Origin of the sequence: Niastella sp. OAS944, assembly GCA_024809215.1 — a bacterium.
In the GTDB taxonomy this organism is placed as follows: domain Bacteria; phylum Bacteroidota; class Bacteroidia; order Chitinophagales; family Chitinophagaceae; genus Niastella.
The window spans coordinates 173015-230685 of record JANUBW010000010.1; the positions used below are offsets into that span (position 1 = coordinate 173015).

General features: G+C 40.4%; 46 protein-coding genes and 1 tRNA gene. 31 read left to right on the plus strand and 16 right to left on the minus strand.

Annotated elements, in window-relative coordinates; genetic code table 11:
• Window positions 1–32: 32 nt before the first annotated feature.
• Window positions 33–1928, plus strand: a complete 1896-nt coding sequence (locus GGD38_RS30735; RefSeq protein WP_375303416.1) for a carbohydrate-binding protein — start codon at window positions 33–35, stop codon at window positions 1926–1928.
• Window positions 1929–1965: 37 nt separating this feature from the next.
• On the opposite strand, the gene GGD38_RS30740 is transcribed toward GGD38_RS30735, so the two are convergent.
• A complete protein-coding gene (locus tag GGD38_RS30740; RefSeq protein WP_375303415.1) occupies window positions 1966–2577 on the minus strand; it encodes a hypothetical protein in 612 nt (203 codons plus the stop codon).
• 193 nt (window positions 2578–2770) lie between these two features.
• Here GGD38_RS30740 and GGD38_RS30745 point away from each other — a divergent pair, with 193 nt between their 5' ends.
• Entirely contained in the window at window positions 2771–3607 is an 837-nt protein-coding gene (locus tag GGD38_RS30745) for a hypothetical protein (RefSeq protein ID WP_375303414.1), read from the plus strand.
• Between the two features lie 454 nt (window positions 3608–4061).
• Here GGD38_RS30745 and GGD38_RS30750 read toward each other — a convergent pair whose 3' ends face one another.
• Genes GGD38_RS30750 through GGD38_RS30775 form a run of 6 tightly spaced genes read right to left on the minus strand, consistent with a single transcriptional unit; the run spans window position 4062 to window position 6805 of the window.
• On the minus strand, window positions 4062–4361 hold the full coding sequence (locus tag GGD38_RS30750) for a hypothetical protein (RefSeq protein WP_375303413.1): 300 nt from the start codon (window positions 4359–4361) through the stop codon (window positions 4062–4064).
• Window positions 4362–4371: 10 nt separating this feature from the next.
• On the minus strand, window positions 4372–5181 hold the full coding sequence (locus GGD38_RS30755; RefSeq protein ID WP_375303412.1) for an ATP-grasp domain-containing protein: 810 nt from the start codon (window positions 5179–5181) through the stop codon (window positions 4372–4374).
• A 21-nt stretch (window positions 5182–5202) separates the two neighbouring features.
• Window positions 5203–5658, minus strand: a complete 456-nt coding sequence (locus tag GGD38_RS30760; protein ID WP_375303411.1) for a hypothetical protein — start codon at window positions 5656–5658, stop codon at window positions 5203–5205.
• A complete protein-coding gene (locus GGD38_RS30765) occupies window positions 5630–5842 on the minus strand; it encodes a hypothetical protein (RefSeq protein WP_375303410.1) in 213 nt (70 codons plus the stop codon). Before GGD38_RS30765 ends, GGD38_RS30760 begins: the two co-directional genes overlap by 29 nt.
• Before the next feature lie 39 nt (window positions 5843–5881).
• The gene (locus GGD38_RS30770) at window positions 5882–6460 is read right to left on the minus strand and encodes a suppressor of fused domain protein (protein WP_375303409.1); all 579 of its coding nucleotides are present in this window, start codon (window positions 6458–6460) and stop codon (window positions 5882–5884) included.
• An 18-nt stretch (window positions 6461–6478) separates the two neighbouring features.
• Entirely contained in the window at window positions 6479–6805 is a 327-nt protein-coding gene (locus GGD38_RS30775) for a hypothetical protein (protein ID WP_375303408.1), read from the minus strand.
• Window positions 6806–6981: 176 nt separating this feature from the next.
• Here GGD38_RS30775 and GGD38_RS30780 point away from each other — a divergent pair, with 176 nt between their 5' ends.
• The 3 genes from GGD38_RS30780 to GGD38_RS30790 all read left to right on the plus strand — a co-directional run bounded on the left by GGD38_RS30780 (window position 6982) and on the right by GGD38_RS30790 (window position 17349).
• On the plus strand, window positions 6982–12444 hold the full coding sequence (locus tag GGD38_RS30780) for an Ig-like domain-containing protein (RefSeq protein ID WP_375303407.1): 5463 nt from the start codon (window positions 6982–6984) through the stop codon (window positions 12442–12444).
• Window positions 12445–12596: 152 nt separating this feature from the next.
• On the plus strand, window positions 12597–15737 hold the full coding sequence (locus GGD38_RS30785) for a SusC/RagA family TonB-linked outer membrane protein (protein ID WP_375303406.1): 3141 nt from the start codon (window positions 12597–12599) through the stop codon (window positions 15735–15737).
• 22 nt (window positions 15738–15759) lie between these two features.
• Window positions 15760–17349, plus strand: a complete 1590-nt coding sequence (locus GGD38_RS30790; protein WP_375303405.1) for a RagB/SusD family nutrient uptake outer membrane protein — start codon at window positions 15760–15762, stop codon at window positions 17347–17349.
• 94 nt (window positions 17350–17443) lie between these two features.
• Here the strand turns inward: GGD38_RS30790 and GGD38_RS30795 are convergent, their stop codons facing one another.
• Window positions 17444–17854: a cupin domain-containing protein gene (locus tag GGD38_RS30795; protein WP_375303404.1), complete on the minus strand. Its 411-nt coding sequence runs from the start codon at window positions 17852–17854 to the stop codon at window positions 17444–17446.
• A 130-nt stretch (window positions 17855–17984) separates the two neighbouring features.
• Between GGD38_RS30795 and GGD38_RS30800 the strand changes: the two genes are divergently transcribed.
• The 5 genes from GGD38_RS30800 (at window position 17985) to GGD38_RS30820 (ending at window position 23942) form a co-directional block, all read left to right on the plus strand.
• On the plus strand, window positions 17985–18995 hold the full coding sequence (locus GGD38_RS30800; protein WP_375303403.1) for a bestrophin family protein: 1011 nt from the start codon (window positions 17985–17987) through the stop codon (window positions 18993–18995).
• Window positions 18996–19073: 78 nt separating this feature from the next.
• Complete coding sequence (locus GGD38_RS30805) at window positions 19074–20417, plus strand: hypothetical protein (RefSeq protein WP_375303402.1); 1344 nt, start codon at window positions 19074–19076, stop codon at window positions 20415–20417.
• Window positions 20418–20477: 60 nt separating this feature from the next.
• Window positions 20478–21815 (plus strand): hypothetical protein, encoded by a 1338-nt coding sequence (locus tag GGD38_RS30810; protein WP_375303401.1) that lies wholly within the window; start codon window positions 20478–20480, stop codon window positions 21813–21815.
• Between the two features lie 211 nt (window positions 21816–22026).
• Window positions 22027–22100, plus strand: a tRNA-Asp gene (locus GGD38_RS30815).
• A gap of 354 nt (window positions 22101–22454) precedes the next feature.
• Window positions 22455–23942, plus strand: coding sequence for a phage integrase SAM-like domain-containing protein (locus tag GGD38_RS30820; protein WP_375303400.1), 1488 nt, complete (start codon window positions 22455–22457; stop codon window positions 23940–23942).
• 85 nt (window positions 23943–24027) lie between these two features.
• Here the strand turns inward: GGD38_RS30820 and GGD38_RS30825 are convergent, their stop codons facing one another.
• Both GGD38_RS30825 and GGD38_RS30830 read right to left on the minus strand, forming a co-directional pair.
• Entirely contained in the window at window positions 24028–24339 is a 312-nt protein-coding gene (locus GGD38_RS30825; protein ID WP_375303399.1) for a helix-turn-helix domain-containing protein, read from the minus strand.
• A 25-nt stretch (window positions 24340–24364) separates the two neighbouring features.
• Entirely contained in the window at window positions 24365–24910 is a 546-nt protein-coding gene (locus GGD38_RS30830) for a hypothetical protein (protein WP_375303398.1), read from the minus strand.
• Between the two features lie 118 nt (window positions 24911–25028).
• Here GGD38_RS30830 and GGD38_RS30835 point away from each other — a divergent pair, with 118 nt between their 5' ends.
• From GGD38_RS30835 to mobC, 10 genes are all read left to right on the plus strand, one after another.
• Entirely contained in the window at window positions 25029–25334 is a 306-nt protein-coding gene (locus tag GGD38_RS30835; RefSeq protein WP_375303397.1) for a hypothetical protein, read from the plus strand.
• A 199-nt stretch (window positions 25335–25533) separates the two neighbouring features.
• Entirely contained in the window at window positions 25534–25767 is a 234-nt protein-coding gene (locus GGD38_RS30840; protein WP_375303396.1) for a hypothetical protein, read from the plus strand.
• A 10-nt stretch (window positions 25768–25777) separates the two neighbouring features.
• Window positions 25778–26812, plus strand: a complete 1035-nt coding sequence (locus GGD38_RS30845) for a hypothetical protein (RefSeq protein WP_375303395.1) — start codon at window positions 25778–25780, stop codon at window positions 26810–26812.
• A gap of 70 nt (window positions 26813–26882) precedes the next feature.
• Entirely contained in the window at window positions 26883–28238 is a 1356-nt protein-coding gene (locus GGD38_RS30850; protein WP_375303394.1) for a polysaccharide lyase, read from the plus strand.
• 76 nt (window positions 28239–28314) lie between these two features.
• Complete coding sequence (locus GGD38_RS30855; RefSeq protein ID WP_375303393.1) at window positions 28315–28722, plus strand: hypothetical protein; 408 nt, start codon at window positions 28315–28317, stop codon at window positions 28720–28722.
• A gap of 6 nt (window positions 28723–28728) precedes the next feature.
• The gene (locus GGD38_RS30860; protein WP_375303392.1) at window positions 28729–29202 is read left to right on the plus strand and encodes a hypothetical protein; all 474 of its coding nucleotides are present in this window, start codon (window positions 28729–28731) and stop codon (window positions 29200–29202) included.
• 15 nt (window positions 29203–29217) lie between these two features.
• Window positions 29218–29520 carry a hypothetical protein gene (locus GGD38_RS30865; protein ID WP_375303391.1) on the plus strand — a complete coding sequence of 101 codons (303 nt, stop codon included), beginning with the start codon at window positions 29218–29220 and terminating at the stop codon, window positions 29518–29520.
• Between the two features lie 228 nt (window positions 29521–29748).
• Window positions 29749–30147, plus strand: a complete 399-nt coding sequence (locus GGD38_RS30870) for a mobilization protein (protein WP_375303390.1) — start codon at window positions 29749–29751, stop codon at window positions 30145–30147.
• Window positions 30135–31643, plus strand: a complete 1509-nt coding sequence (locus GGD38_RS30875) for a relaxase/mobilization nuclease domain-containing protein (protein ID WP_375303389.1) — start codon at window positions 30135–30137, stop codon at window positions 31641–31643. Before GGD38_RS30870 ends, GGD38_RS30875 begins: the two co-directional genes overlap by 13 nt.
• A gap of 37 nt (window positions 31644–31680) precedes the next feature.
• A complete protein-coding gene (gene mobC / locus GGD38_RS30880; protein WP_375303388.1) occupies window positions 31681–33684 on the plus strand; it encodes a conjugal transfer protein MobC in 2004 nt (667 codons plus the stop codon).
• A 58-nt stretch (window positions 33685–33742) separates the two neighbouring features.
• Here the strand turns inward: mobC and GGD38_RS30885 are convergent, their stop codons facing one another.
• Window positions 33743–34201, minus strand: a complete 459-nt coding sequence (locus GGD38_RS30885; RefSeq protein ID WP_375303387.1) for a hypothetical protein — start codon at window positions 34199–34201, stop codon at window positions 33743–33745.
• 318 nt (window positions 34202–34519) lie between these two features.
• Between GGD38_RS30885 and GGD38_RS30890 the strand changes: the two genes are divergently transcribed.
• The 5 genes from GGD38_RS30890 (at window position 34520) to GGD38_RS30910 (ending at window position 42790) form a co-directional block, all read left to right on the plus strand.
• Window positions 34520–35140, plus strand: a complete 621-nt coding sequence (locus tag GGD38_RS30890; protein WP_375303386.1) for an RNA polymerase sigma factor — start codon at window positions 34520–34522, stop codon at window positions 35138–35140.
• A 123-nt stretch (window positions 35141–35263) separates the two neighbouring features.
• Window positions 35264–36469 (plus strand): FecR family protein, encoded by a 1206-nt coding sequence (locus GGD38_RS30895; RefSeq protein ID WP_375303385.1) that lies wholly within the window; start codon window positions 35264–35266, stop codon window positions 36467–36469.
• 365 nt (window positions 36470–36834) lie between these two features.
• Window positions 36835–40119, plus strand: a complete 3285-nt coding sequence (locus tag GGD38_RS30900; protein ID WP_375303384.1) for a SusC/RagA family TonB-linked outer membrane protein — start codon at window positions 36835–36837, stop codon at window positions 40117–40119.
• Between the two features lie 10 nt (window positions 40120–40129).
• Entirely contained in the window at window positions 40130–41554 is a 1425-nt protein-coding gene (locus GGD38_RS30905; protein WP_375303383.1) for a RagB/SusD family nutrient uptake outer membrane protein, read from the plus strand.
• A 6-nt stretch (window positions 41555–41560) separates the two neighbouring features.
• Entirely contained in the window at window positions 41561–42790 is a 1230-nt protein-coding gene (locus tag GGD38_RS30910) for a TlpA family protein disulfide reductase (RefSeq protein ID WP_375303382.1), read from the plus strand.
• Window positions 42791–43445: 655 nt separating this feature from the next.
• On the opposite strand, the gene GGD38_RS30915 is transcribed toward GGD38_RS30910, so the two are convergent.
• The 5 genes from GGD38_RS30915 to GGD38_RS30935 form a co-directional block, all read right to left on the minus strand.
• Window positions 43446–43772 (minus strand): hypothetical protein, encoded by a 327-nt coding sequence (locus GGD38_RS30915; RefSeq protein WP_375303925.1) that lies wholly within the window; start codon window positions 43770–43772, stop codon window positions 43446–43448.
• A 144-nt stretch (window positions 43773–43916) separates the two neighbouring features.
• Entirely contained in the window at window positions 43917–44405 is a 489-nt protein-coding gene (locus GGD38_RS30920; protein WP_375303380.1) for a MauE/DoxX family redox-associated membrane protein, read from the minus strand.
• A gap of 398 nt (window positions 44406–44803) precedes the next feature.
• Complete coding sequence (locus tag GGD38_RS30925; RefSeq protein ID WP_375303379.1) at window positions 44804–45169, minus strand: helix-turn-helix domain-containing protein; 366 nt, start codon at window positions 45167–45169, stop codon at window positions 44804–44806.
• 49 nt (window positions 45170–45218) lie between these two features.
• Window positions 45219–45581 (minus strand): helix-turn-helix domain-containing protein, encoded by a 363-nt coding sequence (locus tag GGD38_RS30930; RefSeq protein WP_375303378.1) that lies wholly within the window; start codon window positions 45579–45581, stop codon window positions 45219–45221.
• Window positions 45582–45822: 241 nt separating this feature from the next.
• Window positions 45823–46323 (minus strand): RNA polymerase sigma factor, encoded by a 501-nt coding sequence (locus GGD38_RS30935; protein ID WP_375303377.1) that lies wholly within the window; start codon window positions 46321–46323, stop codon window positions 45823–45825.
• A gap of 489 nt (window positions 46324–46812) precedes the next feature.
• Here GGD38_RS30935 and GGD38_RS30940 point away from each other — a divergent pair, with 489 nt between their 5' ends.
• From GGD38_RS30940 to GGD38_RS30965, 6 genes are all read left to right on the plus strand, one after another.
• Window positions 46813–47400 carry an RNA polymerase sigma factor gene (locus GGD38_RS30940; RefSeq protein WP_375303376.1) on the plus strand — a complete coding sequence of 196 codons (588 nt, stop codon included), beginning with the start codon at window positions 46813–46815 and terminating at the stop codon, window positions 47398–47400.
• Window positions 47401–47564: 164 nt separating this feature from the next.
• Window positions 47565–48791, plus strand: a complete 1227-nt coding sequence (locus GGD38_RS30945; protein WP_375303375.1) for a FecR domain-containing protein — start codon at window positions 47565–47567, stop codon at window positions 48789–48791.
• A gap of 545 nt (window positions 48792–49336) precedes the next feature.
• A complete protein-coding gene (locus GGD38_RS30950; RefSeq protein ID WP_375303374.1) occupies window positions 49337–52771 on the plus strand; it encodes a SusC/RagA family TonB-linked outer membrane protein in 3435 nt (1144 codons plus the stop codon).
• A 19-nt stretch (window positions 52772–52790) separates the two neighbouring features.
• Window positions 52791–54254, plus strand: a complete 1464-nt coding sequence (locus tag GGD38_RS30955; RefSeq protein WP_375303373.1) for a RagB/SusD family nutrient uptake outer membrane protein — start codon at window positions 52791–52793, stop codon at window positions 54252–54254.
• A gap of 58 nt (window positions 54255–54312) precedes the next feature.
• Window positions 54313–55647, plus strand: coding sequence for a thioredoxin family protein (locus GGD38_RS30960; RefSeq protein ID WP_375303372.1), 1335 nt, complete (start codon window positions 54313–54315; stop codon window positions 55645–55647).
• A gap of 26 nt (window positions 55648–55673) precedes the next feature.
• Window positions 55674–56546, plus strand: a complete 873-nt coding sequence (locus tag GGD38_RS30965) for an alpha/beta hydrolase (RefSeq protein WP_375303371.1) — start codon at window positions 55674–55676, stop codon at window positions 56544–56546.
• The last annotated feature ends 1125 nt before the right edge of the window (window positions 56547–57671 follow it).

The following is a 57671-nucleotide window of genomic DNA, read 5'->3' on the forward strand; positions in this document are numbered from 1 at the left end:
CTTTTATCTGAAAACACCAAAAACATGCCCTCATGAAAACGAACATCGTTCGTCAACAGCTATTGCTATGCTGTTACTTTCTCATTTTACTCTTTTCAACAACTTTTAATGCAATGGCCCAAACGCCCAGGTTCAAGGTGATAGCCTTTTACAACGGTACCTGGGATGCTGCGCATATAAGTTTTGTAAAAGAAGCTAACCAATGGTTTCCTGGTATTGCGGCCCAGTATGGTTTTTCATACGAATCCACAACTAACTGGAACAACCTCAACGCAAGCTTCCTGTCTAATTACCAGGTAGTGCTTTTCCTCGACGATGCGCCTACAGGCGCTGCCCAGCGGGCCGCTTTTCAACAGTATGTTGAAAATGGGGGCGCCTGGATGGGTTTTCACGTTTCTGCATTCACAACAAACGCAAGTGGCTGGAGCTGGTACCACAACACCTTCCTGGGCTCAGGAAATTTCAGAACAAACACCTGGGGACCAACCACTGCTGTTTTAAAATGTGAAGACCGCACACATCCAAGCACCACACGCCTGCCCGAAACATTTACTTCTGCTGTAAGTGAATGGTACGGCTGGACAAACGACCTGCGCAATAACAGCAATATCCGTATCCTTTGCTCAGTTGATCCCGTTAGCTTTCCCTTAGGCACCGACCCTAATCAAAGCTGGTATAGCGGCTATTATCCCATTGTTTGGACGAACAGGAATTACAAAATGTTATATGCCAACTTCGGGCATAACGACATGAACTATTCGAATAACACGCCCAAGTCTTCGACCTTTGGCAGTGAAATTCAAAACCGGTTTATCATCGATGGTCTTTTATGGCTCGGTGGCCAGGGCACCGGTCCGGCTCCGGCTATACCAATTCCGGGAACTGTGCAGGCCGAAAGCTACACAGCTATGAATGGCATTCAAACACAAGCAACAACCGATGCGGGTGGTGGCTCGAATGTTGGCTATATAGATGCGGGTGACTGGCTCGATTATAAAGTGAACGTTCAAACAGCCGGTACTTATAATATACAATATCGTGTAGCAAGCCTGAATGGTGGTGGAAGCATTCAGTTAAAGTCTGATACAACTGTGTTGGCCACTACGGCAGTGCCATCAACCGGCGCATGGCAAACCTGGGTAACTGTAAATGCTACAGCTAATCTGACAGCAGGAGAACAAACATTGCGTATAGCTGTCCCGGTGGGTGGTTATAATCTCAACTGGATCGGGTTTAGCTCAGCTTCAAACCCCGCACCTATTGGCCAGGTAATTACGTTGAAAGGCAATAACGGATCTTTTGTAAGCTCAGAGAACGGCACCAAGGCAATGACCTGTACCAGAACGGCACCACAGGGTTGGGAGCAGTTCACTGTACTAGATGCAGGTGGCGGTAAGGTAGCCCTTCGCAGCATGGGTAAATATGTATCTTCTGAAAATGGTACCCAGGCTATTACCTGTAGCCGTACGGCTATACAGGGTTGGGAAGTGTTTGACTGGATCACAAATGCCGATGGCACTATTTCTTTGCGTGGCAATAATGGATTGTATGTAAGTTCTGAGAACGGTGAAGAGCCAATGACCTGTAACCGCGCTACATCAGGTGGTTGGGAGCGCTTTTACTATGCAACTGTAACCGGCGCCAGAATAAGTACACAACAATCAATAGCGCTCGCAACGCCGGCGACAAAAGCGACGGCTTATCCAAATCCGTTTGTTGCACAACTGTTTTATACATTGCCCGAAAAATACAGTTCACATACTGTAAAAGTGTATGATCTGTCGGGCCGCGTACTATTGCAACGTTCGGTAAAAGGCAATCAGGCAACCTATTCACTTGATGGCAGCAAGCTGCCTAAAGGAATATATGTGCTCGATATTTCAAGTGGCGATTATCACCAGCGGGTGAAAGTGCAAAAAGCAAAATAAGGATTCACTATAGGCAGAAACAATGGGCTGGCCGGCATTAGCTGGCCGGCCCACTTATTTCAGGTGTATATTTCGCCTGAATGTCTGCAATTATAAATTCGAATGTTTTTGAATAATATACATTTTTGAGGTAGTAGGGCAGATAAATAATAATTTTCTTTCCTTTTAGCGCCTGTATACGTCTGCGCTCCGATGGTATGCCATAGTCTCTATCGGGAAAAGTGTTCAATGTTGCTTTTTGTATTGAAGAGGTAGAGTCCCACATGCCGGCTTTGTCTGAGGTTCGAATGATGTCTTTTATTTTTGATCTTGGTGCTACCATAATGCTCGGTTCTTTACCGGGAAATCCTACAAAATATGCATTAGAGGGGATCACTCTCTGTGTTTCTCCATCAATAGAAACGCTAAGATCTTTCCAGTTCACCTTTATAGCCTCATCCAGTTTGTTATACAACTCAAAGTCGATATAATCGTAATTGAATGCAAACGAAATGGAGATCGTATCGTTCTCAAACTGTAAGTTTTGTGATGGAGTAGGCCGTTCAAGCCTTATATCATAAGTGTATAGTTGTGCAGTCGTACACGAAAAAAGTGTTACGACGCAAAGCAGTAGGAGGAATGAAAAATTTGTGTGTCGAAGTATTTTCATGACGATAAGATTTTGTATCAAATATAGATGGGGTAAAGTATTCTGATTATCACTGTGCAATAACTTAACTTTTTGTTCTGTTTAAGTTTTGTTAGTGAAGAAGATAGTAGGCTTTTTTGTAATCTGTTGCCGTGTCGGTTTTATACAATTTTAAAAATTGACCCCACAATAGTTTTGATAAAAATTTAAAACTATGGTCAACACAACAACAACAAACAAGCAAATTCTTGTAATAGGCGCCAGCGGTAAAACAGGCCGTCGCGTTTTACAAAGACTCAACGATCGTAAGGTGCCGGCACTTGGCGTATCTTTTTCCTCTATACCTTCATTCGACTGGAACAAAAAGGCTACCTGGGAAGCAGTACTGAATAATATTTCTTCAGTATACATTTCATACTATCCCGATCTGTGTATTCCCGGCGCCGTTGATGCTATAGCGCAATTTTCAAATCTGGCTGTAAAGAAAGGGGTGCAAAAACTGGTCTTGTTATCGGGCAGGGGAGAAGCAGAAGCTCAACATTGTGAAGAGGTAGTGATGGATGCCGGGGCTAACTGGACAATTGTTAGGGCAAGCTGGTTTTGTCAGAACTTCAGCGAAGGAAATTTTCTGGAACCAATATTGGCCGGGCATGTAGCATTACCGGCAGGTAATGTGGGCGAACCTTTTGTAGATGCCGATGATATTGCGGACGTGGCCGTAGCGGCATTAACGGAAGAAGGACATAATAAAAAAATATATGAGGTTACTGGTCCACGTTTGCTAACTTTTGAAAATGCCGTTTCCGAAATTGCCAAAGCCACTGGCCGGGATATTAAGTATGAGCAGATACCTATGAAGGCTTATGCCGATCTTCTTGTAGAATATCAACTACCCAAAGACCTTATATGGTTGGTGACTTATTTATTTACAGAAGTGCTGGATGGGCGAAATGAATCGATAGCCGATGGGGTTCAACAGGCATTGGGAAGAAAGGCAACTGATTTCAGTGAGTATGTAAAGAAAACAGCGGCTACGGGTGTGTGGGGATAAAAAAACAAAACCCCGCCATACAGCGGGGTTTTAATGACTTTTACAGGCGAACCCTTACACGGTTTTTAAGAGGAATAGGATCAAGGACGGACGTTTAAGAGTTTCGTGAAAAGTTGGTTGGACTTTTCTTTCATAGGTTTTGGATCTCGGTTGACCATAGGATTTCATTTTTCAAGGACAATTGGATCTGGTTTCTCAGGATGATCAGGATTTTAAAACGGACTTCATAAGGACTAAACGGTGCTCGTATCGTAACAATTACTTATTAGCTTTTTACTGCTCGTCAGTAATTTATGTGCTTAATTGATATTGCAAATATACGCACATTCTTTATATAGTTGCATACGATTATATGTGAATCGTACATTAATTTTTATTCACACGTGTGAATAAGCCCACGTAAGGATACGGTAAGGTGATGTTGTATATACTTGATGTTTATGCGGTAATTAAGTTAAATAGCAAGAAATGCTTTTATAACGGAGATGATTTCTTGCTCCGTAACATTTCTACCTTCTTTAATTACGTTTATATTATCGGGTTGTTCTTCGTGTAATATTTCAAGATCATAATCATAGCCGTCTATTCTGCCATCACTAAAGTTTGAACTATCAATATATACCATCCTGATCCCTTTTTTAATACCTATAGAGCATAAAAGGGCATCCCAGTGGTCAATGATCTCCGCCTTGTCAAAGTCGGTTTGATGTTTTAGCTTCTCAATAAGGTCAAGTATGGTTTTGTGTTTTGTCATTATACCTGACTTAAACAATTTTTGAAAAATACCCAGTAACACTATTTACAATCGCTCCAATATCAGCATGATAAAATCCTGCGCTGTTCAGGCAGCCACATTCTACTATATAATAATTCTCGCCTGTTTCGCAAATGTCCATCACAAACACATCATGGGGTGTGTATTCCAGGCATCGCTGTTCGGCAAATTGTATCACTTCCTGCGGGCAACCCCTTTCTTTTTTAAGTTTAAAATCTTCGCGGTATTTGGAGGCAGTTACCACTTTATTGTTAACAATCCAAAGCCGCCATTCATAGCGCAGGTGGTATGGTTCAGATACAACGATCTTACTATCCAGTGAAAGGCTTGTATTGTCGAACATCTTAAGTCGGTCGTACCAACTTTTGATTTCACTAAATTTCTTTACCTCTCCCGAAAAAGATTTGCTGTCATCATCGGGCCTTATAAAGAGCGGCTTGTCGGCATCATAACCCTTTGATATCAATTCGCGGAACGAGGTTACCAGTGCGCCATGGTTCAACATATGGCTGCCCCATTTGGCAAAATAGTTCTCAATGGAGAATGACTGCTGGTTGAAAAAGAAACCTTTGTTCAGGCTGCTATCTTTATACACCAGTTGTCCCATAGTGGTAGAACCATAGAATATGCTTTGCCGGCTTTTGTCAAAATCGGGCAACTGATCGGTGAAAGGAATGATATCAATTTCCATATAAGGAACACCGATCTTTTCGCAACCCCGTACCAATTCCTTTAAATCATCTGTATTGGTAAGGTTGCGTTGAATAACCCATTGTATGTTGTCGTAGTTTGTGCTCATGAAGGTGAGTTGTTGCTTATACTACCATTCGATTTCAGTGTTGTCATCATAAGGACTTTCGAGTCTTTTAAAATCTCTGATTCGTTGTATGACGCCGGTTTGGGCATTAAGATTATGAATGCCTGGGTTATCGCTCCAGGGATCGTCTAATATTTCTACCTCGAAATTTCCAATCTGTCTGGCTGTAAATGGAAAATTTAGTTGCCGCGCAGCGGATGATTGACCTTCATTCAAATTGAATATGTGCGAGGGTGTCCATAAATAAGCAGGATGCGCTAAGACCAATGCCCAATTTTCATTTTTGTCAATTAATCCAAAAGATGGATCTCCATAACAGTCACCAAGGTAAATACTATGTCCAGTCATTTTTTTATATAAATAACAATACTCAAACTCATGACCCAGGACATAGTTTTTACTTTCAGCCAGTAGACGGAAATCTTTAGACTTATACACCTTCCGAATTTTGTTTTTCATATCTCGACATATAAGCCAATGTTAAAAGCCCGCCACTCGCAATTACAGCGCCTCCTACAAAAGGAAAACCGGCACCAACAACGTCAACAAGATTTGCGGAGAATAAAAACGGAAGGCAGAAGCACATACCAAATGTGCCTAAAGTAATACCTAGATAAGCGCCGAGTTTTGCTGTTTTTTTCATTTGAAAGGTTTTATGTTTAATAGGGTAAATGCTCTATTACTAAACCGTTATCCGCTTTCGCGTAACACTGTAAATATCAAAATCAGGGTGATGCCAGAACTTTTCAAGACCCAATTGCTGAAAGGTTTCCAGCTCATCGGAATACATGGGGTACAGGCCGGCAATATTTATTTTATAGTCGAGCCCGATATCGATATTCAAATAATCCTCTTTTCTTAAAATAGCCGGCGCAAAAATAAAGAAGGCATCCATCTCACTGTCTTCACTTATTTGTCCGAACTCAAGTACCCGGCCATAGCTGAAATCAAATTCACCACGAAGGTTGTTGGCTAAGTAGCCCATGGCCGCCGGCCAGTCGAGTGATGACGATTCGGTAGTGATACACAATTCCGGCCTGCCAAATTTCCATTCAGGATGTTTTACCAGCGACAATCCATACGTTATGCCGGTAATGTAGCCAGGCTCGGGTATGTCTTTATATACTATTATAGTTACCCCCGGCAGTCCCTCTATCAGGCTTTCTTCTTTATAAAATTGAGGCTCGGCCTGAAAGATGGCATCCAGGTGGCTCAGGTATTTTTCAACGGGCATAGTGCCGTTGTTATTTAGTTCTGCCATATGGTTTATTTATAATGGTTATTGATCGTTTTCTGTATAAACAACCAATACTTCTATTTCTATTCCGGTATATGCTTTGAGTTTTACTTCAACTTCTTCTACTATCTTCCTGGCTTTTTCAAACCTCATCGTACGGTTAAAGCTCATTCTAATACCTCTTGGTTCGCGCGAATAACTGAACTCATCTTTGCCTACCTGGTACCAGATACGGTCTTTTTTTGACTCCTTTTTCCATGATGTGTAATCAGGTGTCATAAGGGTATCGAAATCCTCTGGTTTTATTTCAATATTACCCGGTGTTATTAAAAACTCAAAGTCTTTTCCCGTTAATTCTGTCCTGTACATTGATTTTGAGTTGGTTTTTAATGCAAACGATTGCGCAAATTTTTTAATGTATCCTATTAAGATATTTAAAAATATTTGAATAAAAACTCACAGTTCTTAGGCAAAATAATATTAAGATTCTGTTGAAGGTGAAAATAAATTTGATGACTAACATTTTCCCACCATAACCTTCAACGATGAAAAACGATTGCTACTGCTTATTGACGATTGCCTGCCTCCTCATGTGTGGCATGGTAAAAGGCCAGGCTTATACCTGGAATCAGGTGCGAATAGGAGGATCAGGTGCCATACCTACCTTCGTCGCTCACCCGAAAGTTCCCGATCTGTATTTTGTCACCACCGACGTGGGCACACCTTACCGGTGGAACAAAAATCTGCAGAAATGGGAACATATGATGCTTTTTGAAAAAATTCCTGTCAACTATTGGCGATGGGAATACAACCAACGCTGCGGTAGCATTGCCGTTGACCCCAACGATGCCACCGGTAATATTCTGTATGCTATTGTAGAAAACAGTGAAGGGCCTTTGCCCGGCCAGGGAAATAAAAATGTTGGTACCATTTTAAAAAGTACCAACAGGGGCGATACCTGGACCGATCTACATGTGCCCATAGCTTCTCATCCCAATGAAGTAAAAAGTTATGACAACCGCCTGGTTGTTGATCCCAGCAACAGCAATGTTGTTTATGCAGTGTCTGATGCAACCGGCGCCTGGAAAAGTGCTAATGCCGGCGCCAGCTGGACCAGCATTAGCACCATCAATAACCCTACCAGCAATATAGGTTTTATTATTCTTGACACCAGTGCAGGTACAATAACGGTGAATGGTAAAACGGTTACAAAACGTATTTACCTGGGCCGCCCGAACGGGGTTGAAGTATCGGATAATGGCGGGCAATCATGGGAGTTAATGGCCAACAGTCCAACCAGACCTGTACGTGCCACCATTCATGGCAATGGCACTATGTATGTTACTTCCAATCACTTTATGGTTAAGAAAGGTATTTTCAAATATGCCAATGGAAGCTGGCAGGATATTTCGCCTATTTATATAAATCCCAATGATACCATAGACAAAAGAAGCTTTGCAAAAGTAGCTGTTAATCCGGCCAACTCGGAAAACATCATCGTAGGTACATTTGCCGGTTGGCAAACAGATACTTACTGGATCTCGCAGGAGGGCGGTGCACCCGGTAAATACACCAAAGCGAAGATCAGCCGCGACAATACTGAAGCGCCGCATTCGTTCAATGATGGTTTATCGTATAATGCACCCGGTCATGCTCCTTTTGGATACACCTGGGACCCCTTTTACCCGCAGCGAATATGGCTCACCGACTTGCTTGATGTTGTATCAACCGATAATATTTTTGCTGAGACACAAGACTGGAAGGTGAGGGTTGTGGGATTGGAAGAAATTATGGTAACGGGTCCCATGGTTTGCCCGCCAAGTGGAAAAAATGTATTGCTTACTGTTACTGCCGATGTAGCCGGCGCTCATCACCGTTCACTTACAGAACCATTGGCGGAGGGTGCAGTTACTAAAACCGCCCTAAATGTAAATACATGGCAGGGATTGAATTCACAGGGAGTTGCTTTTCAATATACCAATCCCGAATTTGTGATACGTGTTGGCAGCAATGGCTGGGGATTGTATGATAGTATTACAGACTCCCGGTCCGGATATTCTACCGACGGCGGCGATCACTATACGCGGTTCCCTAAATCACCGGGCTTACGGGGGCGGGTGGCCGTATCGGCCAACTCGCAACGCATTGTGTGGTTAACACAATGGGATCCAACCAACCCCAATGGTGTAGGCAGCGTGTACTGGTCGAATGATTTGGGCAGCAGCTGGACAAGATCACTCAATGCGCCTACAGGTATTTTGCCAAAAGGTAGCCAATGGACGGCAACACATGGGCAGAACCACCTGGTTGCCGATAAAGTGAATGGAAATTATTTCTACATCTGGGACCGCGGTAGTTTTTATGTAAGCAGCGATGGCGGCGTGTCGTTTCAAAAAACAACTGCTACAGGGTTAAGTGCTAATAATGGTTCCAATCCTAACGGAACCGGTTATGCCACATTTACAAACGTAGAAGTAACGCCGGGCAAAACCGGTGATGTGTGGATCTGTCATCATACTGAATCGTCGGCTGCTGCAAGCGGGTTATTTCATACTACCGATACCGGAAAAACATTTACCCGCGTGGGCGGTACCACCTTCGCACCCAAATGGATAGCCGTTGCCATGAGCGATACCACGCCCAATGCACACCTGGTATTGTATACCACAAGCGCTGTATACCCCATCAATGATATTTACTTTGGCGCTTTCAGGTCCGACGATACCGGCCGTACCTGGAATACCATTCTCGACCGCATGCCGGGTACAGCACCAAATATTACAGCAGATAATCGTGGCCGTATGATCATCAGCTGTTCGGGTAATGGTATATTCTTTGGAGCACCGGTGAGGGGTCCGGTACAGGCTGTAGAAATAGTAAACCCTAAATCCGATACGTTGATAGTGGGATATTCCATCAGGCTCAATGCAAAACTAACACCTGCATATCCCAACAATCCAGCGGTTACCTGGAGCACCTCAGATACCACAAAAGCAAAAGTAGATCAATATGGAAATGTAACGGGTATTAATTCCGGCCCGGTTACCATTACTGTAACAACGGTCGATGGCGGCAAAACCGACAATCATAATTTGTTGATCATTCCGCCTACCATCTCAACAGGCATTGCTGTTGATAGTGTGGTATATGGTACGGTACAAACGCCAAAACAAATTGAAGCCTCGCTAATACCAGCCAATACTACCAATAAAATATTGAACTGGTCGGTGGCCGATACTGCCATTGCTAAAGTAAGCAGCAATGGTATTGTGAGCGGATTGAAACTGGGCACAACCACACTTACCATAACGGCTGCTGATGGCGGCTCAACCAAAACAGTTCAGTTAAAAGTAACCAACATCATTACGGCGTATAATGCCGGCACCGAAAACCATCCTTCGCTTCCCCCTACGCCTTATGCGAATGTTACGTTTGGGCAGTTTTTGCCGGAAGGTGTTGGCGGAACCGATAAACGCTGGCATGGTGGGTATGTATCAACCAATAATGTTACGGCAACTGTTGATGTAAGCGGAATAACCGAGCCGGCGCCGCCGCAGGTATATCAGTATGTACGTATTTCCAAAGTGAACGTAACGCCGCTGCGTTATTATTTCCGTAATCTTATTGTTGGCGCTACTTACAGTATACGGTTACATTTCTTTGAGCACGACAATGCGCAAAAAACAAACCGCGTCTTTTCGGTAAAAGCCACTAATGGCGATAGTTTGATCGAATTCAATCCTTACGCGGCCGCAGGTAATAAACTGAATACAGTTGTTACCCGTACATTAAGTGTAAAGGCCGATAACAATGGTGTGGCTACCGTAACTTTTTATCCAAAGATGGCAACAAACGATCCGCACAGTGCAACCGTTGCTGCTGTAGAACTGCGGGTTATTCCATTGCAGGGTATTGCCATTCAGTCAAACAGCGATACCATTTCGGTAAACCATACCGATACGTTACAACTGGTTACCAACCCTGTAAACGCTAGTAACAGAAGCGTGGTATACAAAACTTCCAATGAATCTGTTGCTACGGTAAACCTGAACGGCGTGGTAACTGGTAAGGCGGCCGGCACCGTAACCATAACGGCAACTTCAGTGGAAGGTAATTACGCTTCTACCAAAAACTACACAGTAGTATATACACCGGTAACTTCAGTTACATTGAATACAACAAACGCCAACATCTTTGTTGGCGACACTATTCCATTAACCGCTACCGTGCTTCCGGCAAAGGCCAGTAACAAAACCATTGTATGGACTTCCGCTGACACTACCATTGCCAAGGTAAGTGCCACGGGTTTTGTAAACGGGGTAAAAGAAGGTGACGTTGTCATCAAAGCTACTTCGGCCGATAATGCTACAAAATTTGCGCAGGCTTCTGTTCATGTGGCCAATGTACTTGCTACCTCAGTTACACTTACGCCATCGCCTGCCATAGTTGGCGAAAGGGATACGGTAACGCTAAAAGCGACATTTACGCCGGCCAACACTTCTATTAAAACACTTACCTGGAGCAGCTCCGATACTACGGTAGCCAAAATAAATAACACGGGTAAAATAACAGCTATTAAGCAGGGCACAACCACCATCACTGCTATTACCCAGGATACCTCGGGCGTTTCAACAACATTGCCTGTTACCATTGTCCCTTTTGATTCATGTGGTGGTATTAAGAACAATGGCTTTGAAAGCGGTATGGTGAATTGGGTATCTTATTGGAAAAATACACCCACACCCGGTGCCGTATATACCATGAATGGCAAGGGACATACCGGTGATAAAGCAGTGACTATGGGTTTTACGGAAGATAAAACCGGACTAAACATAGAAGGCTCAGTACCTGTACCCGGCGGTGGCGTTATCGTATTTACAAAATGGGTGAAAGTTGAACAGGGCGCTACGGGTTATCCATGGTGGGCCGGCTATGGCGTTAAGTTTGTAGATGCTTTGGGGGCCCCAACGGGTAATGCAGATTATCAAAAGAACCTTACCGGTGTGCCTGCCTATATGGGCCAATGGGCGCAGATTCGCGATACAGTGACCCTGCCCGATAGCGCACGTGGCCTTACTTTTTGGGCAGCCAAAGAAGGACCCGGCACTGTATGGTTCGATGATTTTTGCATAGAGGTTATAACAACCAATCGCTCGGTTATATATGCGGTAAATGCAGGCACCCAGCAAAACAATACCGGTTTACCGCAAACGCCTTACTATAATACAACCTTTGCTCAATACCTGCCCGAAGGCCCCGGCCAAACCTATGCACGCTGGCATGGAGGTTATACCTGGATCCAGAACATTACCTCGCCGGTTGATGTAACGGGTGTTGAAGACCCGGCGCCGCCCCAGGTGTACGAATACATGCGCATTTCAAAAGTGAACATGACACCTATGCGTTATTATGTGCGCGATCTTACACCCAATACGTATTATAACATCCGGTTGCATTTTGTAGAGCCCGATAATGTTCAAAAGAACAACCGCATCTTCTCGGTAAAAGCTACCAACGGTATCGATAGCCTTACCGATTTCAATCCTTACGCGGCTGCCGGCAACAAATTGAATACCGCCGTTATTCGTACGCTCACTGCCAGGGCCGATGCCAATGGGCTTATTGTTGTATGGTTTTATCCAAAGACGGGCATGTACGACCCATATAGCGCATCGCTGGCGGCACTGGAAGTACGCACCCTTGCACAACAACCTTCCATGGCCCGTATAGGCCAAACAGCGAACAACAATACTATTAGCCGCGTGCTGTCGTTGGCGGCCGATGTTTTCCCTAATCCTGCAGAAGGTGGCTTTAATATAAAAATAACATCGCCTTCGGCTGAAAAAGTGTTGCTTACGGTTGTTGATAATTATGGCCGGTTGATCTATTCAAAACAGGTGAATGCCAACCAAACTTATCTGCTTGGAGAAAAATTGAAAGCGGGTATTTATCATGTTAAGGTGAAACAGGGCGCTCAAAATAAAACTATCAAGATTGTGAAAAAGTAATGGGGTATAGTCAAAATAAAGTTTCCCCGCTCGTGGGGAAGCTTTATTCTTTTCAAAAAAAATAATACAACTAATTGCGCATAATCAAGCTATACTGTTAAATTCAACGACTGCTTTCAAAACTTCTATTCTCTAACATTTAAATGCTGCTTATGAAAAGATCCAATTTACTGCATTGGATATTGACTCTGCTAATATTATCATGTTCCCAGAGTTTACTTGCACAAACCAAAACTATTTCCGGCAAGGTAACCGGTCCCGAGGGTGATGCGCTGAAGAATGCCAGTGTGATGATCAAAGGGCAAAACAAAGGCACTACAACCGATGAAGGGGGGAAGTATTCCATTGAAGCAGGTAATGGACAGGTGCTGGTATTTTCTTACACCGGATATGCTATCCGCGAAATGACCGTAAGTACAAAGTCTGTGCTCGATGTACAGCTTTTACAAATGGCTACCGATTTAAACGATGTGGTGGTTATCGGTTATGGCACCGCGAAAAGAAAAGAGGTATCAGGTGCCGTGGTTTCTGTAAACCCAAAAACAGCCGGGGCCAATACGGCCATCAATGTGGCATCGCTTATTATTGGTAAAGCGCCCGGTGTACAGGTATTGCAGGGGAATGGTTCGCCGGGGTCTACACCCCAGATCATCATTCGGGGTACCGGTTCATTTACCAGGGTTGATCCACTGTATGTTATTGATGGGATACAGTCTACCAAAGACATGTTTGGCGCCATACCGCCACAGGATATTGAAGACATCACTATTTTAAAAGATGCCGGTAGTACGGCCATCTATGGCAGTAATGGCGCAAACGGCGTAGTTGTCGTTACCACAAAAAAAGGAAAGAGCGGAGTGCCAAGGGCAACGGTGAATGCGCAATACGGCACGGCTAATGTTTGGAAAACCATCGATATGATGAATGCCTCCCAGTATTACGACCTAATGGTTGACTGGACGAAAGTGGACAAGAGCGGCGTATTGCCAACAAGGTTCAGGAACAACGGCGCCGATACACTTAAAACAGATAATACAAATTGGAGTGATATGATCTTTCACTCTGCCAACACCTACGACATCAATGCCTCGGTGAGCGGTGGTTCCGAAAAATCGACCTGGTATTTTTATAGTGGTTATGTTGACCAGGAAGCCATCACAGGTACAACCCGTTTAAAACGCTGGACTAACCGCATTGCGCTTACCCAAACGTTAGGCCGTTTTTCTTTTGGCCAAAGCCTTTTGTTACGAAACGACTGGGGCTCGGGTGGCACTGTTGCTTTGAGAGATTATTTATACATGCCCAATTATCAGAAGGTTTATGATCCCAATACAATTGGCGGTTATTCTATATTGACAAACGCCGGCGATTATAGCGGTGTTGGCAATCCCATAGCTGCATTGGAAACCCGGCCGGCACGTTCAAAAGCCTTTATTATGCTGCCTCAGTTGTATGCCGAAGTAAAATTGATACCAGGGTTGAAATTCCGCTCACAATTCAATGCGCAGGTAGGTAATAATAAAAGTGAATATTATCAAAAAGGTTACCGGTCGGGAAATAATATCGATATCAACCGCGAAGGCGGCGCATCGGTGAGTGAAGGTTCAAAGTATACAATAGAAAATTATTTCAGTTATAATAAATCATTTAATAATATACATAACCTGGCAGTTACGGCAGGTAATACGTACATCAATGAGGGCCGCGGTACTTCTGAAGTGGTAAAGGGCTCAGGTTATTTGCACGATAGTATCCAGAATGTATATGTAGCGCCAAACAAAACAATCGATGCTTCAACCTACCCCGTTGGTTCTGCCCTGATCTCGTATTTTGGCCGGGTAAGTTATAACTTCAACGATCGTTATTTTTTTACTGCCAGTTTTCGACGCGATGGCGCTTCCAACCTCGACCCCACGCGTAACTGGGCCACTTTTCCTGCCGCGCAATTCTCCTGGCGTTTTTCACAGGAGCGTTTCCTTCAAAAATTCAACGCCCTTTCTGATGGCCGGGTAAGGGCAAGCTGGGGCCGCACCGGTAATAATTCTATCTCGCAAAATGCATCCATTATTGCCGTATGGAATGGCGCCAACCCAACCGGCAGCCTCAGTTATCCGTTTGGGTTAACCGAAGATCATGCAAACGGGCCGGCTGCTACCATTCGCAGTTCCGTGGCTCCGCTGGTTTGGGAAACAACCGATCAAACCAATATTGGTCTCGATCTCGGTTTTCTTAACAACAAACTCACTATGAGTTTTGACTGGTATAAAAAGAACAGTAAAAAATTATTGACCACCGTGTTGTTCCCCAATAGTGGCTGGACGGGCAATCGTGAACAGGCAAGCATGGTATACAACGCTGGTGACGTGCTTAATACCGGTATTGAAGGTATAGTAAGTTATCATGGCAATGCCGGAAAACTCGGTTACAATATCAGTGTAAATGGTAGCTATAATAAAAATAAGGTAGAGAAGATCAGGGTTGCAGATGACTTGGCCGACCAGGTGATTGCCGCCGGTTTATACTGGCCTACCGAATATGCGCCATTGAAGAATACTACTTTATCGAGGGTAGGAGAGCCTATCGCTTCTTTTTATGGCTTTGAGGTAGACGGCATCATTTCCTCAAAAGCAGAGCTGACCGCATTAAATGCAAAAGCACCCGGTGGTATTTATTACGATGCCAATACAAAACCTGGTGATTTTAAATTCAGAGATGTGAACGGCGATGGAAAGATCTCCGATTCAGACAGGGTGATGCTTGGTAATCCCATTCCCAAATTCATGTATGGCTTTAACCTGGCTTTGAATTACGGTGGCTTTGATTTGAATATGGTATGGAGTGGTGTTAGTGGTGTAAAACTTTTCCGCTCAGGCAAAATATTTCTTTCCGCATTGCAGTCTTCAATGCATAATGCTTCCACAGATCTGCTAAACAGATGGGTAAATGATGGTGATGTAACTAACAATCCCCGGCCGGGTCAAAATGCCGGTCTTAATCTGGTGCCTTCGGCATGGTTTGTTGAGAATGGTGATTATTTGCGCCTGAGGAATGTAACCGTCGGTTATACGCTGCCTGTAGAAAGAACGAAAAGCTTTTTCAGAAATACGCTCCAAAGCCTGCGTGTATTTGCAGCCGCGCAAAATTTGCTAACCATTACGAAATATAATGGATACGATCCTGAGGTAACCAATCCCGATGGTAATGCGGCCGATATTCTCAATAGAGGTATAGATGCGGGGGTAAGCATGCCGCAGCCACGCACCTTTATATTTGGTTTACAGGTAGGTCTTTAATTACAACCTTAAAAAATGAATAATGAAGAATACATATAAATTATTGCTCAGCATTACCGCTTTCACTTTTTTCTCATGCAGTAAGAAAAAACTGGAAGTAGAAAATGTTAGTCTGTATAATTATACCGAATACTTTACTACAGCCTCGTCAATACAGCAGGCCACCAATGCGGTATATGTTGTGTTGAACAATACAGGATTATGGCCGCGTGAATATTATTACGACTTCGACTTGTTGGGTTTTGATGTAAAGCCTGGCCCCAGTTTGTTGGGTACTTACCTGCAGTTAGCCAACTGGGGCCATAACTCAACGCATACGGAACTTAGTGATCTGTGGACTGGTTTATACAGAATGGTAGCCCGCGCCAGCCTGGTTGAAGACAGGGCGCCGGTTGTTATAGCTTCATTGACCGATGCAAATGCCATTGCTACACTTAAAAGAAATGTTGCGGAAGCAAAATTCCTGCGTGCGTATGCCCGCTATCATATTGCCATGCTTTGGGGAAATGCACCACTGCGGCCCAACCTCGAAAGTTATAATAATAAGTTCCCTGAGCGTGCGCCTGTTGCTGAATTATGGGCTGCAGCTGAAAAAGACCTCAATGATGCCATCGCCGTTTTGCCGGTAACGTATACTGATAAAGACCTGGGTCGTGCAACAAAGGGTGCGGCCATTGCATTGTTGGGACGGGTTTACCTGTATCAGAAAAAATGGACTGAAGCGCAAAATGCATTGGAGCAATTAACCAAAGCGCCTTATACCTATGATCTGCTGCCAATGGCTGAATGGGATTTTCTTTTTGACGATGTGGCGGCGCATTCAGGTAATAAAGAAACCGTGTTTCAGGTAATGAACAAAACATGGGTGCCTAATGATGCGGCACAAGGGAATGGATGGTCGCAGGTATTTGGCGGTGCTGAATCGGCCGGTAAAGTAAGTATGAGCATCAGGGCCGAAGAATACGATTTCCTTGGTTGGAACAACACTATTATGACCACAGCTGCAGCCAATGCATTCAAATATCCCTGGCCCGGTATGGATACTTTATATAAAGACCCCAGGGGGAAAGTTACTTTTTATGGCGATGCAGCAAGTGCCGGTGCAATTAGATACGCCGAGAAAACGGCTACGCCCAAAGATTTTCCATTTGCAACAAAGGGATATCAGTTAAGAAAGTACGGATTGAATTTCGCGTACCCCGGGGCGGTGCCATATATCACGGGTGTAAACGGACAGGTTATTCGATATGCTGATGTGTTGTTGATGCTGGCCGAAGCATATATACAACAAGGTAATACAGGTTCTGCACCACTCGATTTGATCAACAAAGTAAGAGGCCGGGCCAATGCAGTGTTGTATACCTCATTAGGTGATCAGCAGGCTGCCATGGCCATTATTGAACTGGAACGGCAGTTGGAATTTACGGGTGAGCAGTTGCGGTATTTTGATTTAATAAGATGGGGAAAATATGTACAGGCGATCAACGCTGAAAGAAAAGCAGAAGGCTTGTCGGAAGTGGTGCAGCCAAAACATGTATTACTACCCATTCCGTCTGCAGAAAAGGATTATAATCCAAATGTAAAGGCAAGCGTAAAAGATGACTGGAACTAATAAACAATTAATAATGTAACCTAAGAGTCTCTCATACAGCAAACAGGAAGGAGGAAAAGCAGACGTGCTTATTACTTCTTCCTATATTTTTTATTTACTTTTTAGGAACTACAAGCGGTTTTCCTTTTTCAACAATATAAGTGGCAAGTTCTGCCGCATTGGTATTGCCGATGTTCTTTGCCGAATGGACTTTACCTGCAGGAACAAACAACACATCACCCGCTTTCAGCGTTTTTGGCGCTTCTCCTTCTATTTCATATACAAATGTACCTTCAAGCACATAGATGATCTCTTCACCGGGGTGGGAGTGATTAGGCGCCAGTACACCCGGGGCAATGTCAACCCGTACCTGTATCATTTCTTTACCAGGCGTGCTCAGATCGTGGCGTTGAAGATCGGTGCGTTGTATGCCCGGCGCCTGTGCACATACTTCTTCTGGAGTAAAGAAAGTAGCCAGTCCAAAAACCAGCATAACGCTCATTATAAAGTTTGTTTTCGTTTTCATGATTTAAATATTTATGTTGTAAAAGTATTAGCATTAACCCCGGTGGCCATAAATGAAACAGGGGAGTAGGCAAACTGGCTGGTGAATTGGACATATGGCGCCGTGGGATCAAATTTTAAAGCGATAAAATATGCATGCAGGTAAATCGTACAAGCTTTCTGAATTCCTTAACTGGACACGCAGGAATATACTTTGGCTTATTGTGGTGGGCACCATTCCAACCCTATTGTACCAGGTATTGGGGTTGAAGTGGATCTCTATTCCCTGGCCCGTTGTTGCCTTATTAGGAACAGCTACCGCATTTATTGTTGGTTTTAAAAATGTACAAACCTATAACCGTACCTGGGAAGCCCGAACGGTATGGGGCGCTGCTATGAGCGCAAGCCGCGCATGGGCCATTATGTGTCGCGATTTTATTGAAGACGCCGATAAGGCAAAGGAAATGATCTATCGCCATTTTGCCTGGCTTACCGCCATGCGATATCAACTCAGGGCTGAAAAGGTTTGGGAAACTACCAGTAGTAAATTGCACAACAAAGAATATCAAAAGTATTACTCCATACCTGAAAAGGAGGTGCCATTGGAGGATGAATTATTAAAATACATTACAAGGGAAGAACTGGAAAACATTCTGCCAAAGAACAATAAGGCGGTGCAGTTATTGAACCTGCAAAGTATTGCGCTGAAAAAACTATATAAAGAGGGTGTGTTGGAAAACTTCAGGTATCTCGAAATGCATAGCGCGCTTGTTGAATTTACCAGTCACCAGGGCAAGAGTGAGCGCATTAAGAATTTTCCTTACCCCAGGCAATACGCTACCATAAATTTGCTTTTTGTAAAGTTGTTTTGCATTCTGTTGCCCTTTGCTATGTTAGGTGAATTTGATAAACTCAATGCGGGCGCCACAGGTATTTTACAAGGCAATATGGTATGGCTGGTAATTCCGTTCAGTGTTTTAATTTCCTGGATCTACACTTCACTGGAACAGGTGGGCGAAAGCACGGAGAACCCGTTTGAAGGCAGCCCGAACGATGTGCCCATTTCACAAATGAGCAGGGTAGCGGAGATAGACATAAGAGAAATGCTTGGCGAAACAGAATTGCCTGCCAACATACAACCCCGGCATAATATTGTTTTATAAGCTGGTAACGGCATGCAACAGGATGGTTGTGAAAGGTGCCCCTGTTATATTTGAATGGCTTCCTAATTGTATTGCTGTATGAAAATGAAAATTCTGTTGTCCGCATACTTTGTTGCGGTATTGCCTGCGCTTTCACTACAAGCGCAAATTGGCAAACGGTTCGCCTCTGAACGCAAGGTGATCAAAGACCCGGTGACCGGTGTTATGCTTACGTTTTTAACAAGCACGCCCGCCGGTGATGCTAAAATTTACCAAACGCATAATCAATGGACCTCCGATGGTCAGTGGCTGATCTTTCGCAGCGGCCGGGCAAAAGGCGAGGTGTTGGCCGTGAATGAAAAAACAGGTGACCAGGTGCAGGTGACCGAGGGCGGTTATACGGGTATGTTGTGTGTGGCAAGAAATTCCATGAAGTTGTATTACATGCGCGCTGTTGACAGCAGCAAGCAAAGAGGCTCTTTACAGGTGATAGAAACTGACCTGGCAAAAGTACTGGCCGATAGTAAGGTTGGTAAAATGCAGGCTGCACCCGTTTATCAACGTGTATGCGGCACTATTTCCGACTCGCTGAATGGTGGTGGCGATATGGCGCTCGATGCAGAAGAGAAGTGGGTATACTTTCGCGTTAGCCGTTCTGAAGCGGCCAAACATATGGCGCCCGGCGCTAAAATAGAAAGCAATTTCGGTCCGCGTAATATGGGCGCCGGTCCATCGGGACTGGCGGGTATGAACATTACAACCGGCGAAATCAAATACATTGTTTCAGTCCCTTTTCAAATAGGCCATATTCAAACCAATCCCTGGATGCCCGGTGAAATTGTTTTCTGCTGGGAAACCGGTGGCAAATCGCCTCAACGTACCTGGACGGTTATGGCCGATGGCACGGGGTTACGTCCATTGTATCCTGAGTCGGAATATGAATGGGTAACCCATGAAGCTGTTATAACCAAAGACGAAGTTGCGATGGCGATCATGGGCCATCGTAAAATTGCAAATGCCGACACAAGCGGAACTCATTGGAGTGGTGTAAATCCGGGGCAGGAAGCGGCCTGGGGTCCATCAGGTACCCGCGAAAAACCAACGGGTTTGGCTATTGTAAATTTGAGGACAAGAGAAATGCACATTGCCGGGCAAACAAAAAGCGGAAGCGGATTGTGGCATGTACATGGCTCAGCCGATGGCCGCTTTGCAGTAGGTGATGATTTTTCGCGCAGCGTATATTTGATCGATCGCCATATCGGCGAAATGATAATGCTCACTACGGGGCACAAGGCTACTGCAGCCGATCATCCGCACCCTACCATGAGCCCCGATGGAACAAAAATAGAAATTCAATCGGCCATGTTATCGGCCGATAACCGGTCGATGAACATTTGTATTATTCCGGTGCCGGCGGAGTGGTTGAAAAGGAAAGATAAATAGCGGGGATTTTGTAATATTCCTTTTTGTTTATAATTTGTTGGAAACCAAAAAACCTATCATATGACAAAGATTATACTTCGGCTATTTCTTGTATTTATACTCTTCGCCTCGCCAATTTCTGTTTTTTGTGCTGATGATAATTCTCGCTTTTTTTTGACTACTGCCGATAAAGCAATATTTGGAACATGTCCAACTGCAGTTTTATCTTATACATTAACGTTAGATCAGGCAAAAACCGTTTTGGTTGCCGCCAATGGCCGGTACTACCCTGTAATAACCAATGGAATAGCTGTGGTAAATATTCGCATTGATGGTAATGAATGGTATGGCAGTCATTCGACTATGGATTGGACCAATACCTCAAATGCCGTTCAGCACAGTTTTGATTGTATTGCGTTAGCTACTTTACAACCCGGCACACATCTTATTGAATTGGTCGGTTTCAATCATGTATACACGCCTTCGGCAAGTTTTGTCATTGGAGGTTACTCGGGACTTTCGGTTATGACGAATCCTGCGCCTAATTTTCTAACCTCAACCCTTAATTCTGACTCCCAGATCATAGATCATGAAACGCAGGCTTATGGTAATACAGGTGATATTCCTGCTACTACTTTATTGAGTAATTCCGTTTATACTGATAACCCGACAAATGTTGTTACCATGCTATCGGGTAGAGCTTATTGTGCAGGAGGCCAGGGAGACGCTTTATGGGGAATATATCTTAATGATCAATGCCCACAAAGCAGCACATCGAACCTTACAGTCAATGATTTATTCAATGAAGCAGAATTGGGGGCACCTATGTATTGTTTTGCCATGCATACTATTACAGGGAATAACACAATCTCCTTTAAAGCATCTGAACTAACATGGGTAGTTGATATGCCTAATCTGGTTCAATATAGAGTGGGGCAGGATGCAAGGCTTATAACGCTTTGGGGAATGGGCGTGTCGGGATCAGCGGTGCTTAGTAACGAATCGTGCAGGAGAGATAATTGGGTTTGCTCGCAAACTTCTACCAATTATAATCCACCTCACTGTCCGGCTACAGGAACTAATTACACTTTTGCCGAAACAACGATCAACATACCGAATGGGCATAATGGGGTGGTTTTTATCAAAACAGCTACAAGATTACAGGGTGCAGATGCTGATGCCGGTGGGGATGTAAAACTTTGGTTGAATATCGATGGGGAGGATGTAGGTACTGTTGGTGTTCAGCAGTTGAAGGCTCCAAATTGCCTAAGTTCCCGAACGATAGTAGCATCTTATTTAGCTACTGGTGATAAAAGATTAACCCCGGGTGCACATGTGGTGCGGGCATATATAAAAGCAACAGGCTCTTTTAATGCTTTGGCTGTGGCCAGGGATTTACCCTTGGTGTATTTTGATTAGCTGAAAACTTTTTTCAAAAAACATGAAAAAGTATTTTGGTCGTATTCGAAAAATCCTATCTTTGCAATCCCAAAAACGACGCACCCTCAAGGGAAAACGTTCAAAGGATAAGAATCGGTAGGTCAGTGAGTTAGAAAAAAATAAATCGGTTCAAAAAGTTCTTAAAAAAGTAATTTCAATATAACTTTGCAAACCGAAACGGTAAGCAAATGGATCGGTAGTTCAGTTGGTTAGAATGCCGCCCTGTCACGGCGGAGGTCGCGGGTTCGAGTCCCGTCCGGTCCGCTTTTTGTTTGGAAATGAAGCCCGCGCTAGTCGCGGGTTTTGTATTTTTAGGCCCACCTGCGGGTCTATCAAAACCGCACCCAGCAAGGGTTTTAGAAGAATGCACTAAATAAATAACAGTGTATTTTTAGTCAAAAAATGAGTTTGTGTAATAATATTATACAGGACTATGTAAAATTCCACGAAACTCCACAGATAACACCTTGACCTTTAGTATTCTATAACGTTTCTCGGATTTTTTCACTTATATCTTTACATCGCTTGACGATTTTTTAATCGCGGAAAAGTCGCGGAAAGAATTAACGGATAACCGCTGGTTTTTGAATGGCTTTTTCGCTCAAATGATTTGAGGCGATGGCATATCCAGTCAAGGCGGTTTGCGAGGCAAAAGACATTAGAGCAAACGGCACAAGCATTATCTACATTCAATTCTATGCAAAGGATGGTAAACGAAGAATGAATACCGGCCTTTCTATTCCTCCTAAATATTGGAACCAAAAACAACGCATCGTTACCGATAGGTTACCCATCGACTACGGCCTACATACTGAACTGAACAAAGAAATCACCAGGCAACTGAGGCTGACCGAAGACTTAATAGAATGGGGTGAGCAGGAACATAAAACGCCTCTCGGTGTATTTGTCAAGGACACGTTTAGACCTGATCTCGATTTAAACCAGCTTAAATTGGGTATATATTCAGGTGAGCGGTCATCCCCAACCAATCAAAGCAATGTATGCCATACCTGTAATATACTTCCGCAAATAGCGCCCTATAAAGCCATTATTGTACGAACTGAATCGCCTCTCAAAGAGGGAATGATCTTTCCCAACCTTCCAGCAGATTCACCCAAAAATGGTCGCCCCTGGCCCAATGTATTCGATGAAATTAAACACTACATAAGAGACAAAACGGGAGATGTAGATCCTAAAACTCTTCAGGTGTATAAAAACATGGGCGAACATCTGAAGCAATTTGAAAAGCACCGGCAGGAACCGGTCACCTTTCTTTCATTCGACTTCAATTTTTATGATCAATACAAAAAGTTTCTGACCTACGAATATGTACATACCCACCGAAAAGAAATGATCAAGGGAATGAAGCGCAACAGCATTAGTAAGACCATTAAACAATTGCGGCTTTTTGTGCAGGACCGGGCAAAGCGAAAGATCATCCCTCCCATTGATATGTCTGATTTTTCCGCACCGGAGGAAGAAACCGACGCTATCTATTTGAACTTCCAGGAAATTTCACAATTTTATTATTGTGACCTGAGTGAACATCCGCATCTTATTAATGATCAAAAGCTGTTTGTGCTTGCTTGTTTAACCGGTCTCCGGTTTTCAGATTTTTCCGAACTGGTTCCCGAGAGAGATTACCGCGATGGTAAACTGTACAAAAAAACGGAGAAAGGAAACAAATGGGCAGTCGTTCCGCTACGCGATGAAGCGAAGGAAATTTTGCAATACTTCATCAACTTTGGATTTCCTAAAACCTATAGCAGTACTTTTAATGAAAACATCAAGACTATTGGGAGACTCGCTAAACTTTCGCATCCTATTACTTTTTCTTATCAAAAGGGAGGTAAAACCATTGGGGAAACGCGTGAGAAGTGTGATTGGATTACTTCACATACGGGTCGCCGTTCATTTTGCACCAATGAATTTTTAGCTGGAACGCCGATCAAATTAATTATGAGTATTTCAGGTCATAAAAAGGAAAAAGATTTCTATAAATACATTCGAATAACCGCTGAAGAAGGTGCACAATTAATTAAAAAATTGTGGGAAGAGCGAGGAGGAATGCAGGCCTTCATTGCTGCGTTGCAAGTTGCATCCTGAAATGGAAATAAAAAAAGGCCTTGTATAAAAAACAAGGTCTTTTTCCACATCTTCCCGTTAAAATTTTACAGCAATTATTTATCCATCAAATGGGAAGTATCTTAATAATATCGTTATGCAAAAAATACACGCGTGATCGCATCCGGTACGGTTTAAGTTTGCCATGTTCAATCCAGTCATAAATGGTTTGCCTGGTCACACCAAACAACTGGCATACCTCCCTCATCTTATAAAGTGGCTTATACGTTAGACCCGGGACATCTATTGCGGTTGTTGTTTTTACCTGCCCCTTTTGCAGCTTTGCAAGTTCCTCACGTATGATAAGACGGATTTGACCCCAAAACTCTTCCTGCTCCATCGGTATCAAAACCGGTGTATTTGCATTATTTTCTTTCATCACTTCTTACTTTATCACTTCTGCTTTAAATCGACTTCTTTAACCTTTCACGTACACCAGAAGAAACGAGTTCCGAAATCTGATGAACTTCATGCTCCATTATATCATCTGGATCATTGAATGTGGGTTGAAGTAAGTTTTGAATTTCGGCTTTTAAGGATTTGTCAAATTGAAGCAAATCGCTTTGAAGCTGGGTCCACATTATTGCTTTCGCAATTTTATGCCTCTGTAGGTAGTCGCGCACCTGACAACTCGATTCAATCAAGGTCAGCTTTAGGCAATTGATAAACTCTTCCCTATTTGGATAGGCTTTGTAATGAAATGACAAAAAGTTGATGGCCTGTGATGGATCAAGCGCTACTAACCGTTGAATAAACGCTTTATTATACTGGCGGGGATAAGGCAACTTCCGAAAATACAAGTACCAGTCATTTTCTGGTGGGCCGATTTTATATTGAATATAAGGCTTGAAGTTTCCCCTTTCCTTAATAAAATAATAACGGCCAAATATATCTGAGCAAGCATTTCTTAAAAACATGTTATCCATTATCATTTGCTTCCACTTTTTCATACTCAATCTATTTAGTAATGCAATATAATAGCGTAATAAGAGAATTTTTCCCATATGGGAAAATGTGTGAATTAACAGCTACTCGGGAAATTACTTTTGGTTCTTAAAATGTGGTTGAATGGATTTGAGTGCTTCGACGATAGTGTTGATGATTCCTGCTGAGGACTTAAACTTAATAAAAACTCAACAACAGATTATTATCGACAGATTAAATGTACTGACTACTCAGCCAGTACAATATAAAACAGACATACCTGAAAATTATGTTACTGCTATCGAATTTATGGACGCAGTACGAATTCGAAGATCAAAGTTTGATGAGCTTGTTGGTGCGAGCAAGATAAAAACAATTAAAAAGAAAAGGAAAATTTATGTGCCTGTTAGCGAGATAGAGCGATACTTTAAAGATCCATCTATTCAATAATATGCGCGTTAATTCTAAAGGGATTCGTAATGAAAGATAAACTAATGATCAGTTTTTCCGGTGGATGAACAAGCGCCTTTATGACTTACTGGCTAGATCCGTGCCTGGACTGCGAAGGCGGTGGATGCGCTGAATCTTGCGAGGCGTTTTGACTATGTTGAATGGGTTACGTACATGGAATATGTTTAAAAGATGATGTATGACAAAGAACAATTTTTCAATTCGTTTAGGAAACAAGTTGTTAACGTTAGAAGATGATGGCCAGGCTGATGATGCGTTTAAAAAGGACTTTGTCGCTGTTAGCAAAACGAATCCCGCAAGTTTGCAAGAGTTCTTCGAGCGATTAGTTGAGTTGCAAAAGAGTACGAGGGATAAGAAAAGCAGAACTGTAAAGATCGGTAATGAAAAGCGAGGCAATAAAAAGATGCATTGATTGATGTTTTATGAGTTACGATGAATGGAAATATAAGTTGAATATGGAGGTGAGTTCAGACGGTTGGAAATTCAACCGGACAATGCATTTTATCGATCTTAAGTCTGCTTTATATGCATTGGTTGACTACGATCTGGATTGCTATTCTTCGAATGCTAAACATCTAAATATTCCACAAATAAAAAATGTATCTATTACTGATCGATATGGCATCAATAAACTACTTGTTCAAATCGGCAGCAAAACTTTAGAGCAAGATGGAATAAATGTGTTTGGGCAGTTTTATATATTTCCAGAGGGCGTATTAGCGTTCGAGCAGGAAGCATCGGCTTCGCTGGCATCCCTTAAAGGTTATAGCTCCGAACACAATTATGTCTTAGCAGCTTATACTGTACAGGAACCAACCGACCTATTGTTGCCGAGTACTGGCTTAAAACTTATGCGCGAGGGTATTCCGTCATTTAAAAAGGAAAATCTGCCTTTTCAGCTTTCGTTTAACAATAAATTGTTTGTGAGCGATGGCAAGATAAGAAGTAGGCAACTAGTAGACATCATTAACCAGGATGTTTTCCATTACAAGGATATTGTCGCGCCATTTCACGCTATGCTCAATATCACTTATGCTCGAATGGAAGAAAGTTTAGCGTGGGATAAAGGTTTCAATGGATATTTTTCCGGTATTCATTTAAGCGAAATAAAATCAGATGGCACAGGGTATAAAACATTTGCCGCAGTAAATTATCAACATACAACTTATCATCATCCTAAAGGCAAAACTGATGTTAATGGAGCGGTTCTTTCCATTCATTCGTCGTATCTCGACAGAATTGACTTGTCCCCTTTAAAACCGGTAGTGCCCGGTTTTGAATCGCGTAGGTTGCTAGCGCAAATGAATGCTAATATGACTGATATGGCGCCTGCAGCTGGTGTAAATACCATTTTAAAAAAAATTGAAAAGCAGGCTAATAAAAACAAAAGAGTTAATAAGGTTCGAGCATCAAGAAAGGGAATTTCTGTTTCAATCGGAAAAGGAAAAAGTATATGATTAATGTTAAGGCTTGAGCAGTTATACATGTTAAAGCCTCGACCTTGAGAATGATATATAATTAAAACAAATGGAGGGATTTGAAATGTTAGGAGGTAATAGATTAATGAAGAAAGTGAGAGGGAATTATCATGGCGAAGCCGTGGCCAAAGCGGTTGGATGTTATTTTCCTTTTTTTGAAAAAAATAGGTGGCCAACGAAAAGGCTACGGTTAATCGCCTTGTTTTTATTTGTGGTGTCTTTGTGTTCCTGTAGAAAAAAAGGCGCTGATTGTAGGCCCAAAAGCTTACCGCCTATCAACAAGATCGTCAATAACCAGGCTGTGGGCAGCCTTCTTTATTATGAAAATGCGGATTTGGGCTGGTTCAATAATTCTTACGCAAAACTTCAAGCAGCAGCTTACTATTCTATAACAGCTTCGACAATTCAACACTTCAGCGGTACAAAGTCTATACGTTTTGAATTGAGAAACACCGATGCCGAAGTACAAGGTGGAACAAGAGCAGAACTTACGTTTCCGATGGCAACCAGTCCCAAACGCTGGTATTCATTTGCTTTGTATTTCCCTAGCTCCGATTATAAATTTGATCCTGAAGATGAAGTTGTCTCGCAATGGCACCAGGGCGGCAGCGTTACTTCACCACTTTGTCTGCGGACAAAATCTGACCATCTTTTTCTTAGGATACTTGGTGAAACCTGGGTTGATCTTGGTGCTTTGAACAAAGACACATGGCATACCTATATCATGCACGTCAATCACAGCGCCAGCTCTGATGGGTTGATTGAAATATGGCGCGGCGCCCAAAAAATACTATATCGTAACGGTCCCAATGCTTATGCAATTAACAGTACATTTCATCTCCCTTTTTGGAAAATTGGTATATACAAATCCAGTTGGAACGGTAGTCAAACTTCAGCGACTAGTAGACGCGTTCTTTACTTCGATGAAATTAAATTGGGAAATGAATATGCAAGTTATGAGGATATGTTCCCAACCGCCAGTATACCACCAGATGATGTAACCGACACAATAAATCAAGCAACACCATCAACCAGATCTACCGGGAACATGATAACAGATTTTATTCTCGTTAACTCTGCTACAGAAAAAGATGTTTTGACAATTAGAGATGGTGACGTTATTAGTCTGAGTCGCCTTAATCTTACCAAAGCAAACATTCGAGCAAATACAACAACAACTGGGAGTATAAAATTTCAGTTAAGTGGTCAGCAAAGCAAGACTTCTATAGATAGCAACGCCCCCTATGCGCTACATGGGGATGATGGAAAAGGCAACTTCTATTATGGTAGTTGGAATCCTCCGGCTGTAGGAGTTTATTCTTTAACAGCAACGCCTTTCCAGTCAGATTACGCGAGAGGTTCCGCCGGAACTTCTAAAACAATCACTTTCACCATAAGCCGGTAATAAATAAATGTGAACGCTTATCCTTGTGTAAATGGCTTCTAAAACTCAAACATCTTAACTATAAAACTTTTGAAACATGGGAGAATACATAATGTTTACGAAAGAGCTTATTGATGAATTGGCAGTACAGGGCACCGATCTTAATTCAAAAATTTCCTTTGAAAATTATCTGATGAAATCAGGGTATACCCCATTAAGTACAAGACTGTTTTTGAAGGAAGAGCCATTAGAAATCATTAGACTGTCAAAACGAAACGGCCAAACTGTATTCAGAAATTTCGCGGATAAAAATGACAAAGGGACGCTTATGGACTTTATTAGAAACAGGTCGATGGAAGACGGGCGGGTGTGTCCAAACGCGAAGGTGCACACGTTCATGGCAGCAGTTGAAACAGCGACCAACTTTTTGCAAAAACATCCTGGACGCATCAAACCACGGGTTTTGCAAGAATTGGCAAGCAAAGTAGTCACTTACAAAATATAGGATACGATGGAACTGCCTGAATTCATTGAGAGGAATGTTACCGAATTTATGAAGCCAATACAGGACGCCGGCTATACAAATCTGCCACGTGAAAAGTCAACCGGATCGCTCGAAGCTCAATTAAAATCCTATCTCCTTTTTGCCTTCCACGAGCAGGCCAGAGATCGCGTGTCAATGGTTTGGTACGGTGAAGACCTCGAAAATTCGAATTTTAGTTTAACGATAACTACGACTTTCAACAGTGACCCTATACAGTTTACGTTTAAGGGAAAATTTGATCCGAAGTATGAATATCCGGCTGAACTTTCTGGACTACAAGTTAGCAAAGGCGATCACAACGCTTTTTATCCTTATAGCCGGAATGGAAAATTACCAGAACCCAAAGACGTGTATCAAGCTTCAATCCAGCCCTTGCAAATGAAATCAACTAAGTGCCCCAGACTGATAAAGAAATGGTTTGGCGGAAGCAGGAAACTTTAATGCAATATATTTTCTATGGCAGTATTTAAGAAAGACATTATCACATTCAGTAACGGGCGACAAATCAAAGTGCCGGGCGGAATATTTACTATAATATCATCTCTTGAATTGGCTGACTATTATTCCAGGTTAGTCTTTTTCTATGATCACGACTCAAAAAACAATAAAGAAATTACCTCAGTTAAAAACATTTATAACTTAACTAAGGAAGAGCTTATTGAGGTTGCCGATTGTATGATTGCGCTTTGGATTGACCTAAAAGATAATGTTCGCAGGTACGGAGTAGACAATCCGGAAATATTCAATGTAAGGTTATAAAATGGTATCGTTTTATGCACAGGTAAGCCTTGTAGGCACAGATTGAATATATAAGCTTTCTTAAAAAGCTCTATATCTACGGGGACATACCGGCGACTGTCGTTTGTCGCCAGCAAGATGTACCGTTGTATCACACAACGGGTTTTGGCTACTCACTCCGAAGTCGTGTAGCCATGAAAAAGACTGCTTCGGAACTCAGCAGTTAATACACTGAATCGGGAGGTGTCTATGGGTAAATTTAAAAAAAAGACGGGTGAACCAAGAAAGTTTTGGTGTCATATTCGTCTTACTGAAGCTGAACATAATTTGTTGAACGAACGATTGAAGACGACAACGTTTCGCATGGTTAGTGAGTATGCAAGAAGTGCAATTTTCGACAAACCCATTACCATTCTAACACGCGATAAATCGCTGGATGAGCTTATGCAGATACTCATACAGCTACGTGTTGATCTTCACGCTTTAAGTAAAAATTTCAATCAGGTTGTAAAAAAGGTAAATACTATTCCCAAAACTGATGCAAATGTTTGGGTGCCCTATAGCTTAGAGATGCAGCAAGAGTTATTGAGACGCATTCAACAAATTCAGAACAAAATAGACTTGTTTTCAGATAAATGGTTACAATAATTGGTAGTGGAGAAGTGATTAGAGGGGCAGTCTCATATAATGAAAATAAAGTTAAAGATGGTGATGCAAAGCTTTTGGCTGCAGTCAGGTATCCCAAAGATTTGGGACAACTTTCATTTAAAGAAAAGTTGAATGTTTTGCAACGCCTAGCTGATTTGCGACCGTCAGTAGATCATCGATGTGTTCATATTTCTGTCAATTTTGATTCCTCTGATAATCTTTCCAACGAGCAACTCTTGGAAATCGCAGAAAGGTATATGGAAGGAATTGGTTTTGGCTACCAGCCGTATCTTGTATATAGTCATTTAGATGCTGCCCATCCTCATTTGCACATCGTCAGCACTCCGATAAAGGCCGATGGCGATCTGATCCGGCTGCATAACCTGGGCAAAACTACCTCTTCTATTGTTAGAGAAAAAATAGAACGCGATTTTAATTTGGTACGGGCAAAAGGCCGCAACAGTATTGACCGGGCGGTAATACGGCCAGCTGACTTGACAAAAGCGCAATATGGTAGGCGCCACACTAAAGCAGAAATCAGCAATGTTGTTCGGAGTGTGTTTCATCATTTCAAATACACTTCATTTGGAGAATTTAATGCAGTATTGAACGCATTTAATGTTACGGCTGATCCCGGCCAACCGGGAATGCGAATGCATGAATACGGTGGATTGCTTTACTTTTTATTAGACCCGGCAGGAAATAAAATTGGAAAAGGTATAAAAGCCAGCGCAATATTCGATGAGCCTACGACTAAAAAATTGAAGGAAAGGTTTGTAAAAAATGCCTTGAAAAAGGATGATTACAAGGGACGCGTATGCAGGGTTATTGATGATGTCTTAGCGAAGGGTGGTAGCGAAACGCAACTTTTAAATGAACTTGATAAATATGAAATTTCAGTAGTTGTTCGCAAGAATAAGGATGGAAGAACGTATGGAATTACATATGTGGATCGAAAAACATTTCATGTTTTTAATGCGTCAGACTTAAAAAAATATCCTGGAGCAGTTCTGTTATCAAATCTGCTTCGGAAAAATGACGACTCAAATAATTCAAAAAATAACCAAGTCATCACAGAAGCTCTTTCTTCAACAAAATTTGACGCCGGAATAAACTCCGTTATGGTACAATGGTTGAGTAAGGGATTGTTATTGAGCGCTGAACCAGTTGAGGGCGAAATTCCAAGCTATATTATGCGGCATTTAGCATCACCCATTACCCATGATTTCCTGTTACCATACAAGTTTGCACGATACCTGCATGTGAATGGTGTCTCCCCTGAACGAACTAAGTATTTACAAGACCAATTAAAGAATTCGTCGCCGGATTTGATATTATCAATTCTTAATGACGTGCACGATATAACCAGAGAGAAGGCGATTAGCCATCTCATTAAAATTGTTGATGATTGTTTTGAAGTAGCCGAAAGTGGTCGTTCAGTTTCGTCCGCTCTGTTACGAGAGGCAAAGAAGAAAAGTAGACGAAGACGTTACTAAAGTAGAGTTGGCAATGTGAAAAAGAATGGAGGTGTATATGAGTACGGGAGAGAATGAACAGAGCCTGAGGGCTATAATTGACTTATTTAGAAAAGTAAGTGTGGTGATTTTGGGGTTGCATTTTTTAGTCAGCTGTTATGCCGCATTTAAGGAATGGCACTTGACGCATCCTATGATTGAGAGGCTAATATTAAACCTCGCCAATTCAGGGATTTTTGCAAACAACTACCTGTCAAAACTAATAGCCCTAGGTTTGTTGATTGTATCGTTGGTAGGCAGTCGTGGCAAAAAGGACATTAAGGCTAAAGCTGCAAAGGTCATTTTACATATTGTTTTTGGAATTGCTTTTTACTGGGGAGGTGTTATCTGGTTTTACTTCGACTTTTCGATTACCGCAACAGCAGTTTTATATATTGTTACTACAAGTTTGGGGTATTTATTCGTTCTTTCTGGTGGCGCTCGTATTAGTCGACTCATCAAAGTACGGATGAGAGATGACATTTTTAATAAAGAAAATGAAACCTTTCCCCAAGAGGAACGATTGCTTGAAAACCCTTACAGTGTTAATCTTCCAGCAAAGTATCGATACAAAGGAAAGGTCCGGCAAATGTGGATCAATTTAATCAATGGTGCACGCATGTGCCTCGTTTTAGGTTCTCCCGGTGCCGGTAAAACGTACTTTATTATTCGACATATAATAAAACAGAAGATTGAACGTCGGCAGTTTCCGGGCATGCTGCTGTATGATTTCAAGTACGATGATCTCGCAAAGATTGCCTACAACTCGTGGCTCAAGGCAAAACATTTATATAAAGTTGTTCCCCGATTTTTCATCATCAATTTCGATGAACCTATCAATAGATGCAACCCCCTTGAACCTTCAAGTATGCGAGATATTACCGATGCAACAGAAAGCAGCCGGACAATTCTTTTGGGTCTCAACATGCAATGGATTCAGAAAACCGGAGATTTTTTTGTTGAGTCTCCAATAAATTTTGTTACAGCAATCATTTGGTTTTTGAGGAAATATAAAGATGGAAAGTATTGCACGCTTCCTCATGTTATTGAACTGATGCAAATGGAATATGAAGATTTATTTCCGGTCCTAGGTACCGAACCGGAGATAGAAGTTTTGATAAACCCATTTATTACGGCGTACTGTAACCGCGCCATGGAGCAATTAGAAGGGCAGATTGCCTCAGCGAAAATTGCATTAGCACGTTTGGCAAGCCCGTTACTATATTACGTGTTATCTGGAAACGATTTCACACTTGATATTAATAATCCTACTGATCCAAAAATCGTTGTTCTTGCCAATAATCCGGAAAAAACGCAAACTTATGGTGCAGTTATCTCCCTGTATTTAAACCGTGTGTTTCGCATACTTCCCAAAAAGGGTATGGAAAAATCTTGCATCATTGCCGATGAATTCTCCAGCATATTCGCCAATGGCATCGAAAATTTCCTGGCAATTTCCCGCGGCTATCGAATTTTTGTCTATCTGGCAATCCAAAACATCGCTCAATTAAGAAAGAGCTACGGGCGTGAGCAGGCCGATGTCATTTTCAATTTGGCAGGTAATATTCTATGTGGCCAGGCGACCGGTGATACAGCAAAAGGGGTTTCAGAAATCATAGGCAAGATTATACAAGAGCGTGAGAGCGTATCGATTAATAGAACTGAAACTAACGTTAGCCGAAGTACACAACTAGATAGTGCTGTGCCCCCGGCCAAGATTGCAATGTTATCCGCAGGTGAGTTTGTGGGAGTATTGGCTGATAATCCTGATCAGCAAATGCAACTAAAAGCTTTTCATGCTGAAATTCAAAATGACCACGCTGCAATTAAAGCTGAAGAAGATGCTTATAGAGCATTGCCTAAGCGAAATATCCCCCCTATCGAAATTCAAAATAACTATATACAGATCAAAAATGATGTCATTGAGATTATTGAAACTGAAATTGAACGGATAAAAAACGATCCGGATTTAGCCCATTTGTTGTTTGTAAAGGCTGATTCAAATAAAGGGAGTTCGGAATGACTAATTCGCCTGTGAGTTTTGATTTCTTATTTTTTGGTCCACTTGCGGTGAACCAGTGCTATCCTTCATTTTCCCAAAAGAAGCCTTGCGCATACTCTATGAATTGCTTGGGTGTAGTTAATATAGTTTTAAGTTCTTTTTGTCTATTATAATCGTCCCTAACAATCATAGTTTGATTATTGGTTAACCGAAAATACACTGCATAGAAGATAACGCCAGCAACTATTGAGCAATAAACCTCTGCCTTTCCTTTATTATATAGTATCCAAAACTGTTCGGCAGTTATAGTCTTCAATTGCCGCACTGAAGTCACTTCAAATTCCCGCGCGAAATCGTCTAATGTGTTATGTGGATAGTACAAACCGAAATCTGCATATTCTTCTGGAGGTGGATTAATGCAATGCATGACGAATATGGTATTATCGATATTTAAATTGAATTCAATCAGGTTAGAATTTAGATACCGACCGCATTGGTCGTCGAGGAACAGGTATATGCGTTTTGCCAGCGTGGTCATGAGGATAAGAGTTTATAGGACGTGCATAAAACTATCAGCAATATAATACACCCGATGGTACAAACATGTTTCAGTTACGTATAGTTTATACCAAAAAGCTGTTGAAACTAGATTTGTATTTTTTTATCATATTTAGTAACTTGTACATAAGTAGTTGAAAGTCTGCATAGTGCGCCGAGTAACCGGCCTTTCTCATTGAGAATCTGACAATCCAGTATTTTTTGAATTATCATTGCAGATAAACCATCCAAAAATATTGATTTATAAATCCAATGGTATTTAAGCTAAATATTTTTAGCAATTTGCGATATGAACTTCATGAAGGACGAACAAGAAATTTTAATCCGTTTCCAAGCTGGTGATGCGACAGCCTTTAAATTGGTCTTTGATAAGTTCTATAAAGATATTTGTTATTTCACTGAGAGGCTAACCGGAGATACAGATGAAGGGCAAAAGATAGCAATTGATTCATTAGAAAAGTTGTTTCGAATGCATACTCAATTTGCTACGCTGGTCAATATCCGGGCGTTTTTGTATATATCGGCGCGCAACAGATGTTTAGATTACTTAAAAGCCAAGGAAAGAGATAGGAAAAGAAAACACGAGTTCAGTTACCTTCAAGATGACATTTTTAGGCTGGATGATAACACTTTCCTTGAAATCGAAGAAGCGGAAACCGGTGTTGTTAAAGCAGTTTATGAGGCCGTACAAGATTTACCACCCCAATGCCGCCAGGTTGTGGAAATGCTGTATTATGAGAAAAAAGGGTATACTGAAATTGCCGCCACCTTAGGAGTAACTGAATCAACAGTGCGCAATCAAAAGCACCGAGCTATGGTCTTATTGCGTAAAAAGCTAGGCGATCGAAACTTCCTTTTACTCGTTATGTTAGTTCATGGTGGAGTTTTACAATATGTCCTGCGTCCTTTTGTTTCTTGAAAAAAAGTTTCAAAATCATAGATTTTTCTTTAGACAAACCCATCTAAGTGTCGTTTCTATAGTATAAGTGTGTTATGGAATTGTTATGAAGATTTTACTAATTTGTATAACGATTGAAACGTTATGGATGATATACCAGCAATAGGCAGCCTTATCTTAAAGTATATTAATCAGACGATTACCGAAGAAGAGCAGCAGTTCTTAGAGGCATGGGCTGCAAAATCGGACGTTCATAAGCGCCGGATAAGACAGCTTATGGATATCGACGAGGTAAACGAAAAAGTAGTGTCTTGGGATAAGGCCGGTGGGGACCCTGAACTTGCTTGGGCAAAACTGCAAGAGCAATTATCGGCTCCTCAAAAGGCATCCGTTCGGAAGTTAGATGTAAAAATATTTCGGTACATCGCAGCCGCGGTCCTGCTGGGAGCTTTTGCTACAATTGTCTTTATAGAAGTGGGCGGAAAGCGCACTGCTACAAAAAAGGCCGCTACTGAAACTGTATTAAATGACGTAGCGCCAGGCAGTAGCAAAGCCGTTTTGACGCTGTCTAACGGCAAAAGAATCTATTTAGATAACGGCCAAAAAGGAGTAATAGCCTCAGATGGTAGTGTTGTTGTTTCTCAAGATGAACAAGGCCTTATTTACAGTGGAGGCGAGGGCGATGAAGTTATTTATAACACGTTAACTGTACCGAAGGGCGGACAATATTTACTCGTTCTTAAGGACGGTACGAAAGCTTGGCTTAACTCCGGTTCCAGTATAAGGTACCCTACGGCTTTCGATAGCGATGGCCGAAATGTTGAAATTTCCGGTGAGATTTATTTTGAAGTAGCTCAGATTGTAAAGAATTCGCAATCAAAAGCTAAAATACCTTTTAATGTGAAGGTGAGAGATCTTAAGGTGCAGGTGCTTGGTACTCATTTTAATATCAACGCTTATGACGATGAAACGGATATTAAAATTACACTTCTGGAAGGAAAAGTAAACGTCTCCACGTCAGTCAATAGTGACGGAAAAATACTAAAGCCAGGAGAACAGGCGATATCAAAAATGGGGCAAGTCGCTATTTATAAAGAAGCGGACTTGGAGGAAGTGATGGCCTGGAAAAATGGAAAATTCTATTTTAATAACACGCCATTATCTGCGGTACTTAGACAAGTTGCCCGGTGGTACAATATTGAGATAGTTTATGAAGGTGCGGTTCCCTCGTTCAAATTAAATGGTGAGGCAAGTAGATCAATGCCACTAGCTGAATTATTAAAGTCATTACAGATGAGTGACATAAAATGTCGAATTGAAGGAAACCGCCTGATTATTCCGGAACAGTAACGAACCCTTTATAATTCTATCTCAATCCTTTGAAAAACTAATCTCTAATACATCCACTCTGGTGTGCCTGTGCTTGAAACGGTAAATCACCAATCTGCGTCAATTAAACTATTACCTATCCGAATGTTTCAATGTTGGCTAGCCAACCGATCACCCTTATCATTGATTGTTTTGCCAAGCCATGGCCATTGACCACATCCGACTAACTTCTTGCCATCTCAGGCATTTAAAAGCCATGCGGGCGCAACCGCATGGCCGAATCAAGGTTAGGAAAAAACGTTTGGTATCGTATTATTTAACCTTAACACTCAAAGGTAATGGTAATTTATTATCTATGTCCGCCTATAACCAAAACACTGCGGATTATGAAATTGACTGCGACTATATTATTAATCTCGTGTTTGCACGTGTTTGCAAATGGCTTCAGCCAAGGGGCTGTGACTTTAAATGAAAAAGGCACTCCTCTTTCAACCATTTTCGAAAAGGTTAAGCGTCAGACTGGAATGGTTTTCTGGTTTAGAAGTGATCAGCTTGAAAATGCCAAGCCGGTTACTATTCACGTAGAAAATGTTCCATTAATAGAAGCGCTTGATAAAATATTTGAAGACCAGCCTTTGTCCTATATAATCAAAGACAAACGTGTTTTTGTTAAAACGCGAGAGACCGAAAAAAAAGTAAATGAGTCTCTTCCTCCTATTAATATAAAAGGACGTGTGGTCAATGAAAGAAGTGATCCGGTTGAAGGAGTGACGGTAAGAATCAAGGCGTCAGACAAGTCTACTGTTACCGATGCTAATGGGGAGTTTACGCTTTTTGCTGGAGACGATGATGCTACTTTGGTTTTTACACATGTGAGCATGGAAACCTTTGAATTAAAAGTTTCGGGTAAAAAGGATCTGGTTATTAACTTAAAGTCTAAGATCAGTATTCTTGACGAAATGCAAGTCATAGCTTACGGTTCAGTCACCAAGCGCATGAATACTGGCAACGTATCGACGGTAAAGGCAGAGGAGATTCAGCGACAACCCGTTTCCAATCCTCTCGCCGCACTATCCGGGCGTGTCGCAGGGATGACCGTTACTCAAAACTCGGGGCTACCGGGATCTCCTGTTAATATCGAGATAAGGGGACGAACTTCCTTGCCCGCCTCCGTCAGCGGGCTCGGTGTCTCTAACGATCCGTTATTTATTATTGATGGAATACCTTTTGCTCCCAATAATCTGCCGGTCAGCAAACTTACATCTGCTCTTGGTACAGATGCTGGCCTCAGCCCATTTAGTTTACTTAACCCTAGTGAAATCGAAAGCATCGATGTCCTCAAAGATGCTGATGCCACCGCCATTTATGGAAGCCGTGGTGCTAATGGAGTAGTCTTAATCACCACAAAAAAAGGTAAAACCGGTAAAACACAGGTGCAGGTGAATTATTATTCGGGTATTAGCAAGGTTACCAGGACGATGGATTTTTTAAACACAGAACACTTCCGTTCTTTTAGAAAGGAAGCATTTGCCAACGATAATGTAGTTCCCAATCCTATAAATGCACCTGATCTTCTGGTTTTTGATTCCAGCCGCTATACCAATTTTACAAAGAGTTTAATTGGTGGTACTGCAAAAATGACAAATATTGAAACCAGTTTATCTGGTGGAAATGCTAATACGCAGTTTTTGTTAGGCGTAAGTTACAGGAGAGAAACTACTGTTTATCCAGGTGACATGTTTGACCGTAAAGGGTCTCTGCATTTAAATATAAACCACAGTTCCGTCGACAGAAAATTAAGTGTTTCCTATAACGGCATCATTTTATCAGACTATAATAAGCTTACAGAAACGGACCTCACGACAAGTATAAACCTTGCGCCTAACTATCCTGAGTTAATTGATGGTAATGGAAATCTGGTGTGGTCCTATAATGGAAGAATTCTCGCAAATCCCTATAGCTATTTAAAACAAAGTTATCTTGCGAAATCTGAAAATTTTCTAAATAATGTCCGGCTTTCTTATTTAATCTTTCCATGGTTGACAGTGTCTGCAAACAGTGGGCTTAACATGGTTTTTGTCAACGAAACTAAAACAATACCCAAATCGTCCGAAAACCCAGTCAACAATCCACAAGGTCGTTTAGAACTGGGTAAGAGCAATTTTAAAACCTGGATTTTCGAGCCACAAATAGAATTTAAAAAGGATTTCAACAGACATGTAATGAGTGTCGTGGCAGGATATGAATGGCAAAAATTACTGTCAGATGCAACGACCATATCAGCAGCGGGGTTTGTAAATGATGCTTTAATAAATAATGTGAATGCCGCTTCAGCTATTTCACCGCCCAACAATTTAAACGATGAATATAAATATGCTGCCGCTTTTGGCAGAATAAATTATAACTATGATGGTAAATATTTAATCAATTTTAGCGGACGACGTGACGGTAGCAGCAGGTTTGGGCCTGGAAAGCAATTTGCCAATTTTGGAGCGGTAGGAGCGGCATGGATTTTCTCCAATGAAAAATTTCTTGATGGTTTCCCGCTGTTAAGCTTTGGTAAACTCAGAGCAAGTTATGGCATAACAGGTAATGATAAACTGCCCAATTATCTTTTCCTGCCTGCATGGAGTTCAACTGATGCCCCTTATCAGGGCACCCCGGGTTTAACGCCAAAGAACTTATTTAATCCTGATTACAGTTGGGAGGTGAACCGCAAATTGGAAGCTGGCCTGGAGCTTGGTCTTTTGAAAGACCGAATAATATTTTCCACCAGTTATTATCGTAACCGGAGCAGTAATCAATTGATTTATTATCCCATGCCATCACAGTCCGGGTTTCCCATTCTTATACAAAATCTGAATGCACTTATTGAAAATGCCGGATTTGAATTTGATTTTAATTCAAAGATTATTAATAAACCTAAGTTTAAATGGTCAACCTCCGTCCTACTGACGCTTCCCAAAAATAAACTTATTGCCTTTCCTGAACTAAGTACATCAAGTTATGCATCTTATTTAGAAATAGGCAAATCACTTAACCAGGCAAGGGGATATAAATATAATGGCGTTGACCCTGAGACTGGCGTTTACACATTTTTAGATATTGATGGCAAACCTACTACCACTCCTGACCCATTAAAAGACCAGGTGCCTCTTGGCAGTCTTGATCCAAAGTTTTATGGCTCGTTTAGAAACACTATTACTATATCAAGATTTGAAATAGATATATTCTTTGAGTTCAGAAAGCAGCCGGGATCGAATTATTTAAACAGTTTACCATCTCAGGGAATAGGCCGATCTTTTTTGAATTATCCGACAACGGTGCTTGACAGATGGCAAAAGCCAGGAGATCAGACTGAATTTGAAAGGTATTCCTGGGCAGTTGGTTCACCGGCCTACGATGCAGCCACTACCTTTTTTAGCCGTGTGTACACCAATTCCGCCAGGTATAGTGACGCATCTTTTATACGGTTAAAGAACGCCGCCATTTATTATAGTTTTAACCCTGCTCTTCTACAACGTATTCATGTTAAAAATTTAAAATGTTACGTTACGGGAAACAATTTATTAACTATAACAAGTTACAGAGGGACAGATCCTGAAACTCAAAATTTATATAAAATGCCACCTCTCAGAACTATTGTGGCAGGCATTCAGGTAACCCTTTAAATTATAAACCATGAAGAAGATAACTCAATATAAATTTTTATTACGGATACTTACTATATCTGCTCATGTAATAGTCCTCGCTATTATACTGCCGGGTTGCAAAAAGAGTATAGAAATCGATCCTCCCATAGATAGGATTATTACAGACCAGGTGTTTGAAAGCAATGCAACGGCAAACTCTGCAGTAGCCGGACTATATAGCCAGATGATGTCAACCCCGTATTCTTTTTATAGTGGTTATATTGAAATATATTCAGGTCTTTCCGCCGATGAATGGGACAATACCACTTCCTATAACTTAGAGGATGATTTTAGAAACAATGCTATAAAATCCGATAATACTATTATTCAAACAAACTTTTGGGCACAACCCTATTTTTATATTTACACATGCAATGCATTAATCGAAGGGTTAGAAAAATCTACGAGCTTAACGGACAGTGCGAGGAATCAGTTGCTTGGTGAGGCTAAATTCAACAGGGCACTGAATTACTTTTATCTGACTAATTTTTTCGGTGATGTTCCCCTCGTCCTAACCACCGATAGTAAGGTAAGCTCGAAGATAGCCCGCACCGCCAGTTCTACTGTCATTGATCAAATCATCACTGATTTAAAGGATGCTCAAAGTTTACTAACACCAGTTTACTATGGCACGGATAAAGCGAGACCCAATAAATGGGCAGCAACGGCGCTACTTGCGAGGGTGTATCTATATAAACAAAATTGGTCTGGAGCTGAAGCGGAAGCCGGAGCTGTTATCAACGCCGGTATGTACGAGCTTGTTGATGTAGATAATACATTTTTGACCGATGGCAATACAGAGTCGCTTTGGACGCTGTTTTCCTCTAACACATACTTTAATACCAGTTTTTACCCAATGTATTTTGTTCCGGCCTATAATGGTATGATCCCAACTTATACAATCTCGCCATCACTTCTATCTAGTTTTGAAACTGGAGATAAAAGAAAAGCTTCCTGGATTGGCACGACAACCATTGATGTTAACGGTGTACCTACTGATTTTAATTATCTTAATAAATATAAGGATATTGGCGGGTCAACCTCGGTTACCGAAGCTCCAATGCCTTTGCGTCTTGCAGAACAATATCTCATCCGGGCTGAGGCCAGGGCGCATTTAAACAAATTGCTTGAAGCGAAAGATGACCTTAGTGCTGTGCGACAAAGAGCCGGACTAACTACCATTACATTCTCTGATCAATCTTCTATACTGTCTGCAATTGAACATGAGCGTCAGGTTGAGCTATTTGGGGAATGGGGGCATCGATGGTTTGACTTAAAAAGAAACGGTGATGCAACTACGGTACTAGCACCAATAAAAGGACCTAGCTGGCAGGGAACCGACATTTACTATCCCATTCCCGTTGCAGAAATATTAAAGTTTAAGGGGCTTTCTCAAAATGATGGTTATAAATAAATTTGTATGAAAAAGTTTTTTATCTCTGTTGTTTTTTTTGTCTTATGTACCGGAGGAGCACATGCCCAGCAGTATTTAGGAATAGGTGACAAGTTGCCCGACAGCCTTTTACAGCAATATAAAGGGAAATCCATTTTAATAGACTTTTGGGGCATCTACTGCAAAAGTTGCATAGAGGCTTTTCCCCATCTTGAATCGCTTCAACAAAAGTATAAGGATAAACTGCAAGTGTTATTAGTAACCAAGGATAGTCCGGAAATGGTCAACAAGCTTAAAGCAAGGTCTGCCATTGTTAGGAATGTGAGTCTTCCTATGATTGTTAATGATAAAGTATTTTCAAATCTATTTTTTTTCCGATCACAGCCTACTGATATCTGGATTGATACCTCTGGGATTGTACGCCATATCACTGAAGGATGGCACGTTAATGAGGTGAATATAGGGAAGTTTGTTATGGGTAAAGAGTTAACACTTCCTCTTAAAGATGAAAGAATACAGGACGAAATTGTGGGTGCCAATGTCGCTCCAACAGATTCAACCAACGGCTTACTTTTTTTGTCTTATCTGACCTCTTATCAACAAGGGCAGCCAGCTATGATTGGTAAGATTTGGGATAAGTCAGAGCGTCATCAGATTGGCATTAAGGCAACTAATATTACTTTAAATACGCTGTTTATGACGGCTTTCCCTAACATTGAACAATTTAATAACAGAATCATCCTGGAAGTTAAAGATCCCACTGCCTTCCAGTTTCCTAAAGACAGCACATTATGGGACTGGTTCATAAAGAACTATCATTATTGCTATGAACTCAGATTACCTCCAGACAAAGCGAAAGGACTGTATAGTTACATGAAAGAAGACCTGCAGAGAAATTTCGGATATTCTGCCAAAGTAGAAAAGAGGAAAGTAAAATGTATCGTCATCAGCCAAACAAAAGAGGCGTCGTCACGATTACAGACGAAAGGTGGTGCCCCTGTTTTAGAAGAACTAGATGATGAAACTAAATTTACCCTTCGAAATCAAAACCTCAACGCCTTTTTAGAGCGTGTCAAATATTACAATGAGACAAAGCCGTTACCTCTTGTTATCGATGTGTCTTATAAAGGGAATGTCGACATGGATATAAATTGTGCGCTTACAGATTTGCCCCGCTTAAAAGAGGAGTTATCGGCATATGGTCTCTCGATTCATGAGGAAATGCGAGAACTAAATATGCTGGTTATAAGAAATTAAAACATTTGAAATCGGACATCCAATTGATACCCGATTCTCATTAAATCTGTCATCAATTAGCACGCACGATACTATCATTTAAAAAAAATCGCATTGATCCAGCCAAGATTATGGTTTTTCTAAAATTAAATCTGGAAAATGTCTATTGCAACGCCGGTAATAATGTCCCCTGAAGATATCAAGTATTCAGTGAAGCGAAGTGAAACCAATAAGCCATATCGGTTTTCATAAACTATGCTTTATACAATGGGCTGACGGATTAAGGTTTATATAAGAATTTATCTGGTGGATATGGCATGCCAGAACCAGCATCAATCTGCAGGCCTATGGGATGACCTACGTCATTTAGGAGTACATGTGAAATAAGCCATAGGGACCTGCAGTATATCGTATTTGCACCTGGGCAGAGGGTACTTTTCAAATAACTTTCCGATAGAGGAGTTGACGAATCAAAATCACCTTGCTGATTCGGCACCATAGAAGTAGAAGAAAAGTAAGAAACAAAAATACTTGAACTATCCTCTCTTGAATGTGCGCATGTAGTAACAGCCAGCAAAACTGAAACAATAGCAACTAAATATTTAAATGTTCGCATACAGTATGCTTTGTAAAAGAGGCTGCCCAAATTAAGGCAGCCTCTTATCATTATAATCAATTAAGGTTTTCTTATGATTAAATCTGGAGTATAAGGCGAACCAGTACCAGGGTCAATTGCAACGCCGGTTGGTGTGGTACCGCTGAATGTTAAATGTGAAGGCAGCCAAGCATTACGGCAAAATTGATTGTTGGCTCCTGGGCATAGATTGTTTTTAATAACTGTTCCATCCTGTGAGATTGATTGATCAAATTGACCTGTTACTGGATTTGCCTGCACAGAAGAAAAGTAGTTCACAAATTTTGATGATTTAGAACCTGTGAATGCGGTAGTTGTAATTGCAAACATAACTGCAATAGAAGCTACAATTAATTGAACCTTTTTCATAAAAGATAATATTTAAATGATTAATGCCTACTCTTTTTGACGGGTTTTCGGCTTGCCCCGTTTATTGCAATAAAGACTTATTAGTTACCCGTGACGGGATAAATGAATAAATTGCTTTAAGGGAAAAACTATGCCTGAAGCTTATTAAGAATACTTTAGATTCGCCGATCCTTTTTTATGAATTACGAGGGCTATTACCGATAGTAGCAAGAAAACGATATTAAATATGAGATGCTGTGCCCACGACATGGTTTTAATAACTCCTCCGCAAATACATGGTAGATGGTTGCCAGCCAAAAGCATCCCGGCGATATAAATGGTGAAGCCTGTCATCATAATTGTCGATGCATATAGCGCGATAACCTTAGTTTTTTTAATAAAAAAAAGTACGGCTACAACAATTTCAATGATAGGTACCACCAAACCAATGGTCTCAGCGTATGGCCGTAATATAGGGGCAAAGCCCGCTTGAACAGTAAATACATCGTACTCTAAGAGCTTGGACAATCCTGTATAAAGGAATAACAAAATAAAAAGTAATGAAGTAATTTCAATATACAGTTTCCCTTTGTCTATTGAATGATTAGATTTCTGATCACGATAATCAAGTATACCTTCGGCTGTATTTTTCATCTCAAAATGTTTTTACAACTTGCCTATGGAGTTGGTGTTGCCCAATTTCTACAATAAATTGAAAGGAGCGTACTATTACTAAGCGTAGGAAACTCGCTACAGGCTAATTTGAGTTCAGTATATTTATGAATTGTAAACAAGCATCACTTTTATTTTTCTGTTACAAGCATTGAGTAATCGTTATAAACCGATGTTTTTTTAAACTGTAGGCTTCCGGGTACTGCAAGCATATTTCTTCGTTTGTTATGTATGCAAGTTATGATATCAAAATTTTCCAATTGGCAGCAATTGTTTACCATTTGGCAGTATTATTTATCGCATTTGCACGGTTTCGTATTTAATGTCAATTGCAATAGAGGTCAGTTAATTGATTTGGCAAAAGAGGGCAACTAGCAAAGTTATTTTGACTCTGCCATCAATTGACGTTTTCTCCATTTAAGGGGTGATACGCCATGACTTTTTTTGAATGCCGTGATAAAGCTACTTAGCGTATGATAGCCAGTAAGAAACGAAATCTCCTTGATGTCTTTGTCAGTCTCTAATAGAAGATATTCGGCTTTTTCCATTCGCAGCTTCACCTGGAATTCATATATACCAAGCCCGAAGAGTTGCTTGAAGCCAGATTTAAGTTTTGTTCGATTCACGCCGGCATCGGCGGCAAGACTTTCAATAGTAAAATGGGTTTTGGGGTCTTTTAAAATTGTTTGGTGGATTTTCGACAAGTAATCGCGGTCCTCTCGTTTGAGGTTTAACTGCCTAGCCATCTGGATAAGGTTTTATATTGACAATAAATGCACAAACTCAGCATGGCTTTCATATAGCCATCAGTGAATTCTTTTGCCTCCATTTATATGGCGCAATGCCATTTTTCTTTTTAAATGCTAATGTAAAACTGGCTTTTGTTTTATACCCTGATAGCCGGGCAATGGTTTGCACATCCTTTTCTGTAAAAAACAATAGAGATTCTGAATATTTCATCCTAAGATTTACCATATACTCATACACTGTGATTCCAAAAAGTTGCTTGAAACCATAAGTTAATTTTTTAGTGTTGATTCCTGCTTCATACGCGAGATCTGCTAGTGTGTGATTGGCAGTCGGATCGCAAGCGATTTTGTCATGGATAGATTGCAAGGCATTGCGATCGTCTTCTTTTAATCTTAAAGACTTTAACATTGGAGTAAGGTTTCGTTTGACAATACAATTCATTCATTTAAAAGCAGAAAATGTTCGCATGTAACGGTTCAAGGGGTAGGTGGCCTTTCTTGAGTAAGAAGAATTACTAGATGAGACGAATTTCAGAAATAATCGTAAAACCTAAAAAAAAAACATTTTGCCAAAAAGGCGAAATAACTAACTGTAGGTATTTATTAATCGAAGCACTTATATGAACAACTGCATCCTAACATAAGCTCTATTAAGCTTTTAAGAAGTGCTTCGCAATCCTTGACTCCGCACGTGATTTGTGCGATTTTACTGTATTTAATGGAATGTTAAGTTCTTCTGCAATCTTCTCCAATGTCAATTTCTTGAAGTAGTATAATTCAATGATCGTCTTGTGTCGGGGAGGGAGTTTTTCAACTTCTTTTAGAATATTCGTCTGATTTTCATGGTCAACTTGATTTTCATGAATTGGTTTCTGAATATACTCAAAATACTGTCTGGATTTCCGATTTGTTCGAGTTCGCTTTTTCAAATGAAGCATACATTCGTTGTATGCCGCTCTAAATAAATACCCCTTTGGATCAGCAAAACAACAAAACTCAGTGTTATACTTAAACCAGATTTTTACAAAAATGTCCACCACCAAATCTTCAGCTTCTTGAAGATCTTCAATAAAGTATCTACAAAACTTAACTAATCCTGAATAGTATGTTTGGAATAGTTGTTCAAATACTTTTGTATCCGAAGTAATCATTCAATAGGGTTTAACAATACACAATTCAAATACCGCTATGGTATAAATCTTAGTCGGCGGGAATCTGACAAATTTGAAAGTTTAACCCGTTTATGGAGACAGGTAATTGATTGGAAGTGTAAATTAATAAAAATGATACATTTTTTTAATCTATCACCAATAGATTGTAAAAATATACGGATTATTGATTGAAGAATTCATAAAGAAATTACGGTTCAAATGAATATAATACTAGCTTAAGTGCCTTTTCTTTGAATTACCTCAAATTGTCTATAGGTAACAAAAAAAATAAAAAAAGATATTGACCGCCGCCAACTAATTAATAAAAAGCGCTAATCTATATTATGAGCTATGGCGTTTTTTGAGTAAAATTGTAGTATCATCCTATTCTCCAATTGTACTAATTCCTTATTCAATACTTTCGTTGTCTATGACCGTGATTTGGCGTAGTTTAGTACATCAAATCCAAACTAACTATAGATTCATGCCATGATTGCGATATTAAAAGACGATATGATCCAGGATTTTCAGCAGGGTAGTGAAAAAGCTTTTCAAATGGTATTTGATCATTACTATCGTCGTTTGGTGGGGTTTGTTTCTAAACTTACAGATAACGAACAGGAGGCTCAAGATATCTCTTTACGTACTTTTCAAACTTTGTTTAAGCGTTGTCAATTATTCAACTCGGAAAACAATATAAGGGCCTTTCTGTATGTAAGCGCCCGAAACAACAGCTTGAACTATCTCAAGGCTAAAAAACGGCTAGATCGTAAAAAAAAGACACTGTTTGAAAAACTGTCAAATGACACCAGGGTCTGTTATGCGTACTCAATCACAGAAGATGTGGTAGAAATTATTCAGGCTGCAATAGAGGCCCTCCCTCCTGAGTCTAAGCGGGTTTTCAAGATGTTGTATTATGAAGATTTAAAGCCATCAGAAATTGCGGAGATCCTACAGATATCTGTAAATACAGTGTATAATCACAAGAGTCTTGCTATTAAAAAACTTCGCCTCCTGCTTGCGGAAAATTCGGTTGCCCTAGCTTGGTTAGTGCAGGTTGCCATCTTTTGTCGTTAGATTCCACCAATTTGTGTTGCACAGTATAGCTCTAAAAAAAAGTACACTTTTTTTGCAGCCAATTAGAGACTTGATGAAAAAAAGTTGTTATATATATTAAGAGAACATTTTGAAATTGTTAATTTATTATAGTCTAGAAGACTACCATTAACCTATTACACCTTGTGCAAAATATAGAAGAGATAACAGGATTGATAGTAAAACATCTTCGGCAAGAATTAAGCCCAGATGAAGCCACCCAGCTGCAAAATTGGGTCGATTCTTCAAAAGTTAATCAGCAGTACTTTAATGACATCAACAATATTCCGGACCTAATGAGTATTGTACATGCGTATGAAAGCGCAGGGAAGATAGATCTTATACAGGCATGGAATAATATGAAAGCCGTGGGATGGGAAGCGCAATCCTCTGAAGAAATAGCCAAGTTGAAATACTTGAATTTTGGCTGGAAGTCATGGGTCGCAATTGCAGCTTCACTATTGCTTCTGGGATTCGGTGCTTACCTTCGATTTATACCGAAAAAGAAACCTGTTCAAATCACAGAGACAAAAGTTGAGATTCCTTCTGATGTAAAGCCCAATATTAAAAATGCTATTCTTACCCTTGATGATGGACGGACTATTGTACTTGATAGCGTGAAAAATGGTTTACTTGTAAGTCAGGGAGCAGCACAAATTGTTAAGAGTGGTACGACAATAAGTTACAATGCAAGTAAGACGCTAAGCTCAGGAGCATCGATTTATAATACGGTTTCAGTACCAAGAGGCGGAAATGTTATAGATCTTGAGCTAAGTGATGGTAGCAGAGTTTGGTTGAATGCAGCCTCTTCGATTAGATACCCTGTAACTTTCAATAGTGACCAACGCCGCGTAGAAATTACCGGTGAAGCGTATTTCGAAGTTGTACATAAAGAAGACAGCAAGCCTTTCATAGTGAGTAAAGAGAATTTGGATGTTACCGTTTTAGGAACTCATTTCAATGTTAATGCTTATGAAGACGACGGAAGCATAAGGGTGACATTATTAGAAGGAAGCGTTAAAGTAACAATCCCTCAATTAGCTCATGTTCAGAAGATGTTAAAACCGGGACAGCAAGCAATTTCATTAAATGGTAAATTAGACGTTGACAAGGACGTTGATACCGACCAGGTGCTAGCCTGGAAGAATGGCAAGTTTGCATTCAATAAAACCAATATCCAACTTATTATGAAACAAATAGAACGTTGGTATGATGTTGAAACTGTGTATGAAAGCGATATTGTAAAGAAATTACCGTTCAGTGGTGAGATTTCAAGATATAATACCGCTTCAAAAGTATTGGACTTATTGGGAAAAACAGGTTTTATACGCTTTCGAATAGTTGGCAAGAAGGTGTTCGTGTCACAGCCGTGAACCATTATATATACCCATACCGATGATAAATTTGATGAAACAAGAAAGGATTCTTGGTTTGATCTTAAAACGGCAATTCGATAGCCTAAGCATAAAGCAAGAGAATCTTTTAGGTGGATTGATTGAAAAGGAAATAGTGAATAAGAAGATTTATACGCAGCTTCTCAATGATAGGAATAAATTAATTGACTACATTATAAATCAATCGGAAAAGTGCAACGGGCCATTCGATATCAGTATACAAAATGCGTTCAAGAAATTTCAGAATAAGTTAAAAACCAAAAACAAGATTTAATAGTCCATAAATATCCTTGATTAGTTTAACAACCTTTTCATCCTCTGATTTATTGGCCAAACCTCCAAGGCCTGGCTGCATCTAACTTGCGCCATTAAGCATTAACCTTATGCAACACTCCTATGGGATGGCATCTATAACCTTATAAGCGGGGATAAAGAAATCCGGCAATGTGGCTGCATTGCCGGAGGTGAATAGTTAAACCTGTGAAATCCAAGGTATCACTATTCTTAAACTTCAAATCAAATGTATGCAAATTTTCGTTTGCACACACTCACTTTTATTGCCTTGTAAGAGCAATAAAGCGGGTGAACCAAAACAACGCTTAAATATCGGAAATGCCGATACAAAATGGCTGCACAATGCAGTGAGAATTATGAAGATAACTGTCGTTATATTACTGGCGGCGTGTTTACAAGTAAGTGCTGCAGGTTATAGTCAGAAAATAACTCTTTATGAGAAGGATGCTGATTTAGAAACGATATTCAAGAAAATTGAAAAAAGTACAAAGTATAAGTTTCTATACATGTCGGAATTACTTCGTAGCACAAAGAAAATTTCTATTAGTGTTAGAAATGCTAACATAGAAGAGGTTCTAAGTTATTGTTTCAAGGAGCAAAGGAAATTAGATTATGAAATAAATGGCAATACAGTTATTGTGAAACTGAGGGCAGTTTCTGATTTCGAAGAGAAGCCTTATGTAATTTTACCAGAGTTTCCAGATTTACGGGGAATTATCTTGGATGAAAATGGAGCACCAGCAATGGGTGTGAATGTTAGCGTGAAAGGAACTAATAAAGGAACTACCACAAACAGGAAAGGAGAATTTGCACTGCCAGAAGTGGATAAAGATGCTGTATTGATTATAACTTCAATAGGCTATGATCGACAGGAAGTGCAAGTAAAGAATAGATTATTTATCTCTTTACAATTAAAAATAGCAATCGGAAATCTGGATGAGATGCAGGTAGTTGCTTATGGCACAACATCGAAACGTTTTAATACTGGAAACGTAGCGACTATAAAATCTGTAGACATAGAGAAGCAACCAGTAAACAACGTGTTACTTGCATTACAGGGACGAGTACCAGGACTATTAATTACTCAAGCGAACGGCATAGCTGGGGGATCTATTAAAGTTCGAATTCAAGGGCAAAACAGTATTGCAGGAGGAAACGAACCTCTTTATGTTATTGATGGAGTTCCTTTTTTTTCAGAGGTACTTCCTGTAACTACTGTTGGGAACAGTATATTAGGTACAACTAATACCAACCCACTCGCTTATATCAATACTGCCGATATTGAAAGCATTGATGTATTGAAAGACGCTGATGCAACTTCAATCTATGGCTCTCGAGCTGCTAACGGGGCTATTCTAATCACTACTAGAAAAGGAAAGGCTGGCGATACCCGTGTCAATGTAAATTTTCAAACGGGTTGGGGTAAGGTTGCCAATAAATTAGACCTTATGGATACCGATCAATATCTTGCCATGCGTCGCGAAGCATTTAAGAATGATAATGTCCCCATACCCTCAATTATTACAAGGCCCAATGATGGAAACTATGATGTGAACGGACTTTGGGATACCACCCGTAATACGGATTGGCAAAAAGAATTGATAGGCGGCGCAGCAACAGTTACCAAAATAACTGCAGGCGTTTCTGGCGGTGCTTCAAATATGCAATATCTGGTCAGTGGAACTTATCAGCGGGAGACAAGTGTTTTTCCTGGTGATTTCGCAAATAAAACCGGAAGTCTGCATTTTAATCTTAATAGCGCAAGCGCCAATCAAAAATTCAAGATAAATTTTTCAGGCAATTATTTTGTGGGAAAAAATTTACTTCCCAATACAGATCTTACAAGTGTTGCCACTAGTTTAGCCCCCAATGCACCCGCTTTATATGATTCAATAGGCAATCTTAATTGGGCTCCACGACCTTCCGGCGCGTCGTCTTGGAGAGACCACCCCCTTGCTTATTTATATCGCTTGTATGAAAATAAAACCAGCAATCTGGTCAGCAATGCAATTGTCAGTTATTGGATATTACCAGGTTTAGAAATTAAAAGCAGTTTTGGATATACTAATTTGGAAACTCATGAGTTTAGGGGAAATTTGATTGACGGCGAAAAGCCGGAAAATCGATCCAATTTTCAGCGTATCGCAATTTATTCAAATAGTGTAGGTAAGTCGTGGGTTATAGAACCCCAATTAAATTATAGAAAGCATGCGGTTTTTGGAGATCTAGATGTATTGATTGGAACCACTTTTCAAAGAAGAACCAGCAGCGGAGAAGGCTTCCAAGGAGCTGATTATCCCACAGATGAATCTATGAGGGATAAACGTGCTGCTACTACTTTGTTAATTACTGGTACTGTCGCTTCTGAATATAAGTATAGCGCAGGTTTTGCTAAGGTAAATTATAGCTATAGAAACAAATACCTAATTAATTTAACTGGTAGAAGGGACGGCAGCAGTCGATTCGGCAAAAGTAATCAGTTTCATAACTTTGCTGCAGTTGGCCTAGGCTGGATTTTTTCTGAAGAAAAATTTATTCAACGAAATAATTCATTCTTAAGTTTTGGAAAAATTAGAGGTAGTTACGGTTCTACTGGTAGTGATCAAATAGGGGATTATGCTTTTTTGAGCACCTATAGTTCAATATCTAGTTTTTTAAGCCCTTATCAGGGAGTTGCGAGTATTTCAGCCAATGCAATTTCTAATCCATACTTAGCTTGGGAGGAAACTAAAAAGATACAATTCGGATTAGAACTTGGCTTTTTTAGGGATCGAATACGAGCGACAGCTACCTATGCGCGAAACAGGTGTTCCAATCAGCTTTTGCTCTACAATTTACCCATTATTGCTGGAGGATCTATTCCCACTAATTTCCCAGCAACTGTCGAGAATACATCTTGGGAGTTTACACTAAATACTGTCAACCTAGCTGGAAAAGACTTTAAATGGACCAGTAGTATTAACCTGACGATTCCTAAGAATAAGTTGGTTTCCTTTCCGGACTTGCAAACATCTTCTTATAACACAACACTAATAGTAGGACAGCCACTCAATATTTTCAAACAGTATCAATTTTTAGGCGTTAATGCAGCTACAGGCGCGTTTTCATTTGCTGATGCCCACGGGAACCCAACTTCAGACGATCCGGGCATGGATGCTTTAAATGTCATTACTAATTACGATCCCAAATTTTATGGAGGATTAAGTAATACGATAGAATTTAAGAATTTTCAATTTGACTTGTTTATACAGTTTCATAAACAATCAATAGCCTATAGCCCTTCCGTTGGTTTACCAGGAAGATTTGATGGAGGGAAAAACAATCAACCAGTGAGTGTCCTTAATCATTGGCAAAAAACTGATGATCAATCTGCGAACCAAAAGTATTCACAAAACTTCAGTGTATATTTCCCGTTTCTTTATTCTAAGGGGTCTACATTGGTAAATGTGGATGGCTCGTTTATACGATTAAAAAATCTTTCCGTTTCTTATAATATACCAGTGAATTTGACAAAAAAAGCTTTTATGCAAACCTGTCGCATTTATGCTCATTGTCAGAATTTATTCACTATTACCAACTTTGAAGGGCTGGATCCCGAGAGTGGAAGTAATATGGTTTTACCTCCATTAAGAGTTATCACTTTGGGTGTGCAGCTTACTTTTTAATAAGTTCAAAAAAATGATTATGAAACTAATTTATCACTTGATCATTGCCATACTTCTCATAACTATACCAAGTTGCAAAAAATTTGTGGAAATAGATGCACCTGTTACAAGTATCAATGAGAGAATTGTTTACAACAACGATATTACAGCCACAGCAGTATTGACCGGATTATATTCTATCTTAAGTAGTACTCCATATTTTGGAAGTGGTTTTATGTCTATTACACGTTATGCTGGTCTTTCTGCAGATGAATTAGATGTATGGGGTAGTTATAGTTCAGAAAGTGGATTGGCTTATTATAGAAACAAACTTTTTACTACTCTCACGTCTAGTCCAGGAAGTGAAACATGGTTGAATCTTTATCCCCTAATTATAAAATGCAATCAAGCCATAGAAGAATTGGACCAATCACAATCGCTGAGTTCAAGTACCAAGCAACAATTATTAGGTGAAGCAAGATTCCTACGGGCATTATTCTATTTTTACCTAGTTAATTTGTATGGCGAAGTTCCGCTAGTAACAACCTTTGACTACAAAGTCAACAGACTTCTTAAAAGATCTCAAATAAGCGATGTTTACGCATTTATTATTTCTGAATTAAATGAGGCTAAAGCTTTACTTAGCCCTGTCTATCTTGATGGAAAATTAAAGCCCTATGTGGGAAACATTGAAAGGGTGAGGCCAACCAAATGGGCAGCCTCTGCATTACTAGCACGAACCTATCTATATATAGGCGATTTTGCAAAAGCAGAGATGGAAGCGACTTCTGTTATTGATAATTCTCTATATGGATTAACTGGTTTGACCAACATATTTTTAAAGAATAGCCAAGAAGCTATCTGGCAGCTGCAACCGGTAATACCGAATAGTAATACCGAAGATGCGAAATTATTTGTGCTGACGGAAGATCCTGTTGGATTTAGTGACTTTAAACCTTTTTACCTTAATAGTTCACTGGTAAATGCATTCGAGGCCGGAGATGACCGAAAGACTAAATGGATCGGTGAGTATACTTCTGGTTCGACTACCTACTTTTTCCCTTATAAATATAAGCTTTCTCTTATTGGGGAACCAATTGATGAATACTATATGGTCTTGAGGTTGGCAGAACAGTATTTGATACGGGCAGAAGCCAACGCCCGTCAGAATAAATTAAACTTGGCGATTAATGATCTTAATACTATACGCAACAGAGCCAGAGCGATCAGTACGCTCACTGTACCTAATCCATTACCTGCCTTGCCCGACAACCTCTCCCAAAATGATGTCATTTCAGCCGTAATGCAAGAAAGAAGAGTTGAATTATTTGCAGAATTGGGCCAACGGTGGTTAGATCTAAAACGAACTAATAAAGTTAATGATGTTATGAATTCTGTTACGACACAAAAGGGAGGAACTTGGCAACCCTTTCAAGCATATTATCCGATAGATTTAACTGAACTTCAAAAGGCTCCTAACCTAGTTCAAAATTCAGGATATTAATATTATAAGGATTGTCAAAATACAAACATCAATTTCGATATTTAAATTAAAGTGAAAAATGAAGTTAATAACCTTGATTGCGTTGATTTCGCTCCAACTGGCAGCAAATAAAAATAAGACTGTACGCGATGTTTATGATGAAATAAAAACCATAAATGGAAATAAGTCTCCCGTAGAGCCTGGCATAAAATGGACCGAAGGTCTTTCCTGGCAACAGGTTGTAAAGAAGGCAAAAGAAGAAAACAAACTAATATTTGTTGATTGTTATGCTACTTGGTGCAAGCCTTGCAAATTAATGGATAGAGAAGTATACACCGATGATACGGTAGGAAGTTTTATGAATGATAAATTTATTTCGATTAGACTTCAGTTGGATACAACTGAAAATGATGATAAAAATATCAAATTGCTTTATAGTACTGCGAAAAGATTTCAGAAAAAGTACGAAGTCAGAGGAATGCCAACATTCTTATTCTTTTCCTCTGAAGGAATTATTTTGCATAAAAATATGGGTGCAAAAAGCAGACGAGATTTTGTTCAACTAGCTGTTGACGCTCGTGATCCTGCAAAACAAATTTATCCCCGAATTGCTAGCTGGAAGGCGGGAAAATTGAATTATAAAATGATGCCCTCTTTAGCTAATGATTTGGCCATCGCAAGCGAAGCAGATCTGTCTTGCAAGGTTGCCGAAGATTATATACATCGTCTCGAGATGGTTAGTGAGGATGAATTGTTAAGCAAAGAGAATATTAAATTTATTGATACATATTCCTTTTTAATTACTTCGCACGATCGAATCTTTTCCTATTATCAAAACAATTCTAGTAGGATTGATACTATTTTGAAGAAGAAGGGATACTCTAAAGAGCTGATACATTCAATTGTTAAAAGGGAAGAAATTGAACCATTTGTAAAACTGGCGAAGTCTAATGGGGATAGTGTCATCAAATGGGAAAAAATTGAAGCTACTATTGAAAAGAAATATTCCGAGGAACTGTGCTTTGAGGTTTTAAGTGATGCAAAGTTATCTTGGTATCTTGAAAACGATCAATGGAAAAATTTAATTTCAGAAGCAATCGCGCGTATTGACAAGAGGGGGGTACAAAATGAAAATGGTTATTGGCTAAACAACGTTGCCTGGATAATTTTTGAGAGAAGTTATAATAAGAATGAACTTGAGAAAGCTGTTGATTGGATGAATTATATCATGTCTAACAGTACTAAGCTTGGGGAAGATGCTCGATTAATTGATACAAAAGCTAATCTTTTATATAAGTTGGGAAAGATTAATGAAGCCATTGTTTTAGAAGAACAAGCTGTATCAATTCTCCCTGAAAATAAAACAGTACTGGATAAAATGAAGAAGGGACACCCCACTTGGCCTTCAAATTAACATCCATTCTTAATTGATAATTTATTATGATTAATAAAATAATATTTTTTCTATTAGTTACTCACGGTATAGGATTTAGCGTTTTTTCTCAAATAAACCTTGCATTATATCCCGACAGTACGTCTAAAGTGATCGGTAAAAACAACGTTATACCAACCATGACGGCATATTTACCGTCTAAAGAAAAAGCAACAGGTACAGGTGTTCTTATTTTTCCTGGTGGGGGTTATGGATTCTTGGCAACAGAAACTGAGGGAACTCCTATTGCAGAGGCTTTTGTTCAAAAAGGTATTGCGGCATTTGTTATTAAATATCGGCTTCCCCAACAAACAAATCTACCTGACAAAAGTATGGGACCATTGATAGATGCACAACAAGCAATAAAAATTGTAAGAGACAGCGCATCTTCATGGCACCTAGAGAACAATAAGATTGGCGTTATTGGCTTTTCAGCTGGTGGTCACTTGGCATCTAGTCTGGGTGTTCATTATGATACGAGTTATATTCCAAACGAACATAAAATCAACCTTCGCCCAGATTTTATGCTCTTGATTTATCCCGTTATCAGTATGAAAAAGAAAATCACACACGTTGGGTCACGAATAAATTTAATTGGCAGTCAAGCTACTGCGGAGAAAGTTAAATTCTTTAGCAGTGAAGATAATGTAAATTCCAGAACCCCACCAACTTATATTACACATACGGGAGATGATCAAATTGTGGATGTTGAAAATAGTATACAAATGTATCAATGGTTACAAATAGTAGGAGTAGACGCAGAGTTGCATATCTATCCAAGAGGCAATCATGGATTTATTCAGCGCCAACCAGTTAACGAGTGGTTGAATCCTATTTTAGATTTTTTAAAAAAGGAAAAGTTATACAGAGAATTTCAATAGAATTATTTCTTTCGTAGAGATCTCGAAATCTGTTCTCAGCTTTCGAGATCTGTATATAAGAGAGTTTGTCGCTGCAAAATCGATCATTAGTGTGTCGCTTGGGTTATACGCAATATGTAGTGAAACATCTGTTGATTGGTCATAGCGTCTTAGTCGCTCGTAAAATTGCATATAGCGGAATCCATCCGATGTTGGATCAGATACTCTTGCCAGCCAAAGCAGTTGTTTGGCTACACCGGTTTTTTTAAGCTCTTTTTAAAAATGGTCTCGCAAGGCTTCAAAGCCTTCAGGCGTCAGTCTTTGACTGGTGACTGTTATGTCGTCCATGGCCAAAAGATCCTTGTAAGAATTTGGACTCGCTTTAAAAACAACATCGTATTTGCGCAAAGTGTTACGAGAGATGTTGAGCTCTGCAGCGATACTACGTTCTGAGCTGGAGCGCTGTAAAAGCTGAAGCATCATTCGAATGATGAGCGTAGAGATGACTTTTTGAGATATTAAAAATTATTATTATTAGCCAACAGAATTTGCAGTGGCTAATATATCGCTCATCTCAAGTTGGTAGAACTGGTTCATCTTGCGCCGTAATGACAGGAAAGGGATGGCGTTAATTATTGACTAAATAATAAATAAGCACGTTTAAGTATAGGTGATACGCATCATCACCTGTTGGTTCAATATGGACCGAAACGGATAATGCAACAAACGATCGAAACAGTATTTCAGCATGCGCTGTAATGACAAGAATGTGACGAGGATTAATAACTGATAAAAAATAAAAAAGGCACTGATATGTATACTTAATACAAATTGTCGTCGGTGGTTCAGCACGGAACGAAATGGGTGCTGCAATAGTTATAACTCGTGTTTAATTTGAATGATTTAAAAATTTGCAAAAAATAGTGATAAATGGATAATCATAACTGTATGTTTCGGTGTCTTATTATTGAAGTCAGTTTTGAAACTCGTTAATTCAAATTCTAATGAATTTAATATATTATTCCGATCGTTGCCTTGTCCTAATATCTTACCTATACGGAATTTTGGCCAGCTATGGTAGCAAATTTTCCATACCCACAATTAATAGAAAAATTGATTTCCATGTCATCCTTTTAAAAAGCATTG

Coding starts and splice junctions, on each gene's coding strand:
- GGD38_RS30755 (WP_375303412.1), bottom strand. CDS start 5,181: ATGAGCACAAACTACGACAACATACAATGGGTTATTCAACGCAACCTT.
- GGD38_RS30925 (WP_375303379.1), bottom strand. CDS start 45,169: ATGGCTAGGCAGTTAAACCTCAAACGAGAGGACCGCGATTACTTGTCG.
- GGD38_RS30840 (WP_375303396.1), top strand. CDS start 25,534: ATGACAAAGAACAATTTTTCAATTCGTTTAGGAAACAAGTTGTTAACG.
- GGD38_RS30875 (WP_375303389.1), top strand. CDS start 30,135: ATGGTTACAATAATTGGTAGTGGAGAAGTGATTAGAGGGGCAGTCTCA.
- GGD38_RS30795 (WP_375303404.1), bottom strand. CDS start 17,854: ATGAAAACGAAAACAAACTTTATAATGAGCGTTATGCTGGTTTTTGGA.
- GGD38_RS30915 (WP_375303925.1), bottom strand. CDS start 43,772: ATGAAAAAGGTTCAATTAATTGTAGCTTCTATTGCAGTTATGTTTGCA.
- GGD38_RS30760 (WP_375303411.1), bottom strand. CDS start 5,658: ATGAAAAACAAAATTCGGAAGGTGTATAAGTCTAAAGATTTCCGTCTA.
- GGD38_RS30770 (WP_375303409.1), bottom strand. CDS start 6,460: ATGGCAGAACTAAATAACAACGGCACTATGCCCGTTGAAAAATACCTG.
- GGD38_RS30820 (WP_375303400.1), top strand. CDS start 22,455: ATGGCATATCCAGTCAAGGCGGTTTGCGAGGCAAAAGACATTAGAGCA.
- GGD38_RS30780 (WP_375303407.1), top strand. CDS start 6,982: ATGAAAAACGATTGCTACTGCTTATTGACGATTGCCTGCCTCCTCATG.
- GGD38_RS30810 (WP_375303401.1), top strand. CDS start 20,478: ATGACAAAGATTATACTTCGGCTATTTCTTGTATTTATACTCTTCGCC.
- GGD38_RS30860 (WP_375303392.1), top strand. CDS start 28,729: ATGGAACTGCCTGAATTCATTGAGAGGAATGTTACCGAATTTATGAAG.
- GGD38_RS30950 (WP_375303374.1), top strand. CDS start 49,337: ATGCAAATTTTCGTTTGCACACACTCACTTTTATTGCCTTGTAAGAGC.
- GGD38_RS30750 (WP_375303413.1), bottom strand. CDS start 4,361: ATGACAAAACACAAAACCATACTTGACCTTATTGAGAAGCTAAAACAT.
- GGD38_RS30790 (WP_375303405.1), top strand. CDS start 15,760: ATGAAGAATACATATAAATTATTGCTCAGCATTACCGCTTTCACTTTT.
- GGD38_RS30845 (WP_375303395.1), top strand. CDS start 25,778: ATGAGTTACGATGAATGGAAATATAAGTTGAATATGGAGGTGAGTTCA.
- GGD38_RS30865 (WP_375303391.1), top strand. CDS start 29,218: ATGGCAGTATTTAAGAAAGACATTATCACATTCAGTAACGGGCGACAA.
- GGD38_RS30825 (WP_375303399.1), bottom strand. CDS start 24,339: ATGAAAGAAAATAATGCAAATACACCGGTTTTGATACCGATGGAGCAG.
- GGD38_RS30895 (WP_375303385.1), top strand. CDS start 35,264: ATGGATGATATACCAGCAATAGGCAGCCTTATCTTAAAGTATATTAAT.
- GGD38_RS30940 (WP_375303376.1), top strand. CDS start 46,813: ATGATTGCGATATTAAAAGACGATATGATCCAGGATTTTCAGCAGGGT.
- GGD38_RS30745 (WP_375303414.1), top strand. CDS start 2,771: ATGGTCAACACAACAACAACAAACAAGCAAATTCTTGTAATAGGCGCC.
- GGD38_RS30775 (WP_375303408.1), bottom strand. CDS start 6,805: ATGTACAGGACAGAATTAACGGGAAAAGACTTTGAGTTTTTAATAACA.
- GGD38_RS30890 (WP_375303386.1), top strand. CDS start 34,520: ATGAAGGACGAACAAGAAATTTTAATCCGTTTCCAAGCTGGTGATGCG.
- GGD38_RS30830 (WP_375303398.1), bottom strand. CDS start 24,910: ATGAAAAAGTGGAAGCAAATGATAATGGATAACATGTTTTTAAGAAAT.
- GGD38_RS30800 (WP_375303403.1), top strand. CDS start 17,985: ATGCATGCAGGTAAATCGTACAAGCTTTCTGAATTCCTTAACTGGACA.
- GGD38_RS30900 (WP_375303384.1), top strand. CDS start 36,835: ATGAAATTGACTGCGACTATATTATTAATCTCGTGTTTGCACGTGTTT.
- GGD38_RS30870 (WP_375303390.1), top strand. CDS start 29,749: ATGGGTAAATTTAAAAAAAAGACGGGTGAACCAAGAAAGTTTTGGTGT.
- GGD38_RS30885 (WP_375303387.1), bottom strand. CDS start 34,201: ATGACCACGCTGGCAAAACGCATATACCTGTTCCTCGACGACCAATGC.
- GGD38_RS30835 (WP_375303397.1), top strand. CDS start 25,029: ATGGATTTGAGTGCTTCGACGATAGTGTTGATGATTCCTGCTGAGGAC.
- GGD38_RS30905 (WP_375303383.1), top strand. CDS start 40,130: ATGAAGAAGATAACTCAATATAAATTTTTATTACGGATACTTACTATA.
- GGD38_RS30855 (WP_375303393.1), top strand. CDS start 28,315: ATGGGAGAATACATAATGTTTACGAAAGAGCTTATTGATGAATTGGCA.
- GGD38_RS30785 (WP_375303406.1), top strand. CDS start 12,597: ATGAAAAGATCCAATTTACTGCATTGGATATTGACTCTGCTAATATTA.
- GGD38_RS30805 (WP_375303402.1), top strand. CDS start 19,074: ATGAAAATGAAAATTCTGTTGTCCGCATACTTTGTTGCGGTATTGCCT.
- GGD38_RS30935 (WP_375303377.1), bottom strand. CDS start 46,323: ATGATTACTTCGGATACAAAAGTATTTGAACAACTATTCCAAACATAC.
- GGD38_RS30930 (WP_375303378.1), bottom strand. CDS start 45,581: ATGTTAAAGTCTTTAAGATTAAAAGAAGACGATCGCAATGCCTTGCAA.
- GGD38_RS30920 (WP_375303380.1), bottom strand. CDS start 44,405: ATGAAAAATACAGCCGAAGGTATACTTGATTATCGTGATCAGAAATCT.
- GGD38_RS30740 (WP_375303415.1), bottom strand. CDS start 2,577: ATGAAAATACTTCGACACACAAATTTTTCATTCCTCCTACTGCTTTGC.
- GGD38_RS30960 (WP_375303372.1), top strand. CDS start 54,313: ATGAAGTTAATAACCTTGATTGCGTTGATTTCGCTCCAACTGGCAGCA.
- mobC (WP_375303388.1), top strand. CDS start 31,681: ATGAGTACGGGAGAGAATGAACAGAGCCTGAGGGCTATAATTGACTTA.
- GGD38_RS30735 (WP_375303416.1), top strand. CDS start 33: ATGAAAACGAACATCGTTCGTCAACAGCTATTGCTATGCTGTTACTTT.
- GGD38_RS30850 (WP_375303394.1), top strand. CDS start 26,883: ATGGAGGGATTTGAAATGTTAGGAGGTAATAGATTAATGAAGAAAGTG.
- GGD38_RS30965 (WP_375303371.1), top strand. CDS start 55,674: ATGATTAATAAAATAATATTTTTTCTATTAGTTACTCACGGTATAGGA.
- GGD38_RS30910 (WP_375303382.1), top strand. CDS start 41,561: ATGAAAAAGTTTTTTATCTCTGTTGTTTTTTTTGTCTTATGTACCGGA.
- GGD38_RS30765 (WP_375303410.1), bottom strand. CDS start 5,842: ATGAAAAAAACAGCAAAACTCGGCGCTTATCTAGGTATTACTTTAGGC.
- GGD38_RS30955 (WP_375303373.1), top strand. CDS start 52,791: ATGAAACTAATTTATCACTTGATCATTGCCATACTTCTCATAACTATA.